Raw genomic sequence first — 57,671 nt, 5'->3', positions numbered from 1 at the left:
ATCGGGCTTCCCGGCCGCGTTCGGACCGTAGCTTCCCAGCCGCGTTCGGACTATGTGGGGACTGAAGTGATCGAGCCGGGTCAGGCGCGCCTTCACTCCGGATTCACTCCGGACGGTCCGGCATTGGCCTGCGTGGGGTACGGGCTCCGCATCCGCATCCGGGCCGAGTCGGCCGAGTGGGCGCTGACCGGACCCGATCGGACGGGCGGGCCTTCCACCCTGGGCGACAAGGCCCGTCCGGAGTGATCGGGCCGGGTCAGTGGCCCACTCCGCACGGTTCGGCCCGGCCGGCCCGGACCCGGACGGTCCGGCATCGGTCCGCGTGGGGCATGGGCTCCGCATCCGCATCCGGGCCGAGTCGGCCGAGTGGGCGCGCTGACGGACTGGCCGGGCGGGCGGGCCTTCCTCCCCGGTGACCAGGCCCGTCCGGAGTGATCAGGCCGAGTCAGGCGGGCCCTCACTCCCGACGGTTCGGCTGGCCGGCCCGAACCGGACGGGCCGGCATCGGCCCGCGTAGGGCATGGACTCCGCATACGCAATCGGGCCGAGTTGGCCGAGCAGGCGCTGACGGACCCGATCGGGCGGGCGGGCCTTCCACCCCGGGCAACAAGGCCCGTCCGCCCGATCTGCCAGGCCCGTCCGGAGTGATCAGGCCGAGTCAGGCGGGCCCTCACTCCCGACGGTTCGGCTGGCCGGCCCGAACCGGACGGGCCGGCAGATCGGGCGGGCGGGCCTTCCACCCCGGGCAACAAGGCCCGTCCGGAGTGATCGGGCCGGGTCAGGCGGGCCCTCACTCCGGACGGTTCGGCCCGAACCCCGGACGAGCCGGCATCGGCCCACATGGGGCATGGGCTCCGCATCCGCATCCGGGCCGAGTTGGCCGCGCAGGCGCCAACCGGACCCGGCCGGGTGGGCGGGCGTTCCACCCCGGAGACAAGGCCCGTCCGACCCGACCGCAGGCGCCGGAGAATGAGGCCCGGGTGGGGCTTCCGGTTCCCCGGCTCCCTTCGGGATGAGCAGGATCAGCGGGCTGAGCTGAGCCGGACCGGGTAGTGGGTCGGCCCTCCGCTCCGACCTGTCGATGGGCCGTCCACCCGGTGCGCGCGTGGGTTTCGGAGCCGGCCACCGGCGTTGGCCGGGCCGCCGCTCGTCGGGCGAGGGCGTACCGCTACGTCTCCGGTCGGCCGTCGGGCGAGGGCGAGGTCGAGGTCGGCCCACGACGTCCCGGTCCCCCATCGCCCGTGGGCGTGGTCAGCCCGCCTGTGCCGTCGGCGCCAGTGCCCGCAGTACCGCCGTGTGGGTGACGCCGTGTTCCGCGAGCAGATCCGCGACCACGCCCGAACAGGCGGTGATCGCGAGCAGGATGTGCTCGTCGCCGATGTGCCGCTGACCGCGGGCCACCGACTCGCGCAGCGACTGCTCCAGCACCTTCCTGGCGCCGGGCGCGAACGGGACATGCCCAGTACGCCCACCGAACGGCCACAGCCGGCGCCGCCGTCGGCCCACCGCCAACGCGCCCTCGCCGTGCGCCTGTTCGACGCGCGCGACGATCTCCCCCACGTCGATCCCCAGGTCTGCGAGCGCGGCCTCGTCGGCCTGCGACATGCCGCCGCGCCGCCGGGCCCGGGCCAGTCCGCGTTCGAACTCGTCCCGACTCGCCACGAACCCGAGCGTCGCCAGCGCGACCGAGGCCTGCGTACCCTGCGCGTCCAGCAGCGCCGCGAGCATGTGCTCCCCCTCCACGCGGGCGTCCCCCGCCCGCCGCGAATGCTCGATGGCCCCGTACACGACGCCCCGGGCACTGTCCGTGAACCTCTCGAACATCAGTTCCTCCCGTGCTTCTTGTGCACCGCCTGGCGGCTCACCCCGAGCTCGGCCGCGATCTCCTGCCACGACCACCCCTGCACGCGCGCACTGCGCACCTGTACGTACTCCAATTGCTCGAGCAGCCGGCGCAGCGCGGCCACGGCCCGTAGGCCCACCCGTGGATCCCGGTCCCCCGCACGACTGGCGAGGTCGGTTGCTTCGGTCATGACCGTCAACCTACGTTGACATCTCGGGCCTGTCAACCACAGTTGACATGCGACATCGAGAATGCGGGCGCGCCCGTCCCGGCGACCCGATACGGTCGCGAACCATGCGAATTCTTGTGCTCGGGGGCACCGCGTTCGTGGGCCGGGCGATCGTCGAGGACGCCCTGGCCCGGGGCGCCGAGGTGACCCTGTTCGGCCGAGGCAGAACCGGCACCGACCTCTTCCCGCAGGCCGCCCGACGGATCGGCAACCGCGACACCGGCGACTACACCGCGCTGCGCGACGGCGAGTGGGACGCGGTGGTGGACGTCAGCGGATACGTACCGCGCCACGTCGGGCAGGCGATGGCAGTGCTCGGCGACCGGGTCGGCCGCTACCTGTTCGTCTCCAGCCACGCCGTCTACGTACAGTCCGGAGTCGGCCCCGGCTCGGACGAGGACACCCCTCGCCGCGCACCCGTCCGCGACACCGAGGTACTCGACAACGACACCTACGGCCCCTGCAAGGTCGCCTGCGAGGACGACGTACTCGCCCGCTACGGCGACCGCGCCACCATCGTGCGCCCGGGCAAGGTCGCCGGCCCTCACGACGTACAGGAAACCTTCACGTACTGGAGCCGCCGAGCCGCCCGCGGCGGCCGCGTCGCTCTGCCGGGCCGACCCGAACAGCCGATCCAAGTGGTCGACTCCCGCGACCTGGCCCGCCTGGTCAACCGACTCCTGATCGACAACCGCCCCGGCGCCTTCCACGCCGTAGGCCCCGCCGAACCCACCACCCTGGGCGACCTGATCCACACCTGCGCCTGGGCCGCCGGCACCGAGGTGGAAATCGTCCCCATCTCCCCCGACGCGGTCCCCGGCCCCTTCCCCCTGGTCACCCCCGAGCCCCAATGGCCCGCTCGCCAACGCAGCGCCACCCGAGCCCGCGCCGCCGGCCTCCCGACCACGCCGCTGTCGATCACCGCCGCCGACGTCCTCGCCTGGGACCGCTCCCGAGGCGAACCCCCACTGCCCCAGGGCCTGACCCCAACCCAGGAGGCCCACCTACTCAACGGGCCCTGACCCACCCCACCAACCCCACCAATCCACCCCGCCCCCAATCCACCCCAGCCAGGCCCGGCAACCAAACCACCCCGGCCCCGGACCTCCCCCACCACCGAACCACGCACCGCGCCAACCCAGGCCAACCCCCCCAGGTCAGCCCCACCCATCCCGGTCCGATTCCCCTCCGGATCTTTGATATGGTTCTCCACGTCGCCGCACGAAACACCAGCGGAGACCACCCGGTCCGGGTGGCGGAATTGGCAGACGCGCTAGCTTGAGGTGCTAGTGCCCGAAAGGGCTTGGGGGTTCAAGTCCCCCCTCGGACACCACGAGAGACCCCTGTTGATCAGGGGTTTTTCTGCATTTACGGCGTGGGGCGTGCGACGCCGGGAAGCTGGAAGGTCCCTGCGCGGAGTTGACTTGGTCGTAACCGGTCGCGCCGATCCGACGCCCGGTCAGCCTCCCGGCCCCGCGGGGCCGTCGCCGCGTAGGCGTTCGAGGTCCGAGGCGCGGACCTGGATGACGAACATCGCGATCACGGCGGCGATCACCGCGAAGATCGCGGCCGTCACGAAGGCGGCGGAGATGCCCGTGGTCAACACCTGGTGGCTCCAGGGCGCGGGCAGGTCGCCGGTGCGCTCGAAGGCGGCGCGTTCGGCCGGGGTGGCCTGGGCGAGGAAGGCCGGGACCTGGTCCTTGGCCTCGTTGCGGTTGGCGGTGCCGAAGACGGTGACCAGGATGGACAGGCCGAGCGAACCGCCCACCTGTTGGGTGGCGTTGAGCAGGCCCGAGGCGGCGCCGGTTTCCTTGGAGGCGACGCCGGAGACGGCCATCAGGGTCAGCGAGACGAATTGCATGCCCATGCCGAGGCCGAAGACCAGCGTCGGGCCCAGGATGCTGCCGGCGTAGGTGCTGTGCACGTCGGTACGGGTCAGCCAGGCGAGACCGGCCGCCGCCAGGAGGGCACCGACGACCATGAAGGGTTTGGGTCCGTAGCGCGGCAGCAGTTGCGACGCGAAGCCTGCGCCGACCGCGATCACCGCGCTGATCGGGAGGAAGGCCAGACCGGCCTCGATCGGACTGAAGCCCAGGACGTCCTGGACGAACAGGGTCAGGAAGAAGAACATCCCGAAGATCGCCGCCGCCAGGCACAACATAATGCCGTAGGTGCCCGACCGGTTACGGTCCGCGAACATCGCCAGGGGGGTGATCGGCTGCCTGGATCTGCGCTCGATGGAGAGGAAGATCGCCAGCAGCACGACGGCCGCCGCGAACGCGGCGAGGGTCAGGCCGTCCCGCCAGCCCTCCTGGGCCGCCCGGATGAAGCCGTACACGAGCGAGCCGATGCCCAGGGTCGAGGTGAGCGCGCCGAGCACGTCGAAGTGGCCGGGATGTCGCTCGGACTCCCTGATGTAGCGCGGGGTGGCCAGTGCGATGAGCACACCGATGGGCACGTTGACGAAGAACACCCACCGCCAGTCCAGCCATTCGACCAGGATGCCGCCGGCCAGCAGCCCGATCGCGCCGCCGCCCGCGGAGACCGCCGCGAAGACGCCGAAGGCCCGGTTGCGGGCCGGGCCTTCGGGAAACGTCGTGGTGATCAGGGCGAGGGCGGTCGGGGAGGCGATGGCGCCGCCGACGCCCTGCAGCGCCCGGGCGGCGAGCAGTTGCGGCGCGGTCTGCGCGAGTCCACCCAGTAGCGAGGCGACCACGAACAGCAGCACGCCGAAGATGAACACCCGCCTGCGGCCCAGGATGTCGCCCGCACGCCCGCCGAGCAGCAGCAGACCGCCGAAGGTGAGCGTGTACGCGTTGAGCACCCAGGACAGGCTGGTGGTGGAGAACTCCAGCGAGCGCTGGATGTGCGGCAGCGCGATGTTCACGATGGTGATGTCCAGCACCACCATGAGCTGACACGAGGCGATCACCGCGAGCGCGGCGCCATTGCCGCCGCGTCGTTTCGGTGCGGCGGCGGTCTGCGAGGGTGTCGCGTGAGGATTCGCCATGGTGGGTCCCGCGGTTGCCGAGGGCCGCGCCACGCGGCGCCGTCCGGCGGGAATCGACGGTCTCCGACCGATCCGGTGCGGTTCGGCGGTCCCGACGATCCGGTGTGCGTCGACGGCCCCGACGATCCGGCAATGGTGCGCCCGACCGGACGGGGTGCGCTCACTCGTTCGACCGTAAGCCCGGACCCGAACCGGCACCACCCGGGGCGCCTGGCACACGCGGGATGGTGCGGGTCGGATCCGGGCTCACCGGGCCGTGCTCCCCAAGGCGGCCCGGCGGCGGGTCAGGCGGTCTTCGGGGTGGCGCGTACGCCCATGTGTATGTACGGCGAGCCGTCGGCGAGTTCGTAGAAGACCACGTTGTCCCACAGCGGGCTGCCCTCGCGGCGGCCCACGAACGTGGTCTCGTCGACGGGTATCAGATCCCAGTCCATCTCCGGCGAGATGTCGGCCAGCGCACCGGTGATCCGGATGTTCAGGTGCAGCTTGGCGTCGTCCTGGACACTCACCGTGGCGAGGCAGCCCACCCGCTCGTACGTCCCCGCGTGGCGCGCGACGTCCACGTCCACCGGTGTGTCGGGCGGGCCGAGCAGCTCCGGCATCTCGACGTCCGCGAGCACGGCGAACAGCTCGGCGCCCAGGGTGCGTTGCAGCGCGGACGTCTCACCGCCGTTGGCCAGCAGGCAGACCACCGTGCCGGTGTCGGGCAGGACCCAGAGCATCGCGGACTGGCCGATGGTGTTGCCCGCGTGCATGATCACCCGGTGCCCGGACCACTCGTCGAGGATCCAGCCGATCCCCCACTCCGGAGCGATCGTGTACGGATTGGGCAGGCGCACCTGCGGCTCGGTCATCGCGCCCGGCGCGGCCAGCAGTTCGGTACCCAGGTGGGCCAGGCCGAACGCGACCACGTCGCTGGCTCGCGCGCAGATCAGGCCGGCCGGGCCCATGGCCCGGGTCAGGCCCCATACCGAGGTGGGGCTGCCGTCCTCGACGTGCCCCGTCGCCGCACCGAAGCGCAGCACGTCCTCCGGCAGCGTCCAGGTGTGCGTCAGACCCAGCGGCTCACAGATCTGCTCGCGCAGCGCCGCGTCCCAGGTCTTGCCGGTGAGCCGCTCGATGATCCGTCCCGCGATCACGAAGCCGGAGTTGCAATACGAGAACGACTCGCCGATCGGGTGGTTCTGGGTCAGCTCGGCGCAGGCCGCGACGTACTTCTCCAGACAGTCGTCGCCGCGCCCGGAGTCCAGGAACAGGTCACCGTCGATACCGGAGGTGTGCGTCAGCAGGTGCCGCACCGTCACCGTCTTGGTCACCTGCGCGTCGGCGACCTTGAACTCGGGCAGCAGGTCGACGACCGGCGTGTCCAGGGTGAGCCGGCCCTGCTCGACCAACAGCATCAGCTGGGTCGCCGTCCACACCTTGCTCACCGAGCCGATCTGGAACAGCGAGTCGGTCGAGACCGGAGTACCGGTGTCCTTGTTCAGCACCCCGGCGACGAAGGTGTGTACCTCACCCTCGTGCGCGAACGCCAGGCTCGCGCCCGGTACGTCGTATCGGGTGATCAGCTCGGCGAGACGGGCATTCCAGTGGGCGGAGTCGACGGTTGCGGCCATGGGACCTCTTTCGCGAGTGGGCTCGGCGGCGTACCGGCACGCTACGCGGACGAAGCGCTCCCGCTCATGGCCGTGACGACGAACCCGAGGGCAACCCTTGGTGCGAACGCACAACCGGTCAGCGCGGCAGGCCGGTGTGGCCGACCCGGACCAGGCCGGATTCGTACGCCACCACCACGGCCTGGGCACGATCGCGCAGGTCGAGCTTGCCCAGCAGGTCCCTCTCGTAGCGCTCCACGGTGGCGTCCTCGACCCGCATGGCCTCGGCGATCTCGCCGCTGTCCCTGCCCGCCGCGACCAGGCGCAGCACCTCGATCTCGGCCGGGGTGAGTCCAGCGAGGGCGTCGGGAACCGGGGGCGTCGACGGCGTCGTGGGCTCGTCGGCCGGCCCCGTCGCAGGCGTCACCGGGATGCTCGCCGCGACCAGGAACCCGCCGCCCGCGACGTGCTCGGCCCGGAACGACCCGCCGTGCACCGCCACCCGCTCGCGCATACCGAGCAGCCCGTGACCACCGCCGGTCGTCGCGTAACCACCGCCGGCCTTGTCGCCGCCGCCGTCGTCGCGGATCTCGATGGCGACCGCGTCCGGCAGGTATTCCAGCAGCACCCGAGCCATGGCCGCGCTGCCGGCGTGCTTGCGCGCGTTGGTGAGCGCCTCCTGGGTGATCCGGTACAGCGCGAGGCCGACCGGCAGCGGCAGTTCGCGGCGCGTGCCGAGCACCTGGAGCTCGGTCGGCAGGCCGGCCAGGCAGGATTCGGCGATCAGCCGGTCGAGGTCGTCGACGCCGGGCTGCGGGCTCGACGGCGCGCTCTCCGGGTCCTTGTCGCTGCGCAGCACGCCGAGCAACTGCCGCATCTCGTCCAGCGCGACCCGGCCGGACGCCTCCAGGGTGAGCAGCGCGCCGCGCGCACCGTCCAGGTCGCGTTCCAGACTGGCCCGGGCGCCGCCGGACATCAGATGCATGGTGGTGATGTGGTGCGCCACGATGTCGTGCAGTTCCCGGGCGATCCGCCGGCGCTCCTCGGTCAGCGCGCGCTCGGCGAGCAGGACCCGGTTGACCTCGACCTGTCCCTGCCAGTGCCGCACCGCCGCGCTCGCCCCCAGCACGAGCGCGGTCGCGACCAGGTCGCCGCTGAACACCCAGAAGAACGACTCGTCGGCGTTGCGGTAGCCGGAGGTCTGGGCGGCCATGGTCAGCGCCGCGGCCACCGCGATCGTCCGGGGCCGGCAGGCCAGGCCGACGGTGTACAGCGCGACCGCCAACGAGATGCCGAACCGCTGCCCGATGTCGGTCGACAGGTTCAACCCCACCTGGAGCACGAGAACCGCGAGCAGCACCGGGAACGGGGCGCGCCGGCGCGCCACCAGGCACAGCGCCGAGGCGACCAGGAACGCGACGCAGGTCGCGGCCTCCCCGGCGCCGTCGCCGCGGACGGTGACCACGTAGCCGAGCAGGTCGACGGCCATCGCCACGAGCGCGACCAGGAGGTCCGACCGGGTACGCGCCGGGAGGATCCGGCGCGCGGGGGCCGACCCGAACCCCGCGGGGGTGTCCGTGGCGGTCAGGTCACGGCCGGTGATCGCCTTGCCGAGCGTGGCCATGGACTTGGGGCCGAAGCCCATCCAGGGCCTCCTTCCATGGGGAGCCTCCATGCGGAGCGGCGGCCAGTATTCCACCGCGACGATCATTCGGCCGAAACGCGCGAACCGTGCGAACCACCCGGCCCTCGACGTCCCGGCCGCGCTCGCGAACCATCCGGCGGCCCCTCGAAACCCCCGCTCCCCACCCCCTCGGGCCGGCCGACACCGGCCCGCCACCCGCGCTCAGCCCCTCCCGTCGGCCCCGCCGGCCCCGTACAACCCGCGCTTGGCCGCGCCGACCGGGTCCGTCCCCGGCTCGCAGGCCGCCGCGAAGCGCATCGCCGCCCGGGTCGGTGTCGTGTACCGCTCCCACGCGGGCAGTCCGGCGTGGTTGGGGTCGCCGGTGCGGACGAACGCGATCCACGCGTCGTGCATCGCCGCGCCCAGCCCGTCCAGGGTCTTCGGCTCGACCCCGGCCAGGAACGGTGCGTGTGCCCACCGGTCCGCGTTGCGGAACGTGAACGGCAACTCCAGGCAGTGCGCGGCGCCCAGCCGGCCCCCGTAGGCGGGCGTCGCGTAGTCGAACTGGTAGAGCCACACCGGCCGTTCCTGTGCGGCCAGACCTTCCGCGAGGGCCGTGCCCGGCAGCCGGAACAGCTCCTCGGAGACCAGATCGGTCAGCAGTTCGAGGGCGGTTGCCCCCGGACGCTCGGCGGCGAAGATCTCGTACGCCTCCCCGCCCCGCGCGCCGAACGCCTCGTCGAAACGTGCCCGGACCTGCTCGAACGTGGCCCGCGCGTACATCTCGTTGGCCCCGAACGCGAAGCCGGCCTCGTCGGCGGTCCAGCCGAGCAGGATGTCCAGGTCCGGATTCTCCCCGGCCAGGAGCGCCGCCAACGGGTGCCGGGTCAGCGTCGAACCGTCGACCATGGGCAGGAACGGCACCGGCCATCGGCCCCACCGGGCCTGTACCCCGAACATGCCGACGGTGGCCTCGACCAACGCCTCCCACGGCAGCGCGCGCAATCCCGCGACGTCGGGGACGCCGGCCACCTCCAGCAGCGCGGCCGTGGTCCGCAGCGCCTCCTCGCGGTCGGGCGTGCGCACACCCAGCGGCGGGCTCTGCAGGATCGCCCGGTGGAACAGGCCGCGGCCCTGCGGATGTACGGCCAGCGCCGCCGTGGAGAAGGCGCCGCCCGACTGGCCCGCGACGGTGATGTCGTCCGGGTCGCCGCCGAAGGCCGCGATGTGCTCCCGGACCCAGCGCAGCGCGGCGAGTTGGTCGGTCAGCCAGAAGTTCCCGGCGTCCGCGTCGTCCTTGGCCCCGAGGTAGAGGTAGCCGAGCGCGCCGATCCGGTAGGAGACGCTCACCACGACCAGGTCGCCGTCGCGCGCGAAGGTGTCCCCCGCGTAGATCGGCAGCGTGCCGGAGCCGCTGACGAAGCCGCCGCCGTGGATCCAGACCAGGACCGGGCGGCGGGCGTCGTCCGGGCCCGGTGTCCAGACGTTCAGCGTGAGGCAGTCCTCGTCGAACGGCGGCGCGCCGTGGCCGCCGAGGACCGGGTCGACCAGCCCGACCTGCGGGGCACTGGGTCCGTACTCGCCCGCGTCCCGGACCCCCGCCCAGCCCGGATGCGGTCGGGCCGGCCGCCAGCGCAGTTCGCCGACCGGCGGCGCCGCGTACGGAATGCCGCGAAAGACCGCGAGCCCGTTCTCGGCCCGCCCGCGCAGCGTGCCGACAGGCAGCCGTACCAGCGGCGCGTCGTCCGGGCCCGGGGCGCTCACGTCACCGAGCCCGCGTCGGCGGAGGCGGCGCCCAGGGGCGCCTCGGCGAACTTCCCGGACAGCAGGTGTCCGGCCCCCGGCGCGAAGGCGGGCAGGTCGAGGGCGCGCAACATCTGGTGCACGGTGCACACCGCGGCGGAGACGACCGGCTTGCCCAGTCGTTGCTCGGCCTCCTCGATCGCGGCCAGCGAGGGCATCTGCACGCACGCGGACAACACCACCGCGTCCGCGTCCGCGTGGGCGAGCCGCTCCGCGATGCCCGGCAGGCGCAGCGGGTCGTGCGCGGCCACGTCGAGGTTGTCCGGGATCTCCAGCGCCTCGAAGTCGAGCACCTCGATGCCCTCGTGTCCCAGGTAGTCCACCACGGTGCGGGTCAGCGGCAGCATGTACGGCGCGACCAGGGCGACCTTGCGCGCGCCGATCGTGTGCAGCCCGTGCACGAGCGCGCCCGCGCTGGTGACCACCGGCGCGGGCGCGCCGTTCTCGACGGTCCGGGTGTGCAGGCGCTCCTCGGAGACCCGGTGGTAGCCCAGGCCCATGCTCATGATCGCCACCAGGCACGCGTAGCCGAGCACGTCCACCCGCGCGTCGGAGAGTTCGACGGCGCAGCGGTCGGAGTCGGCGTCCATCGCCTTGAGTTGCTCGGGCGTGACGTGTGTCATCCGCATCCGACTGGAGTGGAACGTGAAGCGCTCCGGGGCGACCGCTTCGCGCGCCCGCAGGATCGCGGGCACCTCGGTCTCCATCGTGACGTTCGAGCTCGGCACGATCTGGCCGATGCGGTAGGGGTGTTGACGCACGGAGGTCCTCCTGCTGGATGCCGACTGCGAGCCGAGAGTGTGGGGTGGGGTCGAGCCGCGGGTCAGCGGGCGTCGATCACCGGGTTGGACAGCGTGCCGATCCGCTCCACGGTGGCCTCCACCACGTCGCCGGGGCGCAGGTACTGCGGCGGGACCTGGGCCGCGCCGACGCCGGACGGCGATCCCGTGGAGATCACGTCGCCCGGCTCCAGGGTCATTCCGGAGGAGATGTCGGCGATCAGGCGCGGGATGTCGAAGAGCATGTGCCGGGTGTTGGACTTCTGCTTGACGTCGCCGTTGACCCGCAGCGACAGGTCCAGCGCCTGCGCGTCCGGGATGTCGTCGGCGGTGACCACCGCGGGGCCGAACGGCGCGTAGGAGTCCTGGCCCTTGGAGAAGAACCACTGTCCGGACCTGCGCTGGTCGCGGGCGCTGATGTCGTTCATGATGCTGTACCCGAACACGTGGTCCCACGCGTCGGCCTCGCTCACCTTGTACGCGGTCCGCCCGATCACGACGGCGAGTTCGCACTCCCAGTCGAGCTGCTGCGTGAGGTCGCCGTTGTGCAAAATCGGCGCGCCGGGGCCGGTGACCGCGGTCGCGGGCTTGCCGAACAGCACCGGGCGATCCGGGAGTTCCTTCGCGGTGTCCAGGGTGCGGTTGGACTCGGCCACGTGCTCGACGTAGTTGAGCCCGATGCCGATGATCTTCCCGGGCCGCAGCGGCGCGAGCAGCCGCACGTCGGCGCTCGCGTGCACGGCGGCGGCGGGCCGGTCGGCCGGGTCGCCGCCGAGCAGGTCGCGCGCGGCGTCGAACGCCTCGGCGCCCGCGCGGATGAACGACAGCAGATCGCCGGGCAGTTCGGTGTCCGCGGCGGCGGCGAGCGCGACGAGGTCGATCACGTGCGCGCCGTCCTCGGCGCCCAGGCGGGGCGTCGTGCCGTCGACGGTGTAGGTGACCAGGCGCATGGGAGTGTCCTCACTGTCCTTGCGTCCGGGCGGCACGGTCGCGCCGCCCGGATCGTCGTGGGGGTTGGGAATCGCGGGGCCTGCGATCGGTGGGCACGCGGCCTGATCGGCCGCCCCGGTGATCAGGGGGTCGGCTGGTGTCCGTCGTTGTCGACGTACGCCTCTTCGCGGTGGAAGCCGAGCGAGCGCATCACCGGGAAGTCGTTGAAGGAGAACAACACCGCGTCCTCGGACGGGTCGAGGTTGGCGTGTTCGTGCCAGGCCCAGGCCGGGACCGCGAAGACGTCGCCCTCGTGCCACTCGAAGCGCTGCCCGCCCACGATCGAGACGCCGTGGCCCTTGGCCGCGGTGTACACGACCGAACCGGTGTGCCGGTGCGCCTTCGTCGCCTGGCTCGCGCGCAGGAGTTGGATGTGCGCGCTCATCGTCGGCATCACCGAGCCGCCGGTGGCGGGGTTGGTGTACTCCATGATCACGCCGTCGTACGGCGATCCCTCGCTCGCCTTCGCCAGGTCCAGCAGCGCCTGGTAGGTGGGCTCCCACGGCCAGGCCAGCAGCGGCGAGTAGGGCCGGGTCCACCGCTCGGTGCCGTACGGCACCAGGTTGCCGCCGAAGGTCAGAACCGAGGAGTTCACCACCTTGCCGGGCACCTGGTACACGTCGGGGTGCACCTCGTAGAAGCCCGCGTCCAGCGCGTTGACCAGCGGGATGTCCAGGCCGTCCTGCCAGATCACCGGTGCGTCGTCGGACTCGTTGCCGTGCTCGTGCCAGGTGCCGTTCGGGGTGATCGCGAAGTCGCGGGCGCCGACCTTGAGTTTCTCGCCGTCCACGATGGTCCACGCGCCGGTGCCCTCCAGGACGAAGCGCAGCGCGGCGGCCTGGTGTCGGTGGGCGGTCATCGACTCGCCCGGGCCCATGATCTGCAGGCCCGTGTACAGCAGGCCGGCCGCGGCGCTGACGTCCCGGCGCCCGGGGTTGACCAGCATCACCACCCGGCGGCCCGCGTCGTCCGCCTTGACCAGGTCGAGCGCCTTGCGTACCAGGGGGCGCAGTTCGGCGTAGCGCCACAGTGTGGGCACCGACTTGGGCTGTGGGTACCACGGCTCGATCTCGTTCGCCACGGTCCACAGCGCACCGGCCTCGCGGTCGGCCAACTCGGCGTAGTAGGCGCTCAGTTCCGGGGTATCGGTGACTCGGGCCCGGCCGAGCATGTTGTCGTCCTGGGTGGTCATTTCTCCTCCTCGGGGGCAGGTGCGAGGGGCGTGGGGGCACTGTCGTGGGTGAAGGTGATCGGCGATCTGGGCCGGTTGTCGACGTTGAGTCGGAAGATGTCGAAGCGGTTGTAGTGGCCGACGATGTCGTGCATCTGCTTGGGCTGGATGCACTTGGCGAGATCGATGTCGGCGTAGACGATGCCCTCGTCGTCGATCAGCGGTTCGGTCACCGGGCGGCCGTCGGGGCCGAAGATCCCGGAGAGCGCGCTGCGTTCGCGGCCGAGCTGCTTGCGTACCTCGTCGTCGTCGCCGGCGATGGCGTCCACGATCTCCGGCGAGATGGTCGAGCACGCGACCACCGAGAAGACCTTGCCCTCGAAGCTGTGCGCGGCGGTGCGCACCGCGATGGCGTCCGCCATGTCGTAGTCGGCCGGTGCCACCGGCAGGGCGATGTAGCTCGCGGCGTGCACGAGTTCGCCCTGCGCGAGCAGGGTGAAGCGGGCCAGCGTGTTGGTGTTCTCGCCGCACGCGAGCACGCCGAGCGGGCCGATCCCGGTCGGGTGCACGCGCAGCGAGCTGCCGTCGCCGCCGGTCCAGGTCAGCTTCTCCGCCCAGGTGGGCACCAGCTTGCGGTGCACCCCGATCAGTTCGCCGTCCGCGTCGATGGTCAGCATCGTGTTGTAGAGCACGCCCATGCTGTGCGGGCCGCGCTCGTTGACGCCGATCACCACCACCGCGCCGGCCGCCCGGGCGGCGGCGCGCAGTGCCTCCACGTGCGGGCCGGGCACGTCCACCGAGGAGCGGTACAGGCGTTCGAACCAGGGAGAGCCCTGGACCGGGTTCATCGTCCAGTTCCAGTACGGGTACCCCGGCACGAACACCTCGGGGAAGACGATCAAAGCGGCGCCGTTGGCAGCGGCTTCGCGGATCAGCGCGACCGCCTTGGCCACCGTGGCGGCCGCGTCCAGGTAGACCGGCGAGGCCTGCACGGCGGCGGCCTTGAACCGGGGCGGGTTGTCGCGTTGTTCACCGGTCAGCACGATCGGCGGGGTGGGGCTGTCCATGTCGGGCTCCTCGTGTCCGGGTCAGCGCCGGCCGGGTACGGCCACCAGGCTCGGGTCGGGCTCGGGCCGCCAGCGCCGCGGCACCGCTTCGACGCTCTCGCGCAGCAGGTGCAGTCGCGGTGGCACCCGGTCGCTGCCCGCGCCGGGCGGCTTGCGGCTGCCGGGGCGCCACGCGCTCGGCCAGGGCGCGCCGGGTCCGGTGTAGCCCTGCTCGGCGGCGGCGTGCAGCGTCCACATCGGGTCGTACAGGTGGGCGCGGCCGACCGCGCACAGGTCGGCGCGACCCGCGAGCAGGATCGAGTTGACGTCGTCGTAGGTGGAGATCGCACCGACCGCGATGGTCGGCACGCCGGTCGCGTTGCGGATCAGATCGGCGAACGGGGTCTGGTAGCCGCGCCCGTAGGCGGGCCGCTCGTGCGCGACCACCTCGCCCGAGGACACGTCGATCCCGTCCGCGCCGGCCGCCGCCAGTGCCCGGGCGATGCGTACCGCGTCGTCCTCGGTGGTGCCGCCCCGGGCCCAGTCGCTCGCCGAGATGCGCACCACCAGCGGCTTGTTCGTCGGCCACACCGCCCGCACCGCGGACAGCACCTCTATCGGGAAGCGCAGCCGGCCGGCGAGCGAGCCGCCGTATTCGTCCTCGCGCAGGTTGGTCAGCGGGGACAGGAAGCCGGACATCAGGTGGCCGTGGCCGTACTGGAGTTCCAGCGCGTCGAAGCCCGCCCGGTCGGCCCGCGCGGCGGCGGCGGCGAACGCGGCGGTGATCGCGTCCAGGTCCGCGCGGTCCGCCTCGCGCGGACGGAAGTCGTTCGCGGTGTCCCATGGGATCGCCGACGCGGCCACCGTCGGCCAGCCGTTCGGGCCCAGCGGCACGCTCCGACCGTCGGCGTCCGGCACGGTGGTCGCCGCGCGGCGTCCGGCGTGGCTGAGCTGGATGCCCAACAGCGGGCCGTCCGGGGCCTGTTCCTTGACCCGGGTGACCACCTCGCGCCACGCGGCCTCGTGCGCGTCCGACCACAGACCCGGACATGCCTCGGTGGCCCGGCCGTTGGGCAGTACGGCCGTCATGCCCACGAAGACCAGGCTCGCGCCGCCGAGCGCGAGCGCGCCCAGGTGCGCGGCCTCGAACGGTCCCGGGATGCCGTCGCGGGCCGCGTAGGTGGCCATCGGCGGCACCAACACGCGGTTGCGCAGCCGGACCGACCCGAGCCGGAAGGGCTGGAACATCGGCGCGGCGTCCACCCGGTCCGGCCGCCCGGCGGTGAACGCGGCATCCACCCGGGCGACGAACTCGGGGTCGCGTTCGAGCAGGTTGGCGTGGGTGACCCGGCGGCTGCGGGTGAGCAGATTGAAGGCGAACTGCTCGGGCGCCTGGCCGACCGCGCGGTCGATGTTCTCGAACCACTCCAGGCTGGCCTGCGCGGCGCGCTGGGTGGAGCCGACCACCGGCTTGCGCTCGGCCTCGTAGGCGGTCAGCGCGGCCGGGATGCCCGCGTGCTCGTTCAGGCACGCGGCCAGCGCGAGCGCGTCCTCCATCGCCAGCTTGGTGCCCGAGCCGATGGAGAAGTGCGCGGTGTGCGCGGCGTCGCCGAGCAGGACCACGTTCTCGTGGTGCCACGAGGCGTTGCGCACGGTGCTGAACCTGATCCAGCGCGAGTTGTTCGGGATCAGCCGGTGGCCGTCCAGGTGTTCGGCCAGCAGCGCCTCGCACCGCGCGATCCCCGCGTCGTCACTGGCTCCGCGCGGCAGGTCGCGGCCGGCGAACTCGGCGAATCCGCCGCGGCGCCAGGCGTCCTCGGCGAGTTCGACGATGAAGGTGCTGCGTCGGTCGTCGAACGGATACGCGTGCACCTGCACCACGCCGAAGTCGAACTTGTCGACGATGAAGGTGAACGCGTCGAAGACCTTGTCGGTGCCCAGCCACATGTACCGGCAGCCGCGCTCGTCGAGATCGGGCCGGAAGGTGTCGGCGTAGCGTTCGCGCACCGCGGAGCGCACGCCGTCCGAGGCGACCACCAGGTCGTGGGTGCGCGCCAGTTCGTCCACGTCGGGTGCCTCGGTGCGGTAGCGCAGGTCCACGCCGAGCGCGGCGCAGCGTTCCTGGAGGATGCGCAGCAGTCGCTCCCGGCCCAGCGCGGCGAATCCGTGCCCGCCGGAGGTCAGGGTGCGACCGCCGTAGCGGATGTCGATGTCGGTCCAGCGAGCGAAGCCCGCGGACATCGCGGCGAAGATCTCCGGGTCGGCCTGCGCGATGCCGTCCAGCGTCTCGTCGGAGAAGACCACGCCGAAGCCGAACACGTCGTCCGGTGCGTTGCGCTCCCACAGGGTGATCTCCGCGGCCGGCGAGAGCTGCTTGGCGAGGGCGGCGAAGTACAACCCGCCCGGCCCGCCACCGATGACTGCGATGCGCACAGCGTCCTCCAATGTTCCCGGCCTACCCGAGCGTATGTAATAAATTCCACGGTCGTCAACAGGGCGCGATATCCGGCACGGGTCGAGGGCTCGCGGGTGCCTTCGAGCCCTCGCACCGGCGCGCCGGTCAGGCGTACGACTCCGGTCGTTGCGGGCCACCGCTGGAGAGCGCGGCCCGCGTCGCGTCCGGCCAGGGCGAGGCACCCTTGGCGTCCGGCGGGCAGTGCGCGACGGACACCCGACCGGTCGCGGCGACGCCCTGCTCGCCGCGCACCTCGAACGTGTAGTGCAGCGAACTGGTGCCCACCCGGGCGATCCCCAGCGCGATGTGCGCGGACTCGCCGAACCACAGCCGCTCGCGGTAGTCCGCCTCGAAGTGCACACGCGGGATCCGGCCGAACAGGTCGGCCACACCCAGCCGGCGCAGCAGCACCGCCTCCGCCGCCTCGACCCAGCGCTGCACCGCCGAGTAGTGGTAGTGGCCGGCGGCGTCGGTGTCCTGCCATTCGACCCGGCGCTCGATCACCACCGAGGGCAGCGTGGCCGCCTCGGCCGAGTCGGCCGGGTCGGTCTGTGCCGGGCGGGTGTCCTGCATCTCGTCGCCTTTCACGAGGTCTCCGGGGCAAGGGGGTTCGGGGCCGGGGGTTTCGGTCCGGCCGGTGCGGGCGCGGTAGGCGCCTGGGCCCAGGCGCGCAGTTCGCCGCGCCGCAGCTTGCCGTTGCCGGTGCGCGGCAGCGTGGCCACGAACTCGACCGCACGCGGGTACTTGTACGGCGCGATGGCCTGCTTGACGAAGGTCTGGATGCGGGTGGCGGTCTCGGCGTCGGCGGCCACGCCCTCGCGCAGCACGACGTACGCCTTGACGATCAGGCCGCGTCTGGGGTCCGGCGCGCCGACCACGCCGCACTCCGCGACGTCCGGGTGGGCGGCCAGGGCGAGTTCGACCTCGGGGCCGGCGATGTTGTAGCCGGAGGAGACGATCATGTCGTCGCTGCGGGCCTGGTACCAGAGGTAGCCGTCGGCGTCGCGGATGTAGGTGTCGCCGGTGATGTTCCAGCCGTCCCGCACGTAACTGGTCTGGCGCGGGTCGTCGAGGTACCGGCAGCCGGTCGGCCCCTTGACCGCGAGCTGCCCGGGCGTACCGTCCGGGACCCGCTGCCCCTCGGCGTCGAGCACCACGGCCTCGAAGCCGGGCACCGCTCGGCCGGTCGCGCCGGGCCGGATGTCCTGGTCGGCGGCGGAGACGAACACGTGCAGCAGTTCGGTCGCGCCGATCCCGTCGATCAGCTCGATCCCGGTCGCCGCGTGCAGGTCGTGCCAGGTCTCCGCGGGCAGCGCCTCACCCGCCGACACGCACCGCCGGACACCCTTGAGCAGGTCGGCCAGGCCCGCGCCCATGATCGCCCGGTACGCGGTCGGCGCGGTGAACAGCACGGTGACGCCGTGGTCGGCGATGATCCGGGCCAGCCGCTCGGGCGAGGCGTGCTCGAGCAGCAGGGTGGCCGCGCCGACGTGCAGCGGGAAGACCACCAGGCCGCCGAGACCGAAGGTGAAGCCCAGCGGCGGAGTGCCCGCGAACAGGTCGTCCGGGGTGGGCTTGAGGATGTGCCGCGAGAAGGTGTCGGAGTTGGCCAACACGTCGCGGTGGAAGTGCATGGTGGCCTTGGGGCGCCCGGTGGTCCCGGAGGTGAACGCGATCAGCGCGACGTCGTCGGCCGAGGTGTCCACCGCCTCGAACCCGCCGCTCTTGTCCGCGCAGCGCCGGCCGAGGTCGGTCGGCGCGTCGCCGCCGTAGGCGACGGTGGTCAGCCCCGGCACCCGGGCCGCGTCCAGCTCCTCCAGGAAACGGTGGTCGCACAGCGCGACCGTGGGCGCGCTGATCTCGCACAGCGTGGTCAGCTCGTGCGCCCGAAGCAGCGGCATCGTGGTGACCACGACACCACCCGCCTTGAGTACGCCGAACCAGCAGGCGACCAGCCACGGGTTGTTCGGGCCGCGCAACAACACCCGGTTGCCCGGCACCACGCCGAGTTCCTCGGTCAGCACCCGGGCCACCTGATCGGCCCGAAGCAGCAGGTCACCGTACGTCCACTCGTCATCGAGCGTGACCAGACACCGCCGGTCGGGACCCAGTCGGCGCACGGTGTCGTCCAACAGCACCCGGGCGCAGTTGAGCCGAGTCGGGTAGCGCAATTCCGGCAATTCAAAACGCAGTTCGGGCCACAACTCGGCCGGTGGCAGTCGATCACGACAAAACGTGTCGACATGAGCGGAGGGAAACAGCTCCATGTGCGCGCACCTCATCCTGGTGTCAGCGGGAGTCGCGGAACCAGTATCTATCATTCCTGACGACAGTCAATGTAACGCGATAGTTCTTCGATCGGCAGAGTGCGCCTCGGGCGGGCGACGGGGTGGGCGCGGATCGCGTCCGAGGCGGGCTCGGGCCGGGTGGGATGGGTGGAGCCGTTGGGGCCGCGAGGGTAGGGAGGGTGGGGGCGGTGTCCACACCCGAGACTCCCCCGCCGCGGGCCGGCCTGCCCACCGCAGGTCGTCTCTCCGGGTGATCCGGACGGCCCCCCGATCGGTCGCCGGCGTGCGTTTGCGGGTCGCCGTACTGCCGTACCGGTGTCGTGGGGCCGGAGCAGGCAGGCCCGGACATGCGTCCGGCCCGCTCGGGGATGCCGAGCGGGCCGGGTGGGCAACGGGGGACGGGTGGACCGAGTGGCCTACTCGACCGTGACGGACTTGGCGAGGTTGCGGGGGCGGTCGATGTCCTCACCGAGGGCTCGGGCCGCGTGGTAGGCCAGCAGTTGAGTGGGGATCGTCAGCAGGATCGGGTCGAGTTCGGGTTCGTTGCGCGGGATGTCGATCCGGTCGGCTTCGAGGCCGCCGAGGTCCACTCCCGGGTGGGTGATCACGGTCAGCCGGCCGCCGCGCGCGCGGATCTCGTGTGCCGCCGCGAGATTGCGGCCGACCAGGCCGTCGTCCGGGATGATCGCCACCGTCGGCAGGTCGGCGTCGATCAGCGCGAGCGGACCGTGCTTGAGCTCGCTGCTCGGGTACGCCTCGGCGTGCCGGTAGGTGATCTCCTTGAACTTCTGCGCCGCCTCCCGCGCGACCGGGAAGCCCCGCACCCGGCCGATGAAGAACAGGCTGCGCGCGTGCGCGAGCCGCCGCCCCGCTTCGGCGATGGTCTGCTCGTCGGCCAGGATCTCGGCGATCTGGCCGGGCAGCGCCTGAAGGCCGGCCAGGATCCGCGCGCCGTCCACGTGCGACAGGTCGTGCACCCGACCGAGCGCCAGCGCCAACAGCGCGAAGCCCACCGACATGTGGGTCAGCGCCTTGGTCGAGGCCACCGAGACCTCGGGCCCCGCGTGCAGGTAGATGCCGCCGTCGCACTGCCGCGCGATGGACGAGCCGACCACGTTGACCAGGCCGACCACCCGACCACCCTTGCGCTGGATCTCGCGCACCGCGAACAACGTGTCGGCGGTCTCGCCGGACTGGCTGACCGCGACGTACAGCGTGTCCGGCTCGATCACCGGATTGCGGTAGCGGAACTCCGAGGCCGGTTCGGCGTCGGCGGGCACCCGGGCCAGGTCCTCGATCAGCCCGGCGCCCAACTGGCCCACGTAGTAGGCCGATCCGCACCCGAGCACCTTGACCCGACGGAACCCGCGCAGTTCGCGCAACTCCATCCGCAGTCCGTCCAGCCGGGCCGAGCCGAACCGGTCGTCGAGCCGCCCGCCCAGCATGCGCTCCACGGAGGAGGGCTGTTCGTGGATCTCCTTGTGCATGAAGTGCTCGTGGCCCGCGAGTTCGAGTTCCTCGACGGTGAGCTCGACCGTGGTGGGCGTCTTGGCGACGTCCTCGTGCTCACGGGTGAAGGTGCGGAAGCCGGTCGCGGTGACGCTCGCCAACTCGCCGTCCTCCAGGTGCACGACCGAACTGGTGTGCCGGACCAGGGCCGCGGCGTCGCTCGCGACGAACATCTCCCGCTCGCCGACCCCGATCACCAGCGGCGAGCCGTTCCGGGCCACCACGATCCGGTCCGGGGTCGCCGCGTCCACGACGGCGATCGCGTACGTCCCGGTCACCTGCGCGAGCGCGGCCACCACGGCCGCCTCCAGGGTGTCCTCGTTCGCCCGGGCGATCAGGTGCGCCAGCGCCTCGGTGTCGGTGTCGGAGGCCAGTTCGACCCCCTCCGCGGTGAGTCGGGCCCGCAACGCCGCCGCGTTGTCGATGATCCCGTTGTGCACGACCTGGATCCGGCCGTCCGCCGAAGCGTGCGGATGCGCGTTGGTCTCCGAGGGCACGCCGTGGGTGGCCCAGCGGGTGTGTCCGATGCCGACCCGGCCCGAGGTCTTGGCCGGCACGGCGGCCGCGAGCGCGTGGACGCGGCCCACCCGACGCACCACCTTGGCCGCGCCGCGCGCGCCCAGCACCGCGATGCCGGCCGAGTCGTAGCCTCGGTACTCCAGCCGGGCGAGTCCTTCGAGCAGGATGGGGGCGGCCTGCTGCGCGCCGATGTAGCCCACGATTCCGCACATGCTGCTGCGCTCCTTGCTCTTGGCAGGTCGGTCCGTTCGGCCGCGCCGGGCGGTCGAAGGGTCGGAGGTCGGTCCGTCGGGCACGTCGCGGGTCGCCGGCGAACGGGTCGGCCGAAGCGACCCGGTCGAGCCGGGGAACCCGGTCGGCCGGCGGAACCCGTCGGCTCAGCCGTAGATGACGCGCCGCAGTTGACGCTCGGTCAACTCGGGTGGCGCGACGAGGCGATCGGCGAGTTCGGCGGCGATCAGGCGGTAGATCTGCGCGTTGCGCTTGCCGTAGACCTTGTGGTGCCGATGCCGGCGCCGGACGTAGTCCTCGACCGGCTCGCGGTACCAGGCCAGCACGTCGTCGACGATCCGCGCCGCCTCCGAAGGAGAGAGCCCTGTCGTCGCCGCGATGCGCTCCACCAATTCGCCGTCAGCCACCCTCCGATCCTGGACCCGACCCGCCCGGACGGCAAGAATCTGCCCGAATTCGGGCAGATCCCGCCTCTGCGGCGGGCGAGAGCGCGCTCTCGACACCCGAACCGGTACGCCCTCGCCGGTCGACCCGTCGCGCGCGGGGGCGTGGCCTGGTCACTCCTGCCGCGAGCGCGACACCACATAACCCGCGTCCCGGTCGAAGCTCAGCACCGTGGCTCCGTGGTCGAGGAGCACGCCCAGGGTGTCCCGCAGGGCTGTGCGCCAGGCTCGGGACGTGGTCGGGTCGGTGCGGCGGAGGGATTCGATGTCCGGGGGGACCGCGATCAGTACCGTCTCGGCGTTCGTGCCGGTCGGAGCCGGTCGGCCGGCCCGTGTCGTCAGGGCCGACTCGGCGTTCGGGGGCGGCGGGGGCGGGGTCCAGTCGTGGCGCACGGCCGCTCGTACCCTCGGATCGTTCAGCTCCCAGGACACCAGGAGCCGGTCGCTCTCGTCACCGCTGTTGACGGTGTCCATCATGTCGCCGTAGAAGTCCGGCAGGTAGGACACCGGACGCGCGCCCAGCTTGGTCACGTTGAAGTGGGCGTTGCGACGGATCAGCGGGTCGTAGGTCCAGGTGATCCGGCGCAGCCCGCGCGCGAGGGCCCAGCCGCGCTGGTGCGTCTTGAGCGCGAAGCCCGCACCGCTCCCGGCCAGCGCGCCGGTGACGTGCGAGTGCAGCGTCTCGCCGATCGGCGCGCCCAGGAAGGCGACCGCCGCACCGACCATTCGACCGCCCCGATACGCCCCGGCTACGTAGTTCCCGGCGTACGTAAGCGCCCGCATCAACTCGACGGTCACCGGGAGGCCCTGCCCCGGCACGGCCGGCCAGATCCCGCCGTACAGGTGCTCGACGTCGCGAAACTCGTCGATCTCGCGCAGTTCGCGCACGTCCGGCTCGCCCACGTCCGGCTCGCCCACTCCCGGTGCACGCCCTCCCGGCTCGCGCACGCCCGGTTCACGCGCCTGCGAATCACCCATTCCAGCCGCACCGCCCCTCATCCCACATCTCGTCGTGTTTCGTCGTGCCCCTGGTGTGTTCGGCTACCCCTGGACGGCACCGCGCGAACGACCCGGGTCCCCTCCCGACCCCTTCGGTGACGCGCTTCACACGCAAACAATTCGACCGACCGATCACCGCTCGGCAAGATCTTTGCGTCTTCTGCCCCAAATCTCGCAAGGTACTTGCGTCCTGGAGGCGCCATTGGTGTGCTTATCGCACCCCACCCCACCCCCAGCCGCCCCACCCATCCGGCTACGACGGAGGCTTCCGTGCGCACAGATCAGGCTTCGCCTTCGCTTCCGGTCCCGGTGGCGCAGGACGCGCCCACGTCCTTCCCGGATGTCTCCCTCGACGACAAGTACACCGCCGAGCAGGGCCGGGTGCTGATCTCGGGTGTGCAGGCGCTGATCCGACTGACCCTGGAGCAGCGCCGTCTGGACATCGCGCGCGGCCTGGACACCCGGGTCTTCGTCAGCGGTTACCAGGGTTCGCCGCTGGGTGGCGTGGACCTGGAGATGGGTCGCGCCAAGCGCTGGCTGGACCCGGCCGGCGTGGTGTTCCAGGCGGGGTTGAACGAGGAACTGGCCGCGACCGCGGTCGCCGGGACGCAGCTCGTCGACCAGACCCCGGGCGCCCGGTACGCCGGCGTGACCGGATTCTGGTACGGCAAGAACCCGGGCCTGGACCGGGCCGCGGACGCGATCCGGCACGCGACGATGGCCGGTACCGCCCCGCTCGGCGGCGCCGTCGCGTGGATCGGCGACGACCCGGGCAGCAAGTCGTCGACGGTGCCCAGCTCTTGCGAGCCGATGATGGAAAGCCTGTCGATGCCGCTGCTCGCACCCGGCACGGTCGGCGAGATCGTCGAGTTCGGCCTGCACGCGGTGGCCATGTCCCGCGCGTGCGGCCTGTGGACCGGCCTGAAGATCGTCGCCGACATCGCCGACGCGTCGACCACGGTGGACGTGTCCGCGTGGGGCAAGGGCATCCCGGTCCCGGCGGCGACCAAGCGCGGCACGCTGCCCACCCTGGTCGGCCCGGCCGCGCTCGACGCCGAGCACGACCTGATCACCCGTCGGCTCGACCTGGCCCGCGCCTACGCCCGGGAGCACCGGCTCAACCGGATCGAGCGGGACGCCCCCGACGCCCGCCTCGGCATCCTCGCCGCGGGCGTGTCGTTCTCGGTGGTCCGCCGCGCGCTCGCCGACCTCGGCCTGGACGGGGACGACACACTCGGCGTCCGGCTGATCCGGATCGGCATGCCGTTCCCGCTGGACGACGCCGAACTGGCCGAACTCACCGACGGCCTGGACGAGGTGCTGGTCGTCGAGGACAAGGTGCCGTTCCTGGAGGCCCGCCTCAAGGAGGCGCTGTACCGTCGCCCGGACGCGCCGCGCATCGTCGGTCGCCGGGACGACACCGGTCGCCCGCTGCTCACCGCGCGTGGCACGCTCGGCGCGGACGACGTGGCCCGGGCCATCGCCGCGCGCATCGGCGTCGAGCGGCTGCCCGCGTCCGCGACCGCGTACCTGGCCACCCTCGCCCCCCGGCGCCCGTCGCGGATCGCGCTGCCGATGTTGGCCTCGCGCACCCCGTACTTTTGTTCCGGTTGTCCGCACAACGCCTCCACCCGCACCGCCGACGACACCCTGGTCGGCGTCGGCATCGGCTGCCACGTGATGATCGCGCTGGACGGCAAGGGCCGAGGGCATCAGCTCGGGCTGACCCAGATGGGCGGCGAGGGCGCGCAGTGGATCGGCCTGATGCCGTTCACCGACGACAAGCACTTCGTGCAGAACCTCGGCGACGGCACCTTCCACCACTCCGGGTCGCTGGCGATCCGGGCCGCCGTCGCGGCCGGCGCCAAGATGACCTACAAGCTGCTGTACAACGACGCGGTCGCGATGACCGGCGGCCAGAAGGCCGAAGGGCGGCTGGACGTACCGGCGTTGACCCGCTGGCTCGCGGTCGAGGGGGTGCGCCGGGTGGTGGTCACCACCGACGACCCGCGCGGCTACCGCGGAGTTCGGCTCGACCCGATCGCCACTGTCCGCCACCGTGACGAACTCTCCGATGTCGAGCGTGAGTTGGCCGCCCTCGATGGCGTCACTGTGCTGATCCACGACGACCGGTGCGCGGCCGAGGAGCGCCGGCTGCGCAAGCGTGGGCAGTTGCCGACCCCGGCCGAGAAGGTGGTCGTCAACGAGCGGGTGTGCGAGGGCTGCGGCGACTGCGGGGACAAGTCCTCGTGCCTGTCGGTGCAGCCGGTGGACACCGAGTTCGGCCGCAAGACGCACATCCACCAGGGCTCGTGCAACTCGGACTTCAGTTGCCTGAACGGCGACTGCCCGTCCTTCCTGCTGGTCGAGCCGGGCACCCGCAAGGCCCGGAGCATACCTGCCCTGCCGCTGGAACCGGCGCTGCCCGCGCGTCGGGTCACCGACGCCGACCTGCTGGTGCGGATGCCCGGGATCGGTGGCACCGGCGTGGTGACCGTGTCCTCGATCCTGCAGATGGCAGCCCACCTGGACGGGCTGTACGCGGCCGGCCTCGAGCAGACCGGCCTGGCCCAGAAGGGCGGCCCGGTGGTGTCCGACCTGCGCATCTCGAACCGGCCGATCGACGGCGCGCTGCGCGCCTCGCGGGCCGGCGCGGACGTGCTGATCGGCTTCGACCTGCTCGGCACGGCGGCCGCGAGCAACCTGGCCACCGCCGACCCGGAGCGCACCGTCGCCGTGGTCAACACCGCGATCGTGCCGACCGCCGCGATGGTCACCAACCAGATCGCGCTGCCCGGTTCACCGACCGAGACGCTGGAGCGCATCGACGCGGCGACCAGGCGCGCCGAGAACCTGTACCTGGACGCGCTGGGCCTGTCCGAGGCGCTGTTCGCCGACCACATGCCGGCCAACATGATCCTGATCGGCGCCGCGTTCCAGCACGGCTGCCTGCCGCTGAGCGCGAGTGCGATCGAGCGGGCGATCACCCTCAACGGCGCGGCCGTGGACAAGAACCTGGCGGCGTTCCGCTGGGGTCGGGCGATGGCCGTGGACCCGGCCGCGGTACTGGCCGCCGCCGTCGAGGCGCCGCCGCGCGCGGTGGTCGAGGTCGACGCGGCCTCGGCCGCGCTGGCCGACGGCTCGGGCGGCGAGGCCGAGCTGCGCGAGGTGCTGGGCACCCGGATCGCCGACCTGACGGGCTACCAGGACGCGGCCTACGCCCGCCGGTACGCCGACGACGTGCGCGCGGTCCGGACCCTGGCGATCGAGCGGGCCGGCGCGCCGGCGGGTGAGCGCGTCGCGGTGGCGTACGCGCGGGCACTGCACCACCTGATGGCCTACAAGGACGAGTACGAGGTGGCCCGCCTGCACCTGGACCCGGTCGAACAGGCCCGTCGGGACGCCGAGTTCGGCCCGGACGCGGCGGTCTCGGTGCTGCTGCACCCGCCGGTGCTGCGCTACCTGGGGATGAAGCGCAAGATCCGGCTGCGCCGCACGGCGGTGCCGGCCTTCCGGGCCCTGCGCGCCGCGCGCGGCCTGCGCGGGACCCGCCTGGACGTGTTCGGCTACGCCGAGGTGCGTCGGGTCGAGCGCGAACTGGTGCCGCAGTACCGGAACCTGGTCCGGGCCGCGCTGCGCGAGCTGTCCGCCGCCAACGTGGACGCGGTGGTGGCGCTGGTCGCGCTGCCCGAGTCGATCCGCGGCTACGAGGAGATCAAGCTCGCCCGGGTCGCCGAGTACCGCACGGCGGCGCGCACCGCGCTGGCCGAACTGACCGCGCCCGCCCCGGTCGACAGGGCCGCCGACCCCGCGCTCGTCTGGGCCGGCTGAACCGCTTCCCGCCTCGGCCGGCCCCTCGGGGCCGGCCTTCCCTCCCCCGACACCCCCGACACCCTCGACTTCCGGAGCAGCCGTGACCGTCGACCGCCTCCTGCCCACTCGGGACGCCGAGGACCTGCTCGATCTCACCCGTACCGTCGCGGATCGCGAGCTGGCACCCATCGCCGCGCGCTACGAACGTGACGAGACCTACCCCGAGGGGTTGTTCGGCATCCTGGGCGAGGTGGGCCTGCTGGGTCTGCCGTACGCCGAGGAGGACGGCGGCAGCGGCCAGCCCTACGAGGTCTACCTCCAGGTCCTGGAGGAACTGGCCGCGCGCTGGGCGGCGGTGGCGGTCGCCACCAGCGTGCACACGCTGGCCTGCTTCCCGGTGGCCACCTACGGCACGCCCGAGCAGCGCGAGCGGTGGTTGCCGCGGATGCTGGAGGGCCGGTTGATCGGCGGGTACAGCCTGTCCGAACCGCACGCGGGCTCGGACGCGGCCGCGATCGTCTGCAAGGCGCGCCCGGTCGCCGACGGGTATCGGATCAACGGCACCAAGGCGTGGATCACGCACGGCGGAAAGGCTGACTTCTACGCTCTGTTCGCCCGGACCGGCGAGGGCAGTCGGGGCATCTCGTGCTTCCTGGCGCCGGGCGCGGCCGAGGGGCTGGAATTCGGTCGGCCCGAGGAGAAGATGGGCCTGAACGCGGTGCCCACGACCAACGCGTTCTGGGACGGCGCGATCCTGGGCCGGGACCGCCTGATCGGGGCCGAGGGCCAGGGGTTGGCGATCGCGTTGAGCGCGCTGGACTCGGGCCGGTTGGGCATCGCTGCGTGCGCGACGGGATTGGCCCAGGCCGCGTTGGACGCGGCGGTCGAGTACGCCAACGAACGCACCACGTTCGGCCGTCGGATCGTCGACCACCAGGGTCTGGGCTTCCTGCTCGCCGACATGGCCGCCGCCGTCGACTCCGCACGCGCGACCTACCTGGACGCGGCCCGCCGCCGCGACCTGGGCCGTCCGTACAGTCGCCAGGCCAGCGTCGCGAAGCTGGTCGCCACCGACGCGGCGATGAAGGTCACCACGGACGCGGTCCAGGTGTTCGGCGGATGCGGCTACACCCGCGAGTTCCCGGTCGAGCGCTACATGCGCGAGGCCAAGATCATGCAGATCTTCGAGGGCACCAACCAGATCCAACGCATGGTCATCGCCCGGCAGTTCGCCCGGGCCGCGAAGGAGTAGGCCGATGCCCGCGAAGAACGCGGCGCGCTAGGGGCGCGCTCCGACGGTCGCCCCGACGGTGGCCTGGAGTGCGGGCAGGTAGCCCTGGCTCTGGCCCGCGCCGTTGGGGTGGTAGGACTCGTCGATGGGCAGCTTGATGCCGTTGATCCAGGGGTTCGAGCCGCATACGCCGTGTCCGGCGAAGCGGTTGCGCACGTCGGCGTAGTCGGCGTTCGCCGCACCGGCCCGCCCTCGGGTGATGTCGGCCAGGGTGTCGGCGGCCTGGTTGAGGATGGTGCGCTTGTAGGTGCTCATGCCCAGGAAGCACCCGCCGAGTTCGAACAGGCGCGGGTAACCGAGCACGACCAGCCGCGCGTTGGGCGCGCGGTTGCGGATCTGCGCGTACGTGGCGTCCAGGTCGGCGGGGAGCTTCGTCGTCGCGTAGGTCTTCGCCTTGTCCACGGCGACCGAGCAGTCGTTTTCCGAGCCCAGCACGCAGGACTTGACGGTGTCGACGAACCCGGCGTCGTTGCCGCCGATGCTGATGGTCACCAGGGTGGTCGCGGAGTTCAGCACGGACAGTTGGCCCGCGCGGACGTCGGCGGTCTTGGCGCCGGAGCAGGCGACGAAGGCGAAGCCGCCGCCCGGGTGGCTGTTGTTCCACAGGGCCGGGTAGGAGTTGGCGCTGCGCTTGCAGGCGCCGCTGTCGGGCAGGTAGTTGCCCGCGCCGACACCGGCGCTGTACGAGTCGCCCAGGGCCGCGTAGTTCGACGCGGAGGCGGCATGGGCGGTCGGCGTGACGAATGCGGTCCCGGCGGCGACGGTGACGGCCACGACCGTCGCGGACAGGGTGCGAGGCAGCGAGAGCACGAGTGGACTCCTCGGCGGACGTGGGGACGTCGGCGGAGGCATCGACGGAAGTTGCGCTGTCCGAACCCGATGACCCGTCGGGATGCCGAGCCGGAACGCCCGTTCGCGGTCCGGATCTTCCGCAGTCGTCGCCCTTGGTGCTCGGATGGGGTCCCTCATCGTCCCGTGCCGAAATCACCCCTGCATAGGCGGATTTCGGCCCCGACCGCCGACCCCGGCAATGTTCACCGGCCGGCCGCTCGGCGTTCTCGCGGGAATATCCAAGCCGCGCCTCAGCGACGGGTCAGGTCCGGGCGCAGCCGTTGCCAGGTCGGGTGGCGGAGTCGGCCGGCGGTGGTCCAGCCGGAGACGGTGACCTCGGCGACCAGGCGGGGTTCGACCCACTGCGCGCCGGGGATGTCGGCGAATCCGGCGAAGGGCGAGTCGGCACGGGTCAACGCGCCCAGGTATTCCCCGAGTTCGCCGCGCTCGGCGGCGGTCAGACCGTCCTCCACCGTGCCGACGAAGCGCAGCCCGTCCGGTGCGTCGACGCCCACGAGCAGGCTGCCCGGGAGGCCGCGCAGGTCGCCTCGGCCCTCGACCCAGCCGCCGATGACCACGTCGTGCGTCTCGATGTGCTTGGCCTTGATCCAGTCCGGGGAGCGGCGCCCGGGCTGGTAGTCCGAGGCCAGCCGTTTGCCCACGATGCCCTCGTACCCGTGGTGCAGGCTCGTCGCCCACGCGTGCTGCACGTCGCCCTCGCTCCATTCGGGCGTGGACCACCGGGGGCCGGCCAGGTCCAGGCTCTCCAGGAGCATCCGGCGCTCGCGGTACGGGGTGGGCAGCAGCGAGCGGCCGTCCAGGTACATCACGTCGAAGAGCATCAGGTGCACCGGCGCGTCCATGGTCAGCCGGGCCACCTTGCGCGGGTTCACCACGCCCATCCGCCGTCGGAGCAGTTCGAGGTCGGGGCGCCCGCGATCGTCGAGCACCACGATCTCGCCATCGAGCACGGCCTGCCGCTGTCCGTGCTGCTCGCCGAGGCCGGCCAGCTCGGGATAGGTGCGGGTGACGTCCTCGCCCTCGCTCGAGACCAGCCGTACGGTCCGGTCCCCCGCGCAGTACGCCACCGTGCGGGCGCCGTCCCAGTTGACCTCGAAGCCCCAGTCGAGGTCGTAGCCCGCCCCGGGCAGCGGCGCGGCGGTGGCCAGCATCGGCTGAATCTCGGGCAGTACGGCGTGAACTTGATCCTGACCGGCCATGCCTCGATCATCGGCGGGCCGCATCGCCGCCGCCGGCGGAGCGTGCACCGTGTTTCGTACACGCGTTCGATCCGGCGCTCGCCGGCCCCCGTGTCCCGGACCGGTACGCCGGTCGAGACCGGGAGCCATTCGAGCGAGCGCCTCGGGCGGCGGTCCGCCGACGGGGGCACTCCGGGTCGCTCAGGCCCGGGAGCGGCCCGTCACCGCCGCGACCGCGGCGGCGATGCGCGCGGTGACCTCAGCCTGGTGATCGGTCAGGTAGAAGTGACCTCCGGAAAAGGTGTGCAGGGCGAATGTGCCGATCGTGTGTTCGCGCCAGGACATCGCCTCGTCGAGGGTGACCTTCGGGTCGCTGTCTCCGATCAGCACCGTGATCGGGCACTCCAGCGGGTTCGCGGAAGCGCACTTGTACGTCTCGATCGCGCGGTAGTCGGCGCGCAGTGCGGGCAGCACCATGCGCAGCACCTCCTCGTCCGCCAGGATGCTCGCGTCCGTGCCGCTCATCGAGCGCAGTTCGGCGGCCAGCCCCGCGTCGTCCAGGAGGTGGAGCCGCTCGTCGCGCCCCCGGTCCGGGGCCCGGCGGCCGGAGGCGATCAGCGCGGCGGGCGGCACCCGCAACCGGCGGGCCACCTCGTAGCCGAGGATCGCGCCCATGCTGTGGCCGAACAGGATCAGCGGACTCCGCTCGTCCAGCCACGGATCCAGGGCCTCGGTGATCCGGTCCGCCAGGGTGTCGATGTCGTCGATGAGCGGTTCGGCGCGCCGATCCTGGCGCCCCGGGTACTGCACGCCGAGCACCTCGGCCCGACCCTCGAGCGCCGCCGACAGCGGAAACCAGAAGCTCGCCGATCCACCCGCGTGCGGCAGGGCGACCAGGCGCGGCAGCGGTTTCGCGGCCGGATGGAATCGGCGGATCCAGGCATCCGAGACGGCGGAGGCGGTAGTCATGTGACGGGTTCCTTCCCGATCGTCGCTGTTGATCATCGCTGCACGGTGCCGGCCGGCTACCCGGCGAGCGAGTCGGTCCGCGTGCCCCGCGGCTCCACCCCGGTGAGCACGGCGTGCTGTACCTCGCGCAACGCCCGGGACGGCTCCAGGCCCAGGACCTCGCGCAGCGCTCCCCGCGTGCCCTGGTACACCGCGAGCGCGTCGCCGCGCCGGCCGCAGTGGTTGAGCGCGACCATCAGGTGCCGGGCGAAGTTCTCGTGCAGCGGATACTCGGCGGTCAGCGCGTACAGCCGCGCGACGCTCTCCCGATAGCGGCCGAGCGCGAGGTTGGCCTCGATCAGCATTTCCAGGCACTCCAGCCGGGACGCGTCCAGCCGCGCGGCGTGCGCGCGCACGATCGGCCCCTGGGCGACGCCCGCGTACGCGGGCCCCCGCCACAGGTCGAGCGCGCTCGTGAAGGTCTCCGCCGCCTCGTGCCGCCGCCCGGCGCACAGTCCCGCCCGGCCTCGGTCGACCAGGCCGTGGAACGCGTCCGCGTCCAGCCGGTCCGGTCCCGCGTGCAGCACGTAGCCGCCCGCGCAGGTGGCCAACGGGCCGTGCCGCGCGGGCCCCTGGGCGCCGAGCATCGCCCGCAGCCGGGAAACGTACACGTGCACCGTGGACTTGGCCCGCTGCGGTCCGGCGTCGGGCCAGATCTCGGCCACGATCTGCTCGACGGTCAGCAATTGGCCCCGCCGCGCGAGCAGGGCGGCCAGGAGGGTCTCCGGCTTGGGCGCCGCGATCGTGCGCGGCTCATGGCCGTCGACGATCCGCACGGGGCCGAGAATCTCGTACCGCAACGGCTCTTCCCTCTCTTTGACGGTCGGGTCTTGCGCTCTCCGGCGGTCCGGTCTTGCTTCCTGACGACGGTGACATACGCCGGGCGTGTGGCGTACCCCTGACCGACCCCTACGCGACCTTGCGCGGGACTTGCGTGCGGGTCGGACCACGCCGTGTCGGCCTTCCCAGCGCACCGCGAACCCGCTTATGGTCGATCGATGAGCACTGCCCGTTTGCCCGAGCGCGCGCTGTACGCAGTCAGCGACCTGCATTCCGCGATCCCGTCCAACCGCGTACTCGTCGAGGGCATCCGGCCCGGAACCGACGAGGACTGGATCCTGGTCGCGGGTGACGTGGCCGAGCACATCGAGGAGACCCAAGCGACCCTTCGGCTGCTCGCCGAGCGTTTCGCGCGCGTGGTGTGGGTCCCGGGAAACCACGAGTTGTGGTCCACACCGGATGATCCGGTGCAACTGCGCGGCGAGCGGCGCTACCGCCATCTGGTGGCGATGTGCCGGGAGTTGGGCGTGCTCACCCCCGAGGACCCGTTCCCGGTCTGGGACGGTCCGGGCGGTCGGGTCACCGTGGCACCGTTGTTCGTGCTCTACGACTACACCTGGCGCCCGCCCGGCACGACCACACAGCAGGAGGCGCTGGACGCCGCGTACGCCGCGGGCGTGGTGTGCAGCGACGAGTTCATGCTGCACCCCGACCCCTATCCGACCCGAGGCGAGTGGTGCCGGGCCCGGGTGGCGTACAGCGAGGGCCGACTCGCGGCGGCGGCCGATCCGGACGCGCCGCTGTTGCTGGTCAATCACTTCCCGCTGGTCCGGCAGCCCACGGACGTGTTGTGGTACCCGGAGTTCGCGCAGTGGTGCGGCACCGACCTCACCGCCGACTGGCATCGCCGCTTCCCGACCGCCGCCGTCGTCTACGGCCACCTGCACATCCCGCGCACCACGTGGTACGACGGGGTGCGCTTCGAGGAGGTCTCGCTCGGCTATCCGCGCGAGCGCAAGAACGGGCTGCGCCGGCCGATCCCGCGCCGGATCGTGCCCGCCGAGACCGCCGACACCTCCCGTACGGACCAACAGGCGGGCGCCCGATGACCGCCGCGCGTCCCGTCGACCGGACGCTGATCGCCCGCGTGCTGCCGCCCGAGGTGTTCGCCGAGGAGTCCTTCGACGACCCCGACGGGCCGCCGCTGTTCCCGGCCGAGGAGGCGCTGCTCGCCAAGGCGGTGGACAAGCGCCGCCGCGAGTTCACCACCGTACGGCGCTGCGCTCGCCGCGCGTTGGCCCGGATGGGTGTCCCCGCCGCACCGCTGCTGCCGGGGTTGCGCGGCGCGCCCGGGTGGCCGGCGGGCGTGGTCGGCAGCATGACGCACTGCGCCGGGTACCGTGCCGCGGCCGTCGCCGATCGGGCCGTGCTGCTCACCCTGGGCATCGACGCCGAACCGGCACTGCCGCTGCCCGAGGGGGTGTTGACGACCGTCTCGTCCGAGACCGAGCGCAAGCACCTGCTCGACCTGGCCGCCGCTCGACCCGAGATCGCCTGGGATCGGCTGTTGTTCAGCGCCAAGGAGTCGGTCTACAAGGCGTGGTTCCCGCTCACCGAACGGTGGTTGGACTTCGCCGAGGCCGAGGTCGAGTTCGATCCGGTGGCCGGCACGTTCGCCGCCCGGCTGTTGATCGAGGACCGACCGCTGGACGGGTTCGCCGGTCGCTGGCAGGTCGACGCGGGCATCGCACTGACCACGATCGCGGTGGCCCGCTAGGGCCTGTCCGCAGTCCCCCACCGCGTTCCACGGATCGGGGCGGGCCGTCGGCCGCGCCCCGATCCGCGCGTTTCTCACTCCCGGGCGAAGCGCACCACGTTGTCCGCCGTGGGCCGCCACGCCCGGGCGAACTCCTCCGGCAGGTCGATCCGGTCCAGGATCGGATGCCGGGGCACCGAGACCCGGTACTTGATCCGCCAGCCCCGCGGCGTGCGTTCGAGGATGTCGTAGTAGTCCCCGCCGTGCACCTCGCCGTCGGTCAGCGTGGCGATGTACCGGCTGCGGGCCCGCACCGTGCCGCCCGCGTCCACCAACAGCACCGTGTCCAGCGTCTGGTGGTCGGGTGTGTCCGGGCTGCGTCGACCGGTGAACTGCCGGGCCGAGGCCAGGCCGTCGATCGTGTAGCCATTGCCGATGGTGTTCTCGATCACCGCGTCGTCGGTGAACACCCGGTCCAGCTCGCCGATGTCGTCGTTGTCGAAGACGTGCGCGAACAGCGCGAGGGTGTCGTGGATGCCCGCGACGTCCTCGGCGGTCAGCCTCGCCGCGCCGGCGGTCACGGTGCGACCACCTCGGAAAGCCGTACCGGAAGCGGGAATTCCGCCTTGGGCACGCCCGCGCCGGCCTGCCGGGGGGCGCGCGGCAGGCTCAGTCGGTAGGCGATCCGCCAGCCGTGTGGAGTCTCCCGCAGGATGTCCAGGAACTCGCCGCCGGTCAGCCGGCCCGCCGGGTTGATCCCGATGTACCGGCTGCGGGCCTGGACCTGCCCGTGCCCGTCCACCTCGACGGTGGTGTTGAGCGTGTGGTGGTCCGGCGTCGCCGCGCTCTTGCCCCGGGTGTACTCGGCGAACTCGGCGATGCCCCGGAAGGATCGCGGCGCGCCGACGCCGATCTCGACCACGACGTCCTCGGTGAACACGAGATCGAGCCCGGCCACGTCCCCGTTGTCGAAGACGTGCGCGAACAGCGCGAGTGTGCGGTGGATCTCGGCGAGATCCACCGGGGACAGTACCTTCGTCATGAATTTCCCAGCCTCGAAGTGGTGTTGTGCTCGCGACGTGCCGTGGTGGTGGAGCGGTCAGCCGGGCAGACCGGCCGCCCAGTCCACGATCGTCGCCGCCGTCAGGTCGGCGTGGTCCTCCAGCACGGTGAAGTGGTCACCGGTGATCCCGATCAGGTCGTGCGGCAGCGGCCAGTACGCCCGCCAGTCCCACCGGCCCTCGGGATCGATCACCGTGCCCCGTACCGGGGTCTGCGCCTGGGCGACCAGGGTCGGGGTCGCGATCGGCTGCGGCTTCCAATCGGCGAACAGCCGCTGATACCGGCCCATCGTGGTGAGGTTGGTGTCGTTCAGGGTCATGTCGTACTGCGCGACCCGGCCGAGCATGCCCTCGATCATCGCGGGCAGCCACCAGTCCATGCCCGGGACCAGCGCGGTGTCGATCGGGAACGTGTCGATCAGTCCCAGTCCGACCGGGCGCACCCCCTCGGCCTCCAATCGGCGGGTCACCTCGTGCGCGATGCAACCGCCCATCGAACGCCCCACCACGATGAACGGCCGCTCGCCCACGGCCGCCCGCACACTCTCCAGATGAATCTGGATCAGGGTGTCGGCGTGCTCGGGCAGCGACTCCTCCGCCGCGAAGCCCGGTGTCCGGAGCACGAACACGTCCCGCTCGCCCTGGAACACCTGCCCGAACCGGGCGTATTCGTGCGGTCCGGAGATCGCGCTCACCGACGGGAAGCACACGATGGCGGGCCCCGTGTCGCCGGTGGCCAACCGCAGCACCGGCTTGGCGTGCCGGTCGCGCTCGGCCGGCGGGAAGGACGGACGCAGGCCCGCCGAGGCCATGATCACCTCGGCCGCGGTGTTGTACTTGCCGGCCGCGCAGAGCTGGACGTAGAAGGAGGCCAGCGCGCCCTTGGCCACCTCGGTGGGCGCGGCATCCGAAGCCGGCGCCGGCGCCGGGGACGTGCCCTGTTCGGCCAGTTCGGCGTCCAGATGCAGGGCGAGGCCGCGCGGGGTGGGGTGCGCGATCGTGACCGTGGCGGGCAGCCGGAGACCGGTCGCCGCGGACAGCCGGTTGCGCAGTTCCACGGCGGTCAGCGAGTCCAGGCCGACCTCGAGGAACGCCTGTTCGGCGTCCACCGATTCGTCGTCCGCGTGGCCGAGCACGACGCCCAGTTCGGCACGCACCAGATCCACCAGGATCTCGACCCGCTCCCCCTCGGACCCCGCCGCGAGCCGCTGCGCGAACGCCGATGCGGTGCTCGCCGGCGCCGAGCGCACCGCCCGCCGGGTGCGCCGTACGGCTGCCGAGCCGGGTACGTCCGCATCCGCCGAGGCCCGCGACCGGGTGCCGCCGCCGGCCGGCAGGCCGCCGGGCACCGGGCGGGAGATCAGCGACCCGACCGACAACACCGGCGCGCCCCGCTCGTCCGCGGCCTCCAGGGAGACCGCGTCCGGACCGGCGAACGCGAGTCGCACCCGCAGCCGCACCGCGCCGGTCGCGTGCAGCCGCACACCGCTCCAGGCGTAGGCCAGGCTCGTCCCGGCCTGCTCACCGGCGGCCGCGGCCCGCCGCACGGCCTCGACCACCGCGATGTGCAGCGCCGCGTCCAGCAGCGCCGGATGCACACCGAACCGCGGTGCGTCCTCGGCCTGCTCCGGGGCCAGCGCGACGTCGGCGAACAGGGCGTCCTCGCCGCGCCACGCGGCCTGTAGGCCCTGGAAGACCGGGCCGTAGTCGATCCCTGCGGCGACGAGCACGTCGTAGGCGTCCTCGACCGGGACCTCGACCCCGTCGACGGGCGGCCAGTCGCCGAAGGCGAACGCGGCGTCCGTCCCGGCGTCGACCTCGGCCGTCTCCGGCGCCAGGAAGCCGCCCGCGTGCCGGGCCCAGTCCGCGTCGTCCGGCGCGTCCTCGGCCCGCGAGAACACCGCGAACCGGCGCCGCCCGTCCTCGGCCGCCGCGCCCACCGCGACCTGAAGGTGCACGGCCGTGTCCGGGTCGGTCAGGATCAGCGGCGCCTCGATCACGAGTTCGTCAACCGTGCCCAGGCCCACCTCGTCACCGGCCCGCAGCGCGAGTTCCAGGAAGGCGGACGCCGGCAACAACACCGTGTCGCGCACCGCGTGGTCGGCCAGCCACGGATGCGAACGCACCGAGATCCGCCCGGTCAGCAACACGTCGTCGCCGTCGCCGGCACGCACGGCAGCGCCCAGGAGCGGGTGTTCGACCGGGCGCAGGCCCAGCGACGCGGGCCCGGCCGTCGGATCGGCCGGAATCTGCCGCCAGTAGCGCTTGCGCTGGAACGCGTAGGTGGGCAAGTCGACGCGGCTGGGTTGGTGTTCGGCGAAGGCCGTGCCCCAGTCGACGGACACCCCACGCACCCACAACTCGGCGAGCGAGGTGTACAGGCGCTGCGCGCCGCCCTGGTCGCGGCGCAACGTGCCGACCACGACCGGACTTTCCCGACCCGCGTCCTCCAGCGTCGCCTCGATCGCGGCGGTCAGCACCGGATGCGGGCTCACCTCGACGAACACCCCGTGCCCGGATGCCGCCAACCCCCGGGTCGCCTCCTCGAACCGGACCGTCTCACGCAGGTTGGTCGCCCAGTACGCGCCGTCCATCCCGGTCGTGTCCAACCAGTCGCCGGTCACCGTCGACCACAGCGGCACCGACCCGGACGCCGGCGCGATCGCCGCCAGATCCTCGGTGATGTGTGCCCGGATCTGCTCCACCTGGGCCGAGTGCGACGCGTAGTCCACCGGAATCAGGCGGGCCCGGCCACCCTCGGCCGTCACCGCCGCGACCAGCTCCTCCAGCGCGTCCGGCTCTCCGGAGACCACCACCTGCCCCGGACCGTTCACGGCCGCGACCGAGATCCGCCCGTCCCACGCGCCGATCCGCGCGCGGACGTCCGGCTCGGCCAGCGCCACCGAGGCCATCCCACCGCGCCCGGACAACGCGACGATCGCCCGACTCCGCAGCGCCACCACCCGGGCGCCGTCCTCCAGGGACAATCCGCCGGCCACCACCGCCGCCGCGATCTCCCCCTGCGAATGGCCCACGACCGCGTCCGGGACCACCCCGAACGAGCGCCACACTTCGGCCAGCGACACCAGCACCGCCCACAACACCGGCTGGACCACATCCACCCGGTCCAGGGACGGCGCGCCCTCGGCGCCGGTGAGCACATCGATCGGCGACCAGTCCACGAACGGCTCGAGCGCCTTCGCGCACTCCGCGAAAGCCGCCGCGAACAGCGGTGACTGGTCGTACAGCTCCGCCGCCATCCCGGTCCACTGCGAACCTTGGCCGGGAAAGACGAACACGGTCCGGCCCACCGGTCCGGCCGACCCGGTGACCACGCCGGCCACCGACTCGGCGCGCAGCACCGCGCCCAGACCCGCGACCAGTCGGCTCCGGTCGCCGAGCACGACGGCGCGCTCCCCGAACGCGGCCCTGGTGGCCACCAGCGAGAAGCCCACATCCACGGTCGCGGGTGACGGGTCGGCGCCGAGCCGATCCGCCAGGCGACCCGCCTGCGCGCGCAAGGCGTCCGGGGTCTTCGCCGACAACACCCACGGCAGTACGGCGGGCTCCGGCGCGTCGTTGTGCTCGGCGACCTCCGGCTCCGATTCCGGGAGTTCCAGGATCACGTGCGCGTTGGTGCCGCTCACCCCGAACGCGGACACCGCCGCCCGACGCGGGCGGTCCGCCTGCGGCCAGGGCCGAGCCTCGGTCAGCAGCCGCACCCCGCCCGAGGACCAGTCCACGTGCGGCGTCGGCTCCTCGGCGTGCAGCGTCCTCGGCAACACGCCGTGGCGCAGTGCCTGGACCATCTTGATCACACCCGCGACACCGGCCGCGGCCTGCGCGTGGCCGATGTTGGACTTCAACGAACCCAGCCACAGCGGCCGTTCGGCCGGGCGGTCCCGGCCGTACGTGGCCAGCAGGGCCTGCGCCTCGATCGGGTCGCCCAGGGTGGTCCCGGTCCCGTGCGCCTCCACCACGTCCACGTCGCCCGCCGCCAGCTCGGCGTTGGCCAGCGCCTCGCGGATCACCCGCTGTTGGGCCGGGCCGTTCGGCGCGGTCAGACCGTTCGAGGCGCCGTCCTGGTTGACCGCGCTGCCGCGCACCACGGCGAGCACCCGATGACCCAGGCGCTCGGCGTCCGAGAGGCGTTCCAGGATCAGTACGCCGACCCCCTCGGCCCACCCGGTGCCGTCCGCCGACGCGGCGAACGCCTTGCACCGGCCGTCCACGGACAACCCGCGCTGCCGGGAGAACTCGACGTAGCCCATCGGCGACGCCATCACCGTGGCGCCGCCCGCGAGCGCGAGATCGCACTCGCCCGAGCGCAGCGACTGCGCCGCCAGATGCAGCGCCACCAACGACGACGAGCACGCGGTGTCCACCGTCACCGCGGGCCCCTCGAACCCGAAGGTGTAGGAGATCCGCCCGGACGCCACGCTGCCCAGCGTCCCGGTGCCCAGGTAGCCCTCCAACTCCTGCGGAACGCGGTCCGGGGCCGGCGCGTAATCTATCCCGGCGATTCCGGTGAACACCGAGGTCCGGCTGCGGCGCAGGCTCGTGACGTCGATCCCGGCCCGCTCGAACGCGTCCCACGCGGTCTCCAGGAGCAGCCGCTGCTGGGGGTCGGTGGCCAACGCCTCGCGGGGCGAGATACCGAAGAACGCCGCGTCGAAGTCCCCGGCGTCCGGCAGGAAGGAGCCCGCCGTCGTGTAGGTGGTGCCGGGCCGGTCGGGGTCCGGGTCGTACAGGTCTCGCAGGTCCCAGCCCCGATCGGTGGGGGCCTCACCAACCGCGTCCGTCCCGGATTCGACCAGCCGCCACAGGTCTTCGGGCGAGCCGACGCCACCGGGCAGCCGGCAGGCCATCCCGACGATCGCGATCGGCTCGCGCCGGCTCGCCTCGATCTCGTGCACCCGTTTCCGGGCCTGGCGGACATCGGCCAGCGCGCGCTTGAGGTATCCCCGGAGCTTGTCTTCGTCCGACATGGAACTGCCTTTCCTGGTGGGTTCGGTGGTCCGGGGGGTCAGAAGGATTCGACGTTGCCGTCGAGCAGGCCGAACAGTTCCTCGTCGCTGGCGGTGTCCAGATCGATCTCGTCCGAGTCGGCCGGTGCCGAACCGGAACCGACCGAGGGGTCGGCCCACTTGGTCGCGAGCACCCGCAGCCGGTCGAGGATCGCCAACCGCTGGGCGGAGTCGCCGAGGTCCGCCGACAGTGCGGCGTCCAGCCGGTCGAGTTCCTCCAGCGCGGACGGCAGCGGGCGGCCCGGGATCGTGCTCGCCGGTCGGTCTGCGAGCAACTCGGCGACGAACGCGGCGACCTCGGCCGGGGTCGGGTAGTCGAAGATCAGCGTGGCCGGCAGTTGCAGGCCCGAACCGGTGTTCAACCGGTTGCGCAGCTCCACGGCGGTCAGCGAGTCGAAGCCGAGTTCGCGGAAGGCACGTTCGGGCTCGACCGCGACCGGGTCGCCGTGGCCGAGCACGACGGCGGTCTCGGTGCGTACGAATTCCAGCACCACACCCTCGCGTTCGGCCGCTCCCAGGCCCGCGAGGCGGTCGGGGAGTGTGGGCGCCGCGTCCTCGACGGGCCCCCCGCCGGCCTCGCTCGGCAGGCCGAGCGCACCCGCGCCGCCCCGCGCGGTCCGGCTCCCGTCGAGCCAATAGCGCTCGTGCTGGAACGCGTACGTGGGCAACTGCACCCGGCGTGGCCGATACCCCGCGTAGGCCGCGCTCCAGTCGACGTCGATGCCGCGCACCCACAACTGGGCGAGCGAGGTATACAGGCGCCGCGCACCGCCCTGGTCGCGGCGCAGCGTACCGACCACGAGCGAGCGCTTCGTCTCGGCGGCCTCCAGGGTCTCCTGGATCGCCGCCACCAGCACCGGGTGCGGGCTCACCTCGACGAAGACCCCGTGCCCGGAGGCCGCCAGGGCTCGCGTGGCCTCCTCGAACCGCACGGTCTCCCGCAGATTGCCCGCCCAGTAGCCGGCATCCATCGACGCGGTGTCCAGCCACTCGCCGGTGACGGTCGACAGGATCGGCACCGTCCCGGACACCGGCGCGATATCGGCCAGATCGGTGACGATCCGGTCCCGAATCTCGTCCACCTGGGCCGAGTGCGACGCGTAGTCCACCGGGATCACCCGAGCCCGGCCACCCTCGGCCGTCACCGAGGCGACCAGTTCGGCGAGCAGTTCAGGCTCGCCGGACACCACCACCTGACCGGGACCGTTGACGGCGGCGATCGACACCCGCCCGCCCCAGCTCGCGATCCGCGCCCGCACATCCGCCTCGGGCAGCGCCACCGACGCCATTCCACCGCGTCCGGACAAGGCCACGATCGCCTTGCTTCGCAGCGCAACCACCCGCGCGCCGTCCGCCAACGACAACCCGCCCGCGACCACCGCCGCCGCGATCTCGCCCTGCGAATGGCCCACGACCGCGTCCGGGAGCACGCCGTACGAACGCCACACCTCGGCCAGCGAGACCAGGACCGCCCACAACACGGGCTGGACCACGTCCACTCGATCCAACGACGGCGCGCCCTCGACACCGGTCAGCACATCGGTGGCCGACCAGTCGACGAACGGTTCGAGCGCCTTCGCGCACTCGCCGAATCGGGACGCGAACACAGGTGACTGGCCGTAGAGTTCGGCTGCCATTCCGGCCCACTGCGAGCCCTGCCCGGGAAAGACGAACACCGTCCTGCCGAGCGTGCCCGCCGCCGATCCGGTCACCACGCCGGCGGCCGAGTCGCCTCGGGTCAGCGCGGCCAGGCCCTCGGTCAGCGACGCCCGTTCGCCGATCACCACCGCGCGCTCTTCGAGCACGGCCCGGGTGCCGATCAGGGCCGAGCCGACGTCCACCGGATCCGGGCCGCTCGCGAGGAGGTCGGCCAGTCGTTCGGCCTGTGCGCGCAGCGCCGGGACCCGCTTGGCGGACACGATCCAGGGCAGCACCGCGTCGGGGTGCGCGTCGCCCGGGTCGGGCTCGACCTCCGCCGGCGGCTGCTCCAGGATCACGTGCGCGTTGGTGCCGCTGACCCCGAACGAGGAGACCCCCGCTCGGCGGGGCCGCCCGGTCTCCGGCCACGGCTGGGCCTGCGTCAGCAGCCGCACCGCGCCCGCCGACCAATCCACGTGCGGCGTCGGCTCGTCCACATGCAACGTCCTGGGCAACACCCCGTGCCGCAGCGCCTCCACCATCTTGATCACACCCGCCACACCGGCAGCCGCCTGCGCGTGCCCGATATTCGACTTCAACGACCCCAACCAGAGGGGTCGTTCCACCGGTCGGCCCTGCCCGTACGTCGCGATCAACGCCTGCGCCTCGATCGGATCACCCAACGTCGTACCCGTCCCGTGCGCCTCGACCGCGTCCACCTCACCGGCGGCCAGCCCGGAGTTGGCCAGGGCCTGACGGATCACCCGCTGCTGGGACGGGCCGTTCGGCGCCGTCAGACCGTTCGAGGCACCGTCCTGATTGACCGCGCTCCCCCGCACCACCGCGAGCACCCGATGCCCGTTGCGCCGCGCGTCCGACAACCGTTCGAGCAACAACATGCCGATGCCCTCGGCCCAGCCGACGCCGTCGGCGGCGCCGGCGAACGCCTTGCAGCGCCCGTCCACGGACAGGCCGCGCTGCCGGGAGAATTCGGTGAAGGCGCCCGGTGAGGCCATCACCGCGACGCCGCCCGCGACCGCGAGGTCGCTCTCGCCCAGCCGCAACGACTGCGCGGCCAGGTGCAGCGTGACCAGCGAGGACGAGCACGCGGTGTCGATGGTGACCGCCGGGCCCTCGAAGCCGAACGAGTAGGAGATCCGGCCGGACGCGACGCTGCCGGCGTTGCCGTTGCCGACGTAACCCTCCAGTGCGCTGGGCACGTTGCCCGGGTGCGGCGCGTAGTCGTGGTACATCACGCCGGCGAACACTCCGGTCCGGCTGCCGCGCAGCGTGGTCGGGTCGATGCCGGCCCGCTCGATCACCTCCCACGTGGTCTCCAGGAGCAGCCGCTGCTGGGGGTCGGTGGCCAGCGCCTCGCGCGGTGAGATCTCGAAGAACCCCGCGTCGAACTCGGCGGCGTCGTAGAGGAAGCCGCCGTGGCGGGTGTACGACTTGCCGGCCGCCTCGGGGTCCGGGTCGAACAGGTCCTCGACGTCCCAGCCGCGATCGGTGGGGAACTCGCCCACCGCGTCGGTGCCGGATTCGACCAGCCGCCACAGGTCGTCCGAGGAGGCCACGCCACCCGGGAGCCGGCAGGCCATGCCGACGATCACGATCGGGTCGTCTGCCGTCGCGGCGAGCCCGCTCGCCGGCGCCGGCACCGGCGCGGCGTGCGTGTCCGGCAGATCGCCGAGCAGTGCGCCGCGCAGGTGGTCGGCCAGCGCGCCCGGGGTCGGGTGGTCGAAGACCAAGGTCGCGGGCAGCCGCAGGCCGGTGGCGGTGTTGAGCCGGTTCCGCAGTTCGACCGCGGTGAGCGAGTCCATGCCCAGGTCGCTGAACGCGCGTCGGACGCCGACCGCCTCGGGGTCCGCGCCCAGTACGCCCGCGACCTCGGTGCGGACCAGGTCGAGCAGTGCCTGCTCGCGCTCGGCCGCGCCCAGCGCGGCCAACCGCTGCCCGAGCGAGGCCGGTCCGGCCGTCTTGACGGCCTGCCGTCGGCCCGGCCGCACGAGGCCGCGCAGCAACGCGGGAACCGTCTCCGGCCGGGCTCGCAGGCCCGCCAGGTCCAGCGGCGCCGGCACCAGCACGGCCCGGTCGATCCCGCTCGGGCCGCCGTCCGGCCGCACGGCCAGGTCGAACAGGCGCAGCCCGGCGGCCGAGCCCAACGCGCGGATCCCGGCCCGGGCCGCGCGGAGCCGGTCCGCCTCGGCCAGGTGCGCGGTCATCCCGCCCGCCTCGGCCCACATGCCCCACGCCAACGACACCGCGGGCAGCCCGAGCACCCGGCGTCGGACGGCGAGCGCGTCCAGGAAGCTGTTGGCGGCGGCGTAGTTGCCCTGCCCGGGGCCGCCCAGGGTGGCCGCCACCGAGGAGAACAGCACGAAGCCGGCCAGGTCCTGATGCCGGGTCAACTCGTGCAGATGCCAGGCCGCGTCGGCTTTCGGCCGCAGTACCGCCGCCAGCCGCTCGGGGGTGAGCGCGTCGAGCACACCGTCGTCGATGACACCCGCCGCGTGCACGACGGCGGTCAGCGGATAGGCCGCAGGCACACCGGCGATCAGCGCGGCCAGCGCCTCGCGGTCCGCCACGTCCGCCGCCGCCACGGTGACCCGCGCGCCGAGCGCGGTCAGTTCGGCGACCAGGTCGGCCGCGCCCGGGGTGTCCGGGCCCCGACGGCCGGTCAGCAGCAGCCGGCGCATGCCGTGTTCGGCGACCAGGTGTCGGGCGAGCAGCGCGCCGAGCACGCCGACACCACCGGTCACCAGGACGGTGCCCTCGGGGTCCCAGCCGCGCACCTCGCGCGGATCGAGCGCCGCGGCCCGGCGCAGGCGCGGCGCGTACGGCGCTCCCGCGCGGATCGCCAGTTGCGGTTCGTCGGCGGCGAGCGCGCTCGCGTGGGCCGCGCCGAGCACGGCGTGTGAGGCGGGTTCCTCGTCCAGGTCGATCAGCACGATTCGGCCCGGCTGTTCGGACTGGGCGGAGCGGACCAGACCGGCCACCGCCGCGCCGGTCGGATCCGGTACGTCGCCCTCGGTCACCGCGAAGGCGCCGCGGGTGAGCACCAGGACACGTTCGGCGTCGCCTTGGAGCTGCGCCAACACCCGCGCGGTCTCCCGGTGTACGGCGGCGAGTGTGTCCTCGGCGGCCTCGACCGTCACCACGAGCGTTCCGTCGGCGAGCCGCATGCCGTCCGTGCCGAGTGCGATCACCGGGGCCGGCGAGCCCGGTGCGTCGACCACCACGTGGTCGACCCAGGCGAGTTCGAACAGCGCGTCCGTATCCGCCGCCTGCGACCCCTCCAGCTGATCCGCCGTCACCAGCCGTGTGGCCAGCGTGTCGATCGACACCACCGGTGCGCCGCCTGCGTCGGTGGCCGTCAAGGTCAGCTCGCCGGGCCCGGTCACCGAGATCCGGATCCGGAGCGTGGTGGCGCTGGAGGCGTGCAGTCGCACGCCGTTCCACACGAACGGCAGCCGGCGCCCTTCCGTGTCCCGCGATTCGTCCAGGCCGTCCAGGGAGGCGACGTGCAGCGCCGCGTCGAGCAGTGCCGGGTGGATGCCGAACAGGGCTGCGTCGGCGTGTTGTTCGGCGGGCAGTTCGGCTTCGGCGAGGATCTCGTCGCCCAGCCGCCAGGCGGCCCGCAGGCCCTGGAACGCCGGGCCGTAGTCGATCCCGGCCTCGGCGAGCGTGGCATACGCCCGGCTCACGTCGATCGCCGTCGTGCCCGCCGGCGGCCACACCTCGCCCGCGGCGCCATCGGTCCGCGTCCGGTCCTCGGCGGCGGCCAGGAAGCCGACCGCGTGCCGCGTCCACGGCGCGTCCGACTCGGCGTCCTCGGGCCGGGCGTACACGGCGATCGGCCGTCGGTCGCCGCGATCGTCCTCGGGGCCGTCGACGACGACCTGGAGATGTACCGCGTCCCGCTCACGCAGGATCAGCGGAGTCTCGATCACCAACTCGTCGACGGTGTCCAGGCCGACCTCGTCGCCGGCCCGGATCGCGGCCTCCACGAAGGCTGTTCCGGGCACCAGGACCGAACCGAGCACGACGTGCGCGGCCAGCCACGGGTGGGTGCGCACCGACAGTCGCCCGGTCAGCAGCACCGCGTGTGATCCGTCGTCCGCCGCCGCGCCCCGGCCGGTGGCCACCCGCAACGAGGCGGCCAGGAGCGGGTGATCGGCGGTGGCCAGCCCCAGGCCGGCTGCGTTCCCGGCCGTCGTGGCGGGTTGCTCGATCCAGAAGCGTCGGTGCTGGAAGGGGTACGTGGGCAGGTCGACCCGGCGTGCGCCGGAACCGGCGTACAGCGCGGCCCAGTCCACGTCGGCGCCGTGCGTGTGGGCGGTGCCGAGTGCGAGCAGCGCGGTGTCCGCCTCCGGCCGATCCCGGCGCAGCGCCGCCGCGAAGGCGGGCGGGTGGTCGCTCGCGGGCGCGTCGGCCAGGCTGTCCTGGGCCATCGCGGTGAGCACGCCGTCCGGGCCGAGTTCGAGATATGTGGTGACGCCGGCCGTCGCGAGGTGTGCGATCACGTCCCGGAAGCGGACCGCGTTGCGCACGTGCGCGACCCAGTGGCCCGGGTCGCCCAGTTCCTCGATCCCGGCCGGTCGCCCGGTGAGGTTGGAGACCACCGGGACGCGTGGCGCGCGATAGGTCAGCGTGGCGGCGACGCGCTCGAACTCGGCGAGCATCCCGGTCATCAGCGGCGAGTGGAACGCGTGGCTGACCCGCAGTCGTTTGGTCTTGCGGCCCTGTGCGGCGAAGCCGGCGGCGATCTCCAGGGCCGCGTCGGCGTCGCCGGAGAGCACGATCGAGCGCGGGCCGTTGATCGCCGCGATGCCCACCTCGTGCTCGCGCCCGGCCAGCGCGGCGGTGACCTCCTCCTCGCTCGCCTGCACCGCGATCATCGCGCCGGTGGTGGGCATCGCCTGCATCAGCCGGGCCCGGGCCGCCACGAGTGTGGCCGCGTCCGCGACGGTGAGCACGTCCGCCACGTGCGCGGCGGTGAGTTCGCCGAGCGAGTGCCCGGTGACGAAGTCCGGCCGCAGGCCCCACGACGCGTACAACCGGTACAGCGCGACCTCGATCGCGAACAGCGCCGGCTGCGCGTACACGGTCCGGTCCAGGTGTTCGGCGGCGCCCTCGGCGACGCCGAACACCACATCGCGCAGCGGGTACGGGACGTGACCTGCCAGCTCGCCGTCCAGCGCGTGCGCCACCTCGTCGAACGCGGCGGCGAACACCGGATAGGCGTCATACAGTTCACGGCCCATGCCGACGCGCTGGCTGCCCTGTCCGGTGAACAGGTAGGCGAGCGGCCCGGATCCGGCGGCCGAGCCCCGGACCAGGGTCGGGGCCGGCGTGTCGGCGGCGAGCGCGTCGAGGCCGGCCAGGAAGCCGGCCAGGCCGGTCGGCGTGTCGGCGCCCGCGACCAGCACGGCGCGCTCGTCGAACCGGGCCCGGCCGGCGGCCAGCGAGTAGCCGATGTCCACGACATCGGTCGCCTTGACCGCCGCGCCTCGTACGTGTGCCGCGAGCCGGGCCGCCTGCGCGCGCAGCGCGGCCGGCGTCCGGGCCGAGAGCAGCCAGGGCGCGGCGGCGAGCGTGCCCTCGCGCTCCTCCTCCGCCGCGGTGGTCGCCGCGACGGCTTCCGGCTGCTCCAGGATCAGGTGTGCGTTGGTCCCGCTCGCGCCGAACGCCGAGATGCCGACCCGGCGCGGACGTCCGGTCTCCGGCCAGGGCGTGGCCTGCGTCAACAGCCGCACCGCGCCCGCCGACCAGTCCACGTGCGGGGTCGGCTCGTCCACGTGCAGCGTCCTGGGCAGCACGCCGTGTCGCATCGCCTCGATCATCTTGATCACGCCGACGATTCCGGCGGCGGCCTGGGTGTGTCCGATGTTGGACTTGGCCGAGCCGATCCACAGCGGTCGATCCTCGGGGCGGTCCTTGCCGTAGGTCGCGATCAGCGCCTGCGCCTCGATCGGGTCGCCCAGCGTGGTCCCGGTGCCGTGCGCCTCGACCGCGTCGATGTCGGCCGCGCTCAACCGGGCGTTGCGCAGTGCCTGCCGGATCACCCGCTGCTGGGACGGGCCGTTCGGCGCGGTCAGACCGTTGGAGGCGCCGTCCTGATTGACCGCGCTGCCCCGCAACACGGCCAGCACGCGATGGCCCAACCGCCGTGCGTCCGCCAGCCGTTCGACCAGCACCAGACCGGTGCCCTCGGACCATCCGGTGCCGTCCGCCGCGCCCGCGAACGCCTTGCAGCGGCCGTCCGGGGCCAGGCCGCGCTGCCGGGAGAACTCGACGAAGCCCAGCGGCGAGGCCATCAGTGTCACGCCGCCGGCGAGCGCGAGATCGCATTCGCCGCTGCGCAGCGAGTGTGCCGCCAGGTGCAGCGCGACCAGCGAGGACGAGCACGCGGTGTCCACGGTGACCGCCGGGCCCTCGAAGCCGAACGAGTAGGCGATCCGCCCGGACGCCACGCTTGCCGCGTTGCCGTTGCCGATGTAGCCGCCGACCTCGTCGGGCACCTCGCTCAGCCGGGCCGCGTAGTCCTGCCCGTTGAGGCCGGCGAAGACCCCGGTCCGGCTGCCCGCGAGCGTGGTCGGGTCGATGCCGACTCGTTCGAAGAGCTCCCAGGCGGTCTCCAGGAGCAGCCGGTGTTGCGGGTCGGTGGCCAGCGCCTCGCGGGGCGAGATGCCGAAGAACTCGGCGTCGAACCCGGCGATGTCGGACAGGAACGCGCCCTTGCGGGTATACGACTTGCCTGGTCGATCGGGGTCCGGATCGTACAACTCCTCGACGTCCCAGCCTCGGTCCTCGGGGAAGTCGCCGACCACGTCGACCCCTTCGGCCAGGATGCGCCACAACTCCTCGGGCGACTCGGCGCCGCCGGGCAGCCGGCACGCCGCCGAGACGATCGCGATCGGCTCGGGCGTCGGGTTCTGCGCCTCCTTGAGCCGTTCCCGGGTCTCGTGCAGCTCGACGGTGAGCCGCTTGAGCAGGTGGCGGATCTGCTGGTCGCTCATTGTGGTTGTGCCTTTCGCATGGACCGACAAGTCAGGAGATGCCGAACTGCTTGCCGATGAATTCGATGAGCTCGTCGTCGGTGGCCGAGTCGATCTCGTCGGCGATGCCTTCGAGTTCGCTACCGGGCGACTCCGGAGCGGGTGCCGCGCCGGCGGCCCAGCGTGCGGCGATCTCGGCGAGCCGGACCGCGGTCGCCTCGTGTTCGGCCGGATCGGCGGCCGCGTGCGCGAGGAGCGCTTCCAGGCGGTCGATCTCGGCCCGGATGGCGTCGGCGCTCGGAACCACCCGCGGCAGCAGCTCGCCGTGCAGGAATTCGGCGAGCGCGTTGGGCGTGGGGTAGTCGAAGACCAGCGTCGCGGGCAACCGCAGACCCGTCTCGGCGGTCAGCCGATTGCGCAGCTCCACCGCCGTGAGCGAGTCGAACCCCTGGTCCCGGAAAGGCTTCCCGGCCGCCACCGCGTCGGCGGAGGCGTGCCCGTGCACGATCGCCGCCCGGGTCCGGACCAACCGCACCAGATGTGGTCGGCGCTCCTCCTCGGCCAGTTCGGCGAGTGTCGCGATCAGCCTGGTCGCGGCCGTCTCGGGTGAGGTCGACGCCGAATCCGTTGCCGATCCCGAGGCCGTCGCCGAAGCCGCGGGCGCGCGCAGGAGTTCGGCGACCAACGGGTGCGGCCGGTCGCGGAACAGCACGTCCCAGTCGATGTCGCAGACCGTCAGGTGGCTCTCGTCCGCGTCCAGGATCTGCCCGAGCGCCTCGACCGCGAGGGCCGGATCGAGCATGGTCAGGCCCTGACGGCCGAGGCGCTCCTCGATCTCCGGCGCGGCGATCCCGCCGCCGGCCCAGTGCCCCCAGGACACCGAGGTCGCGGGCAGCCCGTCGGCCCGACGACGTGCGGCGAGCGCGTCCAGATAGGCGTTCCCGGGCGCGTAGTTGCCCTGGCCGGCGACCCCGCACAGTCCGGCCACCGAGGAGAACAGCACGAACGCCGACAGGTCGGCGTCCCGGGTGAGTTCGTCGAGATGCCGGGCGCCGTCCACCTTGACCCGCGCCACCCGCTGCTGCTGCTCCGGGGTCAGTTCGCCGATCACCGCGTCGTCCAGGATCGCCGCCGCGTGCAGCACGGCGGTCAGCGGGAACTCCGCCGGGATCGCGGCCAGTACGTCGGCCAGCGCGTCCCGGTCGCCCACGTCGCACGACGCGAAGGACACCCGCGCGCCCGCCGCGGCGACGTCCTCGGCCAGTCGATCGGCGCCGGGCGCGTCCGCGCCGGTACGGCTGACCAGCAGCACGTGCTCGGCCCCGCGCGCCGCGACCCAGCGGGCCACATGCCCGCCCAGCGCCCCGGTCCCACCGGTCACCAACACCGTGCCGGACGGCCGCCAGGTCCCGGCCGGCCGGGCGGCCCCGAGCGGCGCGCGAACCAGCCTGCGGCCCCAGGCCCCGGTCGGCCGCACCGCGACGTCCCGCTCGTCCACCGCGCCGGCCAGCACCGCCACCAGGCGGGCCCAGGCCGGTGCCTCGGCGTCCGTGCCGGGATACGCGCTCGGCAGGTCGATCAATCCGCCCCACGAACGCGGATTCTCGGCCGCGACGACCCCGCCGAAGCCCCACACCTGCGCCTGCTCGGGTACCCGGACCGGGTCCGCCGCACCGACCGTCACCGCGCCGCTGGTCACCGCCCACAGCGGTGCCACCACACCCGCGTCGTCCAGGGCCTGGACCAGGGCGACGGTCGCCGCCGTCCCCCACGGCACCGCGTCGAACCCGGCCGCGGTGCCGTCGGCCAGTGCCAACAGCGAGAGCACACCCGCGACCGGTCCTGGCTGTGCCGCGGCCAGGTCCCGCAGCGCCGCCCGCTCACCCCGGTCGCGAGCGACGGGAACACGCTCCACCCGGGCACCGGCGGCGGTCAGCAGCGGGGTCAGAAAGTCCGCCCACCCGCGGGCGGCCTCCTCCTCGGGCACCACGAGCAGCCAGGTCCCGGACAGGTTCCCGATCCCGGTCCCGGCGACCGGACGCCACACGATCCTGTGCCGCCACGCGTCGAGGGTGGCTCCCGAGCGCCGACGGTCCCACCACGACGACAACGCGGGCAACACCGCGCCCAACGACTCCGCCGAGGTCTGCGTACCCAGCGCCTGGGCCAGGCCCGCCTGGTCACCGCTCTCCACGAGCGACCAGAACGCCGCGTCGATCGTGTCCACCACCCCCGTGGCCGTACCCGCGCCGGTCGTCGAACCGGCCGGGCCCGGGGTGTCGAGCCAGTAGCGCTTGCGCTCGAAGGGATAGGTGGGCAGCTCGACCCGACGCGGCCGGGTCCCGGCGAACGCGGCGGTCCAGTCCACCGCGACGCCGCGCACGAAGGCTTCGGCGAGCGAGATGTACAGGCGCTGCGCGCCGCCCTGGTCGCGGCGCAGTGTGCCGACCACGACCGGATTCTCCAAACCCTCCTCGTCCAGCGTCGCCTCGATCGCGGCGGTCAGCACCGGATGCGGGCTCACCTCCACGAACACGCCGTGGCCGGTGGCGGCGAGACCTCGGGTGGCTTCCTCGAAGCGCACCGTCTCGCGCAGGTTGGTCGCCCAGTAGGCGCCGTCCATCGCGGCCGTGTCCAACCAGTCCCCGGTGACCGTCGACCAGATCGGGATCGTCCCGGACACCGGTGCGATCTTGGCCAACTCGGCCACGATCTCCGCCCGGATTTCCTCGACGTGCGCCGAATGCGACGCGTAGTCCACCGGGATGAGCCGGGCCCGGCCGCCCTGGCCGGTGACCGCCGCTACCAACTCGGCCAACGCTTCCGGCTCGCCGGAGACCACCACCTGGCCGGGGCCGTTCACGGCCGCGACCGAGATCCGCCCGTCCCAGCCGGCGATCCGCTCGCGGACCACCACGATCGGCTCGGCCACCGACGCCATCCCGCCGCGCCCGGACAGCGCGACGATCGCCCGACTCCGCAGCGCCACCACCCGTGCTCCGTCGGCCAGGGACAGTCCGCCGGCCACCACGGCCGCCGCGATCTCGCCCTGCGAGTGGCCGACCAGCGCGTCCGGCGCCACCCCGAAGGAACGCCACACCTCGGCCAGCGACACCAACACCGCCCACAACACCGGCTGGAGCACATCCACCCGATCCAACGACGGCGCACCCTCGACACCGGTCAACACCTCGACCGGCGACCAGTCCACGAACTCAGCCAGGGCCGCCGCGCACTCGTCGAAGCGGGCCGCGAACACCGCCGATTGGCTGAGGAGTTCGGCCGCCATACCGGTCCATTGCGAGCCCTGGCCCGGGAACACGAACACGGTTTTGCCCACCGGTCCGGCCGTCCCGGTCACCACGCCCGCCGCACTCTCGCCACGTGCCACCGCGTCCAGGCCGAACGCCCAGCCGGTCGTGTCCCCGACCAGCACGGCCCGTTCCGCGAACAACGCCCGCGAGGTGAGCAGCGAGAACCCCGCGCCCACCGGATCCTCGTCCAGTGCGCCGCGCACCCGACCGGCCTGCGCCCGCAGCGCGTCCGGAGTCCGGCCGGACAGGACCCACGGGAGCACGGCCGGGGCGGCCACGAGCGGCTCCTCGACGCGCACCTCCGCAGGGGGCTCCGGGAGTTCGAGGATCACGTGCGCGTTCGTGCCGCTCACCCCGAACGCCGACACCGCCGCTCGGCGGGGCCGCCCGGTCTCCGGCCACGGATGGGCCTGCGTCAGCAGCCGCACCGCGCCCGCCGACCAATCCACGTGCGGCGTCGGCTCGTCCACATGCAACGTCCTGGGCAACACCCCGTGCCGCAGCGCCTCCACCATCTTGATCACACCCGCCACACCGGCAGCCGCCTGCGCGTGCCCGATATTCGACTTCAACGACCCCAACCACAAAGGCCGTTCGACCGGCCGACCCTGCCCGTACGTCGCGATCAACGCCTGCGCCTCGATCGGATCCCCCAACGTCGTACCCGTCCCGTGCGCCTCGACGACGTCCACGTCCGCCGCCGTGACACCCGCGTCGGCGAGCGCCCGGCGGATCACCCGCTGCTGGGACGGGCCGTTCGGCGCGGTCAGACCGTTCGAGGCGCCGTCCTGGTTGACCGCGCTGCCCCGCAGCACCGCGAGCACCCGATGCCCGTTGCGCCGCGCGTCCGACAACCGTTCGAGCAGGACGAGTCCGACGCCCTCGGCCCAGCCCGTACCGTCGGCGGCGCCGGCGAACGCCTTGCAGCGCCCGTCCACGGACAGCCCACGCTGCCGGGAGAACTCGACGAACATGCCCGGCGTGGCCATCACGGCCACGCCGCCGGCGAGCGCGAGGTCGCTCTCCCCGGTGCGCAACGACTGGGCGGCCAGATGCATGGCCACCAGTGACGACGAGCACGCGGTGTCCACCGTGACCGCGGGACCCTCGAAGCCGAACGAGTAGGAGATCCGACCGGACGCGACACTGCCCGCGCTCCCGGTGCCGAGATAGCCCTCCAGGCCCTCGGGCGCCTCGGTCAGGCCGCGCCCGTAGTCGTGACCGGCCATGCCGGCGAACACGCCGGTCCGGCTCCCGATCAGCGTGTCCGGGTTGATCCCGGCCCGCTCGAACGCCTCCCACGCGGTCTCCAGGAGCAGCCGCTGCTGCGGGTCCATGGCCAGCGCCTCGCGCGGCGAGATGCCGAAGAACGCGCTGTCGAACCCGGTCGCGTCGGACAGGAAGGCACCCGCACGGGTGTACGACGTGCCCACCCGGTCCGGATCCGGGTCGTACAGGCCATCGATGTCCCATCCCCGGTCGGTGGGGAACTCGCCGACGGCATCCGTACCGGCCTCCACGAGCCGCCACAGGTCGGCGGGCGAACTCACCCCACCGGGAAGGCGGCAGGCCATCCCGACGATCACGATCGGATCGTCGGCGTCCGCCCGAGCCGCCGCGCCGGTGGCGGCCGTCGTCTCGGTCTCGCCGACGCCACCGACGTCGCCGAAGATCTCACCGCGCAGGAATTCGGCGAGCGCGTTGGGCGTGGGATAGTCGAAGACCAGCGTCGCGGGCAGCCGCAGACCCGTCTCGGCGGTCAGCCGATTGCGCAGCTCCACCGCCGTCAGCGAATCGAACCCCTGGTCCCGGAACGGCTTCCCGGGATCCACGGCGGCGGCGCCGCGGTGGCCCTGGACCACCGCCGCCTGGGTACGCACCGCCTCGACCAGGAAGCGCAGCCGGTCGGCCGAGCCCAGCCCGGTCAACCGGGTCGCGAAGGTGTCGCCGCCGGCCTCGGCGAGTGCGGGCGCGGACGCGGCGGGATCCGGGCCCTTCGCGCCGAGCAGTTCGGCGACCAGCGGCGCGCGCCGATCCCGGAACAACACGTCCCAGTCGATGTCGCACACCGTCAGATGCGACTCGTCCGCGTCGAGCACCCGGCCCAGCACCCGGATGGCCGCATCCGGGTCGAGCATCCGCAACCCCTGTCGGGTCAGCCGCTGTTCGACCTCGGGAGCGGCGATCCCGCCACCGGCCCAGTGGCCCCACGAGATCGCCGTCGCGGGCAGCCCGGCGGCGCGGCGCCGGGCGGCCAGCGCGTCGAGGTGCGCGTTGCCGGGCGCGTAGTTGCCCTGGCCGGGCACGCCGCAGATGCCCGCGAGCGAGGAGAACAACACGAACGCGGACAGGTCGAGGTCGCGGGTGAGTTCGTCCAGGTGGCGGGCGCCGTCCACCTTGACCCGCAACACACGGTCGAGTTGATCGAGGGTCAGGTCGGCGATCACCGCGTCGTCGAGCACCGCCGCCGCGTGCACGACGGCGGTGAGCGGGAATTGTGCGGGGACGCCTGCGAGTACGTCCGCCAGCGCGGTGCGGTCGCCGACGTCGCAGGCCGCGAAGGACACCCTGGCGCCGGACGCCTCCAGGTCCGCCGCGAGGGCCGGTGCGTCCGGGGCCTCGGCCCCCGACCTGCTCACCAGCAGCACGTGTTCGGCGCCGCGCGCCGCGACCCAGCGGGCCACGTGCCCGCCCAGTGCTCCGGTGCCGCCGGTGACCAGCACGGTCCCGGACGGCTGCCACGATCCGGCCGAGGAGCCGGCCGCGTGTGGTGCCCGGACCAGCCTGCGGGCCCACGTCGCCGCGCCGCGGATCGCGATCTCGCTCTCCCCCGCCGCGCCGGACAACACGGCGCTCAGCCGTGTGGCCGCCGCGTCCGCCGGCAGCGCGTCCGGAATGTCGATCAAACCGCCCCACAGGTCGGGGAGTTCGGCCGCGGCAATGCCGCCGAAGCCCCACACCTGGGCCTGTTCCGGCACCCGGACGGGGTCGTCCGCGTCCACCGAGACCGCACCGCCCGTGACCGCCCACACCGGAGCGTGCACGTCCGCGTCGCCCAGGCCCTGGACCAGCGCCAGTGTCGCCGCCGCGCCCCACGGCACCGCCGGGTACGCGGTGACCGACCCTTCGGCCAGGGCGAGCAGCGACACGATCCCGGTCACCGGCTCCCCGGCGGCGCCGGCGGCCTCCGCGAGCAGCGCGCGCAGCGCGGCGCGATCCGCCTGTTCACGGCCCACCACGACGGGCACCACCCGAGCCCCGAAGGATGCCAGGGCGGTATCGAACCACCGGGCCACCGGGCCGGAGGCCGACCCCTCCGGAAGCGCCAGCAGCCAGGTGCCGGTGAGCCGCTCACCGCCCTCCGCGCCCGCCACCGGCCGCCAGACGATGCGATGCCGCCAGGCATCCGTGCCGGCATCGGAACGGCGCCGGTCCCACCACGAGGACAGGGCCGGCAACACCGCGCCGAGCGGCTCGGCCAGATCGCCGTCGACGTCGCCCAGCGCGGCGGACAGACCCGCGCGGTCGCCGCCCTCGACGAGGTCCCAGAAGGCCGCGTCGACCGCCACCGCGGCGGGCGGCGTGTACTCGCCGGTGTCCAGCCAGAACCGCTCACGCTGGAACGCGTAGGTCGGCAGGGACACCCGCTCGACCGCCCCCGCCTCGAACGCGACGTCCCACGCGACCGGTACACCGCGCACGAACGCCTCGGCCAGCGAGGTGTGCAACCGGAGCAGATCGCCCTGATCGCGGCGCAGCGTGCCGACCACGACGGTGTCGGCCGCGCCGATCTCCTCCAGCGTGTCCTGGATCGCGGCGGTCAGCACGGGATGCGGGCTCACCTCGACGAACACGCCGTGATCGGCGTCCGCGAGCGCGCGCACGGCCTCCGCGAACCGCACGGTCTCGCGCAGATTCGTCGCCCAGTACCCACCGTCCAGTTCGGCGGTGTCGATCCACGCGCCGGTCACCGTCGACCAGAGCGGGATCGTCCCCGAGGTCGGCGCGATCGCGGCCAGGTCGGCGACGATGCGCGCGCGGATCTCCTCCACCTGGGCCGAGTGCGACGCGTAGTCCACCGGGATCACCCGGGCCCGACCGCCCTCCGCGGTCACCGCGGCGACCAGTTCCTCCAGCGCGTCCGGCGCGCCCGAGACCACCACCTGACCCGGGCCGTTGACCGCCGCGACGGAGATCCGCCCGTCCCAACCGGCGATACGCGCCCGGGCCTCGGGCTCGGCCAGCGCCACCGAGGCCATCCCGCCCCGTCCGGACAGCGCGAGGATCGCCCGACTGCGCAGCGCGACCACCGTGGCCCCGTCCTCCAGGGACAACCCGCCGGCCACCACCGCGGCCGCGATCTCGCCCTGCGAGTGACCGACGAGCGCGTCCGGGACGACCCCGTACGCCCGCCACACCTCGGCCAGCGACACCAGCACCGCCCACAACACCGGCTGGACCACGTCCACCCGATCCAACGACGGCGCGCCCTCGTCACCGGTCAACACCTCGACCGGCGACCAATCCACGTGCGCTTCCAGCGCCTTCGCGCACTCGTCGAACCGTGCCGTGAACACCGGCGACTGGGCGTACAGGTCGGCGGCCATCCCGGCCCACTGCGAGCCCTGTCCGGGAAAGACGAACACGGTCCTCCCGGCCGCGTCCGCCGTGCCGGTGACCACGCCCGGTGCCGATTCGCCACGTGTCAACGCGCCCAGCCCGGAGGTCAGCGCGGCCCGATCCGCGCCCACTACGACCGCCCGCTCGCCGAAGACCGAGCGCGCGGAGGCCAGTGAGAAGCCCACCTCGGCGGCGTCGATCGCGGGGGCGGCGTCGAGTCGCTCGCCCAGTCGAGCGGCCTGGGCTCGAAGTGCCCGCGGCGACTTGGCGGAGAGCACCCACGGGGTCGACGGTGCGGGCGCCGGCGGCGGAACCGGCCGCGAGTCGCGATCCTCGTCCGGGAGTTCCAGGATCACGTGCGCGTTGGTGCCACTCACCCCGAACGCGGACACCGCCGCGCGGCGCGGCGCGGCCGTCTCCGGCCACGACCGGGCCTCGGTCAGCAGCCGTACCCCGCCCGAGGACCAGTCCACGTGTGTGGTGGGTTCGTCCACGTGCAGGGTCTTGGGCAGTACGCCGTGCCGCAGCGCCTGGACCATCTTGATCACGCCGGCCACGCCCGCCGCGGCCTGCGCGTGGCCGATGTTGGACTTCAACGAACCCAGCCACAACGGCCGTTCCGGCGCCCGGTCCCGGCCGTAGGTGGCCAGCAGCGCCTGCGCCTCGATCGGGTCGCCGAGCCGGGTGCCGGTGCCGTGTGCCTCGACCACGTCCACATCGGCCGGGGTCAGGCCCGCGTTGGCCAGCGCCCGGCGGATCACCCGCTGCTGGGAGGGGCCGTTGGGCGCGGTGAGCTGGCTGCTGGTGCCGTCCTGGTTGACCGCGCTGCCCCGGATCACCGCGAGCACCCGGTGCCCGGCCGCGCGTGCGTCGGAGAGCCGCTCCAGCACCAGCAGCCCGACGCCCTCGGCCCAGCCGGTGCCGTCGGCGGCGCCGGCGAACGCCTTGCACCGGCCGTCCGCGGACAGGCCGCGCTGGCGGGCGAACTCGACGAACATCCCGGGCGATGCCATCACCGTGGCGCCGCCCGCGAGCGCGAGATCGCACTCGCCGGAGCGCAGCGACTGCGCCGCCAGATGCAGTGCCACCAACGACGACGAGCACGCGGTGTCCACCGTCACCGCGGGCCCCTCGAACCCGAAGGTGTAGGAGATCCGCCCGGACGCCACGCTCGTGGTGCTGCCGGTGAGCACATAGCCGTCCACCCGGTCGGGCGTGGTCTTGTACAGCCGCGGCGTGTACTCCTGCGCGATCACACCGGCGAAGACCCCGGTGGACGAGCCGCGGATCGCCGCCGGATCGATCCCGGCGTCCTCCAGGGCCTCCCACGCGGTCTCCAGGAGCAGCCGCTGCTGGGGATCGGCGGCGAGCGCCTCGCGCGGCGAGAGGCCGAAGAAGGACGCGTCGAACTCGGCCGCGTCGTGCAGGAATCCGCCCTGGCGGGTGTACGTCCTGCCGACCGCGTCCGGGTCCGGGTCGTACAGACCGTCCAGGTCCCATCCCCGGTCGGTCGGGAAGCCGCCGACCGCGTCCCGGCCCTCGGCCACCAGCCGCCACAGGTCGTCCGCCGAGTGCACGCCGCCCGGCAGCCGGCAGCCGATACCGACCACGGCGATCGGTTCGTTCCGGGCTTCCTCGTTCTCCCGCAGCCGGCGCCGGGCCTGGTGCAGGTCGGCGGTCACCCGGGTGAGGTAGTCGCGCAGCTTCTCTTCGTTCGCCATGGGGTATCTGCCTTTTCCGTGCGGCGGCTTCGCCGTGGTGGTGGTGCCAGTCGTGGGGGCCCGGGGGGCGTGGGTGG

The 57,671-nt window shown here is 73.0% G+C and carries 29 protein-coding genes, 1 tRNA gene and 1 pseudogene; 6 read left to right on the top strand and 25 right to left on the bottom strand.

The genetic code is table 11. The annotated features are described in order from the left end of the window. Nucleotides 1-1,251: 1,251 nt before the first annotated feature. Both ACZ4FV_RS06855 and ACZ4FV_RS06850 read right to left on the bottom strand, forming a co-directional pair. A complete protein-coding gene (locus tag ACZ4FV_RS06855; protein WP_402237584.1) occupies nt 1,252-1,824 on the bottom strand; it encodes a Clp protease N-terminal domain-containing protein in 573 nt (190 codons plus the stop codon). After that, the gene (locus tag ACZ4FV_RS06850) at nt 1,824-2,033 is read right to left on the bottom strand and encodes an RNA polymerase sigma factor sigma-70 region 4 domain-containing protein (RefSeq protein ID WP_402237587.1); all 210 of its coding nucleotides are present in this window, start codon (nt 2,031-2,033) and stop codon (nt 1,824-1,826) included. The genes ACZ4FV_RS06855 and ACZ4FV_RS06850 overlap by 1 nt, the downstream gene beginning before the upstream one ends. A 104-nt stretch (nt 2,034-2,137) precedes the next feature. Here ACZ4FV_RS06850 and ACZ4FV_RS06845 point away from each other — a divergent pair, with 104 nt between their 5' ends. Both ACZ4FV_RS06845 and ACZ4FV_RS06840 read left to right on the top strand, forming a co-directional pair. Next, nucleotides 2,138-3,094, top strand: coding sequence for an NAD-dependent epimerase/dehydratase family protein (locus ACZ4FV_RS06845; protein ID WP_465322053.1), 957 nt, complete (start codon nt 2,138-2,140; stop codon nt 3,092-3,094). A 224-nt stretch (nt 3,095-3,318) separates the two neighbouring features. Beyond that, nucleotides 3,319-3,405 (top strand) — tRNA-Leu (locus ACZ4FV_RS06840). A 126-nt stretch (nt 3,406-3,531) separates the two neighbouring features. Here ACZ4FV_RS06840 and ACZ4FV_RS06835 read toward each other — a convergent pair. The 14 genes from ACZ4FV_RS06835 to ACZ4FV_RS06770 form a co-directional block, all read right to left on the bottom strand. Beyond that, nucleotides 3,532-5,082, bottom strand: a complete 1,551-nt coding sequence (locus ACZ4FV_RS06835) for an MFS transporter (RefSeq protein WP_402237591.1) — start codon at nt 5,080-5,082, stop codon at nt 3,532-3,534. Nucleotides 5,083-5,366: 284 nt separating this feature from the next. Further along, nucleotides 5,367-6,698 (bottom strand): serine hydrolase domain-containing protein, encoded by a 1,332-nt coding sequence (locus ACZ4FV_RS06830; RefSeq protein ID WP_395859394.1) that lies wholly within the window; start codon nt 6,696-6,698, stop codon nt 5,367-5,369. A gap of 118 nt (nt 6,699-6,816) precedes the next feature. Beyond that, entirely contained in the window at nt 6,817-8,322 is a 1,506-nt protein-coding gene (locus tag ACZ4FV_RS06825; RefSeq protein ID WP_395859396.1) for a helix-turn-helix transcriptional regulator, read from the bottom strand. 201 nt (nt 8,323-8,523) lie between these two features. Then, a complete protein-coding gene (locus ACZ4FV_RS06820; protein ID WP_402237596.1) occupies nt 8,524-10,065 on the bottom strand; it encodes a carboxylesterase/lipase family protein in 1,542 nt (513 codons plus the stop codon). Next, entirely contained in the window at nt 10,062-10,811 is a 750-nt protein-coding gene (locus ACZ4FV_RS06815) for a maleate cis-trans isomerase family protein (RefSeq protein WP_465322073.1), read from the bottom strand. The genes ACZ4FV_RS06820 and ACZ4FV_RS06815 overlap by 4 nt, the downstream gene beginning before the upstream one ends. A 116-nt stretch (nt 10,812-10,927) precedes the next feature. Continuing rightward, on the bottom strand, nt 10,928-11,833 hold the full coding sequence (locus ACZ4FV_RS06810; RefSeq protein ID WP_402237600.1) for a fumarylacetoacetate hydrolase family protein: 906 nt from the start codon (nt 11,831-11,833) through the stop codon (nt 10,928-10,930). A 122-nt stretch (nt 11,834-11,955) separates the two neighbouring features. Further along, nucleotides 11,956-13,065, bottom strand: a complete 1,110-nt coding sequence (locus ACZ4FV_RS06805) for a cupin domain-containing protein (protein ID WP_402237603.1) — start codon at nt 13,063-13,065, stop codon at nt 11,956-11,958. Beyond that, complete coding sequence (locus ACZ4FV_RS06800) at nt 13,062-14,111, bottom strand: carbon-nitrogen hydrolase family protein (protein ID WP_395859401.1); 1,050 nt, start codon at nt 14,109-14,111, stop codon at nt 13,062-13,064. The genes ACZ4FV_RS06805 and ACZ4FV_RS06800 overlap by 4 nt, the downstream gene beginning before the upstream one ends. Before the next feature lie 21 nt (nt 14,112-14,132). Beyond that, complete coding sequence (locus ACZ4FV_RS06795; protein WP_402237606.1) at nt 14,133-16,523, bottom strand: oxidoreductase; 2,391 nt, start codon at nt 16,521-16,523, stop codon at nt 14,133-14,135. A gap of 127 nt (nt 16,524-16,650) precedes the next feature. Continuing rightward, entirely contained in the window at nt 16,651-17,133 is a 483-nt protein-coding gene (locus ACZ4FV_RS06790) for an acyl-CoA thioesterase (RefSeq protein WP_395859403.1), read from the bottom strand. Continuing rightward, complete coding sequence (locus ACZ4FV_RS06785) at nt 17,130-18,812, bottom strand: AMP-binding protein (RefSeq protein WP_395859405.1); 1,683 nt, start codon at nt 18,810-18,812, stop codon at nt 17,130-17,132. Before ACZ4FV_RS06785 ends, ACZ4FV_RS06790 begins: the two co-directional genes overlap by 4 nt. Nucleotides 18,813-19,249: 437 nt before the next feature. Beyond that, nucleotides 19,250-21,073, bottom strand: coding sequence for a glutamine--fructose-6-phosphate transaminase (isomerizing) (gene glmS, locus ACZ4FV_RS06780; protein ID WP_402237609.1), 1,824 nt, complete (start codon nt 21,071-21,073; stop codon nt 19,250-19,252). A gap of 165 nt (nt 21,074-21,238) precedes the next feature. Then, nucleotides 21,239-21,499, bottom strand: a complete 261-nt coding sequence (locus tag ACZ4FV_RS06775) for a hypothetical protein (RefSeq protein ID WP_402237611.1) — start codon at nt 21,497-21,499, stop codon at nt 21,239-21,241. A gap of 150 nt (nt 21,500-21,649) precedes the next feature. Then, complete coding sequence (locus ACZ4FV_RS06770; protein WP_402237612.1) at nt 21,650-22,513, bottom strand: GNAT family N-acetyltransferase; 864 nt, start codon at nt 22,511-22,513, stop codon at nt 21,650-21,652. A gap of 291 nt (nt 22,514-22,804) precedes the next feature. Between ACZ4FV_RS06770 and ACZ4FV_RS06765 the strand changes: the two genes are divergently transcribed. Beyond that, nucleotides 22,805-26,365 carry an indolepyruvate ferredoxin oxidoreductase family protein gene (locus ACZ4FV_RS06765; RefSeq protein WP_402237615.1) on the top strand — a complete coding sequence of 1,187 codons (3,561 nt, stop codon included), beginning with the start codon at nt 22,805-22,807 and terminating at the stop codon, nt 26,363-26,365. Nucleotides 26,366-26,447: 82 nt separating this feature from the next. Continuing rightward, complete coding sequence (locus ACZ4FV_RS06760) at nt 26,448-27,599, top strand: acyl-CoA dehydrogenase family protein (protein WP_402237617.1); 1,152 nt, start codon at nt 26,448-26,450, stop codon at nt 27,597-27,599. A gap of 27 nt (nt 27,600-27,626) precedes the next feature. Here the strand turns inward: ACZ4FV_RS06760 and ACZ4FV_RS06755 are convergent, their stop codons facing one another. From ACZ4FV_RS06755 to ACZ4FV_RS06740, 4 genes are all read right to left on the bottom strand, one after another. Then, nucleotides 27,627-28,448 (bottom strand): SGNH/GDSL hydrolase family protein, encoded by an 822-nt coding sequence (locus ACZ4FV_RS06755; protein ID WP_402237620.1) that lies wholly within the window; start codon nt 28,446-28,448, stop codon nt 27,627-27,629. Nucleotides 28,449-28,720: 272 nt separating this feature from the next. Continuing rightward, nucleotides 28,721-29,689, bottom strand: a complete 969-nt coding sequence (gene ligD / locus ACZ4FV_RS06750; RefSeq protein ID WP_395859412.1) for a non-homologous end-joining DNA ligase — start codon at nt 29,687-29,689, stop codon at nt 28,721-28,723. Nucleotides 29,690-29,869: 180 nt separating this feature from the next. Continuing rightward, nucleotides 29,870-30,637 carry a thioesterase II family protein gene (locus ACZ4FV_RS06745; protein ID WP_395859413.1) on the bottom strand — a complete coding sequence of 256 codons (768 nt, stop codon included), beginning with the start codon at nt 30,635-30,637 and terminating at the stop codon, nt 29,870-29,872. Nucleotides 30,638-30,693: 56 nt separating this feature from the next. Continuing rightward, nucleotides 30,694-31,476: an AfsR/SARP family transcriptional regulator gene (locus ACZ4FV_RS06740; RefSeq protein WP_395859414.1), complete on the bottom strand. Its 783-nt coding sequence runs from the start codon at nt 31,474-31,476 to the stop codon at nt 30,694-30,696. A 198-nt stretch (nt 31,477-31,674) separates the two neighbouring features. On the opposite strand from ACZ4FV_RS06740, the gene ACZ4FV_RS06735 reads away from it, so the two are divergent. Together ACZ4FV_RS06735 and ACZ4FV_RS06730 are read left to right on the top strand one after the other, a co-directional pair. Next, nucleotides 31,675-32,565: a metallophosphoesterase gene (locus ACZ4FV_RS06735; protein ID WP_395859415.1), complete on the top strand. Its 891-nt coding sequence runs from the start codon at nt 31,675-31,677 to the stop codon at nt 32,563-32,565. Continuing rightward, nucleotides 32,562-33,233: a 4'-phosphopantetheinyl transferase family protein gene (locus ACZ4FV_RS06730; RefSeq protein WP_395859416.1), complete on the top strand. Its 672-nt coding sequence runs from the start codon at nt 32,562-32,564 to the stop codon at nt 33,231-33,233. Before ACZ4FV_RS06735 ends, ACZ4FV_RS06730 begins: the two co-directional genes overlap by 4 nt. A gap of 74 nt (nt 33,234-33,307) precedes the next feature. Here the strand turns inward: ACZ4FV_RS06730 and ACZ4FV_RS06725 are convergent, their stop codons facing one another. The 5 genes and pseudogenes from ACZ4FV_RS06725 to ACZ4FV_RS06705 form a co-directional block, all read right to left on the bottom strand. Next, complete coding sequence (locus ACZ4FV_RS06725) at nt 33,308-33,793, bottom strand: nuclear transport factor 2 family protein (protein WP_395859417.1); 486 nt, start codon at nt 33,791-33,793, stop codon at nt 33,308-33,310. Beyond that, nucleotides 33,790-34,254 carry a nuclear transport factor 2 family protein gene (locus ACZ4FV_RS06720; protein WP_395859418.1) on the bottom strand — a complete coding sequence of 155 codons (465 nt, stop codon included), beginning with the start codon at nt 34,252-34,254 and terminating at the stop codon, nt 33,790-33,792. The genes ACZ4FV_RS06725 and ACZ4FV_RS06720 overlap by 4 nt, the downstream gene beginning before the upstream one ends. Nucleotides 34,255-34,311: 57 nt before the next feature. Then, nucleotides 34,312-39,219, bottom strand: a pseudogene (locus ACZ4FV_RS06715) (acyltransferase domain-containing protein); the annotation flags it as partial. 80 nt (nt 39,220-39,299) lie between these two features. Next, complete coding sequence (locus ACZ4FV_RS06710) at nt 39,300-47,960, bottom strand: type I polyketide synthase (RefSeq protein WP_465322049.1); 8,661 nt, start codon at nt 47,958-47,960, stop codon at nt 39,300-39,302. Nucleotides 47,961-47,991: 31 nt separating this feature from the next. Continuing rightward, nucleotides 47,992-57,594: a type I polyketide synthase gene (locus tag ACZ4FV_RS06705; protein WP_465322047.1), complete on the bottom strand. Its 9,603-nt coding sequence runs from the start codon at nt 57,592-57,594 to the stop codon at nt 47,992-47,994. Nucleotides 57,595-57,671 lie beyond the last annotated feature (77 nt).

The sequence above is a fragment of the Embleya sp. NPDC025285 genome (assembly GCF_055558835.1).
Note: the sequence above shows the minus strand (reverse complement) of the source record. Positions and strands in the feature narration are given on the sequence as shown.

Bases quoted from the DNA above. Each gene is read 5' to 3' on its own strand.
- ACZ4FV_RS06855 (WP_402237584.1), bottom strand. From the start codon at position 1,824: ATGTTCGAGAGGTTCACGGACAGTGCCCGGGGCGTCGTGTACGGGGCC.
- ACZ4FV_RS06710 (WP_465322049.1), bottom strand. From the start codon at position 47,960: ATGAGCGACCAGCAGATCCGCCACCTGCTCAAGCGGCTCACCGTCGAG.
- ACZ4FV_RS06835 (WP_402237591.1), bottom strand. From the start codon at position 5,082: ATGGCGAATCCTCACGCGACACCCTCGCAGACCGCCGCCGCACCGAAA.
- ACZ4FV_RS06705 (WP_465322047.1), bottom strand. From the start codon at position 57,594: ATGGCGAACGAAGAGAAGCTGCGCGACTACCTCACCCGGGTGACCGCC.
- ACZ4FV_RS06770 (WP_402237612.1), bottom strand. From the start codon at position 22,513: ATGGGTGATTCGCAGGCGCGTGAACCGGGCGTGCGCGAGCCGGGAGGG.
- ACZ4FV_RS06850 (WP_402237587.1), bottom strand. From the start codon at position 2,033: ATGACCGAAGCAACCGACCTCGCCAGTCGTGCGGGGGACCGGGATCCA.
- ACZ4FV_RS06825 (WP_395859396.1), bottom strand. From the start codon at position 8,322: ATGGGCTTCGGCCCCAAGTCCATGGCCACGCTCGGCAAGGCGATCACC.
- ACZ4FV_RS06815 (WP_465322073.1), bottom strand. From the start codon at position 10,811: ATGGAGACCGAGGTGCCCGCGATCCTGCGGGCGCGCGAAGCGGTCGCC.
- ACZ4FV_RS06730 (WP_395859416.1), top strand. From the start codon at position 32,562: ATGACCGCCGCGCGTCCCGTCGACCGGACGCTGATCGCCCGCGTGCTG.
- ACZ4FV_RS06735 (WP_395859415.1), top strand. From the start codon at position 31,675: ATGAGCACTGCCCGTTTGCCCGAGCGCGCGCTGTACGCAGTCAGCGAC.
- ACZ4FV_RS06810 (WP_402237600.1), bottom strand. From the start codon at position 11,833: ATGCGCCTGGTCACCTACACCGTCGACGGCACGACGCCCCGCCTGGGC.
- ACZ4FV_RS06845 (WP_465322053.1), top strand. From the start codon at position 2,138: ATGCGAATTCTTGTGCTCGGGGGCACCGCGTTCGTGGGCCGGGCGATC.
- ACZ4FV_RS06830 (WP_395859394.1), bottom strand. From the start codon at position 6,698: ATGGCCGCAACCGTCGACTCCGCCCACTGGAATGCCCGTCTCGCCGAG.
- ACZ4FV_RS06805 (WP_402237603.1), bottom strand. From the start codon at position 13,065: ATGACCACCCAGGACGACAACATGCTCGGCCGGGCCCGAGTCACCGAT.
- ACZ4FV_RS06800 (WP_395859401.1), bottom strand. From the start codon at position 14,111: ATGGACAGCCCCACCCCGCCGATCGTGCTGACCGGTGAACAACGCGAC.
- glmS (WP_402237609.1), bottom strand. From the start codon at position 21,073: ATGTGCGGAATCGTGGGCTACATCGGCGCGCAGCAGGCCGCCCCCATC.
- ACZ4FV_RS06785 (WP_395859405.1), bottom strand. From the start codon at position 18,812: ATGGAGCTGTTTCCCTCCGCTCATGTCGACACGTTTTGTCGTGATCGA.
- ACZ4FV_RS06720 (WP_395859418.1), bottom strand. From the start codon at position 34,254: ATGACGAAGGTACTGTCCCCGGTGGATCTCGCCGAGATCCACCGCACA.
- ACZ4FV_RS06745 (WP_395859413.1), bottom strand. From the start codon at position 30,637: ATGACTACCGCCTCCGCCGTCTCGGATGCCTGGATCCGCCGATTCCAT.
- ligD (WP_395859412.1), bottom strand. From the start codon at position 29,689: ATGGCCGGTCAGGATCAAGTTCACGCCGTACTGCCCGAGATTCAGCCG.